The organism is Roseivirga ehrenbergii (assembly GCF_001593005.1).
Taxonomy (GTDB): domain Bacteria; phylum Bacteroidota; class Bacteroidia; order Cytophagales; family Cyclobacteriaceae; genus Roseivirga; species Roseivirga ehrenbergii.
The window spans coordinates 57,672-115,342 of the sequence record NZ_LQZQ01000003.1; the positions used below are offsets into that span (position 1 = coordinate 57,672).

The 57,671-nt window shown below is 39.3% G+C and carries 52 protein-coding genes (2 of these 52 cut by a window edge); 33 read left to right on the plus strand and 19 right to left on the minus strand.

The genetic code is table 11. The annotated features are described in order from the left end of the window. From MB14_RS04345 to MB14_RS04355, 3 genes are all read left to right on the plus strand, one after another. Positions 1-398 carry the 3' portion of an SLC13 family permease gene (locus MB14_RS04345; RefSeq protein ID WP_062589123.1) on the plus strand. It extends 1,054 nt beyond the left edge of the window, so the window shows 398 of its 1,452 coding nt (coding positions 1,055-1,452); its start codon lies beyond the left edge, outside the window; it ends in the stop codon at positions 396-398. Further along, positions 391-1,128, plus strand: a complete 738-nt coding sequence (locus MB14_RS04350; RefSeq protein ID WP_084375960.1) for a nitroreductase family protein — start codon at positions 391-393, stop codon at positions 1,126-1,128. Before MB14_RS04345 ends, MB14_RS04350 begins: the two co-directional genes overlap by 8 nt. Positions 1,129-1,217: 89 nt before the next feature. Further along, positions 1,218-1,913 carry a hypothetical protein gene (locus MB14_RS04355; protein ID WP_132644106.1) on the plus strand — a complete coding sequence of 232 codons (696 nt, stop codon included), beginning with the start codon at positions 1,218-1,220 and terminating at the stop codon, positions 1,911-1,913. A gap of 46 nt (positions 1,914-1,959) precedes the next feature. Here MB14_RS04355 and MB14_RS04360 read toward each other — a convergent pair whose 3' ends face one another. Both MB14_RS04360 and MB14_RS04365 read right to left on the minus strand, forming a co-directional pair. After that, positions 1,960-3,012 carry a WD40/YVTN/BNR-like repeat-containing protein gene (locus tag MB14_RS04360; RefSeq protein ID WP_062589128.1) on the minus strand — a complete coding sequence of 351 codons (1,053 nt, stop codon included), beginning with the start codon at positions 3,010-3,012 and terminating at the stop codon, positions 1,960-1,962. After that, on the minus strand, positions 3,009-3,812 hold the full coding sequence (locus tag MB14_RS04365; RefSeq protein ID WP_062589129.1) for a hypothetical protein: 804 nt from the start codon (positions 3,810-3,812) through the stop codon (positions 3,009-3,011). The genes MB14_RS04360 and MB14_RS04365 overlap by 4 nt, the downstream gene beginning before the upstream one ends. Before the next feature lie 240 nt (positions 3,813-4,052). Here MB14_RS04365 and MB14_RS04370 point away from each other — a divergent pair, with 240 nt between their 5' ends. The 15 genes from MB14_RS04370 to MB14_RS04445 all read left to right on the plus strand — a co-directional run bounded on the left by MB14_RS04370 (position 4,053) and on the right by MB14_RS04445 (position 18,837). Further along, positions 4,053-6,218, plus strand: coding sequence for a TonB-dependent receptor (locus MB14_RS04370; RefSeq protein WP_084375961.1), 2,166 nt, complete (start codon positions 4,053-4,055; stop codon positions 6,216-6,218). Positions 6,219-6,577: 359 nt separating this feature from the next. Beyond that, on the plus strand, positions 6,578-7,222 hold the full coding sequence (locus tag MB14_RS04380; protein WP_062589135.1) for a hypothetical protein: 645 nt from the start codon (positions 6,578-6,580) through the stop codon (positions 7,220-7,222). Positions 7,223-7,285: 63 nt separating this feature from the next. After that, positions 7,286-7,975: a hypothetical protein gene (locus tag MB14_RS04385; protein WP_062589138.1), complete on the plus strand. Its 690-nt coding sequence runs from the start codon at positions 7,286-7,288 to the stop codon at positions 7,973-7,975. A 19-nt stretch (positions 7,976-7,994) separates the two neighbouring features. Further along, positions 7,995-9,023 (plus strand): sensor histidine kinase, encoded by a 1,029-nt coding sequence (locus MB14_RS04390; RefSeq protein ID WP_062589140.1) that lies wholly within the window; start codon positions 7,995-7,997, stop codon positions 9,021-9,023. Further along, entirely contained in the window at positions 9,020-9,790 is a 771-nt protein-coding gene (locus tag MB14_RS04395; protein ID WP_062589143.1) for a LytR/AlgR family response regulator transcription factor, read from the plus strand. The genes MB14_RS04390 and MB14_RS04395 overlap by 4 nt, the downstream gene beginning before the upstream one ends. A 24-nt stretch (positions 9,791-9,814) precedes the next feature. After that, the gene (locus MB14_RS04400) at positions 9,815-10,537 is read left to right on the plus strand and encodes a hypothetical protein (protein WP_062589145.1); all 723 of its coding nucleotides are present in this window, start codon (positions 9,815-9,817) and stop codon (positions 10,535-10,537) included. Between the two features lie 19 nt (positions 10,538-10,556). Next, complete coding sequence (locus MB14_RS04405; RefSeq protein ID WP_062589146.1) at positions 10,557-10,916, plus strand: hypothetical protein; 360 nt, start codon at positions 10,557-10,559, stop codon at positions 10,914-10,916. 163 nt (positions 10,917-11,079) lie between these two features. Further along, entirely contained in the window at positions 11,080-11,688 is a 609-nt protein-coding gene (locus MB14_RS04410) for a YkgJ family cysteine cluster protein (RefSeq protein WP_062589147.1), read from the plus strand. Between the two features lie 331 nt (positions 11,689-12,019). Beyond that, complete coding sequence (locus MB14_RS04415) at positions 12,020-12,700, plus strand: GNAT family N-acetyltransferase (RefSeq protein WP_062589148.1); 681 nt, start codon at positions 12,020-12,022, stop codon at positions 12,698-12,700. Next, a complete protein-coding gene (locus tag MB14_RS04420) occupies positions 12,690-13,892 on the plus strand; it encodes an argininosuccinate synthase (RefSeq protein WP_246032636.1) in 1,203 nt (400 codons plus the stop codon). The genes MB14_RS04415 and MB14_RS04420 overlap by 11 nt, the downstream gene beginning before the upstream one ends. Beyond that, entirely contained in the window at positions 13,885-14,838 is a 954-nt protein-coding gene (gene argC / locus MB14_RS04425) for an N-acetyl-gamma-glutamyl-phosphate reductase (protein WP_062589151.1), read from the plus strand. Before MB14_RS04420 ends, argC begins: the two co-directional genes overlap by 8 nt. Positions 14,839-14,847: 9 nt before the next feature. Next, entirely contained in the window at positions 14,848-15,975 is a 1,128-nt protein-coding gene (locus MB14_RS04430; protein WP_062589154.1) for an aspartate aminotransferase family protein, read from the plus strand. A 66-nt stretch (positions 15,976-16,041) separates the two neighbouring features. Next, positions 16,042-16,992, plus strand: coding sequence for an N-acetylornithine carbamoyltransferase (locus MB14_RS04435; RefSeq protein WP_062589156.1), 951 nt, complete (start codon positions 16,042-16,044; stop codon positions 16,990-16,992). 5 nt (positions 16,993-16,997) lie between these two features. After that, the gene (gene argB / locus MB14_RS04440; protein WP_062589158.1) at positions 16,998-17,783 is read left to right on the plus strand and encodes an acetylglutamate kinase; all 786 of its coding nucleotides are present in this window, start codon (positions 16,998-17,000) and stop codon (positions 17,781-17,783) included. 1 nt (position 17,784) lies between these two features. After that, positions 17,785-18,837 (plus strand): M20 family metallo-hydrolase, encoded by a 1,053-nt coding sequence (locus tag MB14_RS04445; RefSeq protein ID WP_062589161.1) that lies wholly within the window; start codon positions 17,785-17,787, stop codon positions 18,835-18,837. A 424-nt stretch (positions 18,838-19,261) separates the two neighbouring features. Here the strand turns inward: MB14_RS04445 and MB14_RS04450 are convergent, their stop codons facing one another. Next, positions 19,262-19,777: a SixA phosphatase family protein gene (locus MB14_RS04450; protein ID WP_062589164.1), complete on the minus strand. Its 516-nt coding sequence runs from the start codon at positions 19,775-19,777 to the stop codon at positions 19,262-19,264. Positions 19,778-19,838: 61 nt separating this feature from the next. On the opposite strand from MB14_RS04450, the gene MB14_RS04455 reads away from it, so the two are divergent. Beyond that, positions 19,839-20,030, plus strand: coding sequence for a cold-shock protein (locus MB14_RS04455; protein ID WP_053224066.1), 192 nt, complete (start codon positions 19,839-19,841; stop codon positions 20,028-20,030). A 109-nt stretch (positions 20,031-20,139) separates the two neighbouring features. Here the strand turns inward: MB14_RS04455 and MB14_RS04460 are convergent, their stop codons facing one another. Further along, on the minus strand, positions 20,140-20,967 hold the full coding sequence (locus tag MB14_RS04460) for a hypothetical protein (RefSeq protein ID WP_062589165.1): 828 nt from the start codon (positions 20,965-20,967) through the stop codon (positions 20,140-20,142). Positions 20,968-21,423: 456 nt separating this feature from the next. Between MB14_RS04460 and MB14_RS04465 the strand changes: the two genes are divergently transcribed. Beyond that, positions 21,424-21,879, plus strand: a complete 456-nt coding sequence (locus MB14_RS04465) for a hypothetical protein (RefSeq protein ID WP_062589168.1) — start codon at positions 21,424-21,426, stop codon at positions 21,877-21,879. A 154-nt stretch (positions 21,880-22,033) separates the two neighbouring features. On the opposite strand, the gene MB14_RS04470 is transcribed toward MB14_RS04465, so the two are convergent. The 4 genes from MB14_RS04470 to MB14_RS04485 all read right to left on the minus strand — a co-directional run bounded on the left by MB14_RS04470 (position 22,034) and on the right by MB14_RS04485 (position 27,420). Continuing rightward, the gene (locus MB14_RS04470; protein WP_311316235.1) at positions 22,034-22,990 is read right to left on the minus strand and encodes an aldo/keto reductase; all 957 of its coding nucleotides are present in this window, start codon (positions 22,988-22,990) and stop codon (positions 22,034-22,036) included. 102 nt (positions 22,991-23,092) lie between these two features. Next, positions 23,093-25,687 (minus strand): FtsX-like permease family protein, encoded by a 2,595-nt coding sequence (locus MB14_RS04475; RefSeq protein ID WP_062589171.1) that lies wholly within the window; start codon positions 25,685-25,687, stop codon positions 23,093-23,095. After that, a complete protein-coding gene (locus MB14_RS04480; protein ID WP_062589173.1) occupies positions 25,684-26,010 on the minus strand; it encodes a PadR family transcriptional regulator in 327 nt (108 codons plus the stop codon). Before MB14_RS04480 ends, MB14_RS04475 begins: the two co-directional genes overlap by 4 nt. Positions 26,011-26,391: 381 nt before the next feature. Then, positions 26,392-27,420, minus strand: coding sequence for a glycosyltransferase family 15 protein (locus MB14_RS04485; RefSeq protein ID WP_084375962.1), 1,029 nt, complete (start codon positions 27,418-27,420; stop codon positions 26,392-26,394). 309 nt (positions 27,421-27,729) lie between these two features. Here MB14_RS04485 and MB14_RS04490 point away from each other — a divergent pair, with 309 nt between their 5' ends. From MB14_RS04490 to MB14_RS04505, 4 genes are read left to right on the plus strand one after another with little or no spacing between them, the layout of a single operon-like run. Further along, complete coding sequence (locus MB14_RS04490; protein WP_062589178.1) at positions 27,730-28,722, plus strand: glycosyltransferase family protein; 993 nt, start codon at positions 27,730-27,732, stop codon at positions 28,720-28,722. 13 nt (positions 28,723-28,735) lie between these two features. After that, positions 28,736-29,557 carry an ABC transporter permease gene (locus MB14_RS04495; RefSeq protein ID WP_062589181.1) on the plus strand — a complete coding sequence of 274 codons (822 nt, stop codon included), beginning with the start codon at positions 28,736-28,738 and terminating at the stop codon, positions 29,555-29,557. A 5-nt stretch (positions 29,558-29,562) separates the two neighbouring features. Next, positions 29,563-30,306 (plus strand): ABC transporter ATP-binding protein, encoded by a 744-nt coding sequence (locus MB14_RS04500; RefSeq protein ID WP_062589184.1) that lies wholly within the window; start codon positions 29,563-29,565, stop codon positions 30,304-30,306. A gap of 46 nt (positions 30,307-30,352) precedes the next feature. Next, positions 30,353-31,492 (plus strand): SGNH/GDSL hydrolase family protein, encoded by a 1,140-nt coding sequence (locus tag MB14_RS04505; RefSeq protein ID WP_062589186.1) that lies wholly within the window; start codon positions 30,353-30,355, stop codon positions 31,490-31,492. A 29-nt stretch (positions 31,493-31,521) separates the two neighbouring features. Here MB14_RS04505 and MB14_RS04510 read toward each other — a convergent pair whose 3' ends face one another. The 6 genes from MB14_RS04510 to gmd form a co-directional block, all read right to left on the minus strand. Next, a complete protein-coding gene (locus MB14_RS04510) occupies positions 31,522-31,917 on the minus strand; it encodes an HAD family hydrolase (protein WP_132644107.1) in 396 nt (131 codons plus the stop codon). 34 nt (positions 31,918-31,951) lie between these two features. Continuing rightward, positions 31,952-34,057 carry a hypothetical protein gene (locus MB14_RS04515; protein ID WP_132644108.1) on the minus strand — a complete coding sequence of 702 codons (2,106 nt, stop codon included), beginning with the start codon at positions 34,055-34,057 and terminating at the stop codon, positions 31,952-31,954. Then, on the minus strand, positions 34,054-34,830 hold the full coding sequence (locus MB14_RS04520; protein WP_157716539.1) for a glycosyltransferase: 777 nt from the start codon (positions 34,828-34,830) through the stop codon (positions 34,054-34,056). Before MB14_RS04520 ends, MB14_RS04515 begins: the two co-directional genes overlap by 4 nt. A gap of 30 nt (positions 34,831-34,860) precedes the next feature. Beyond that, positions 34,861-35,580 (minus strand): sugar phosphate nucleotidyltransferase, encoded by a 720-nt coding sequence (locus tag MB14_RS04525; protein ID WP_062589192.1) that lies wholly within the window; start codon positions 35,578-35,580, stop codon positions 34,861-34,863. Between the two features lie 40 nt (positions 35,581-35,620). Then, positions 35,621-36,742 (minus strand): O-fucosyltransferase family protein, encoded by a 1,122-nt coding sequence (locus MB14_RS04530; protein WP_062589194.1) that lies wholly within the window; start codon positions 36,740-36,742, stop codon positions 35,621-35,623. A 156-nt stretch (positions 36,743-36,898) separates the two neighbouring features. Beyond that, a complete protein-coding gene (gene gmd, locus MB14_RS04535; RefSeq protein ID WP_062590131.1) occupies positions 36,899-37,963 on the minus strand; it encodes a GDP-mannose 4,6-dehydratase in 1,065 nt (354 codons plus the stop codon). 189 nt (positions 37,964-38,152) lie between these two features. On the opposite strand from gmd, the gene MB14_RS04540 reads away from it, so the two are divergent. Further along, a complete protein-coding gene (locus MB14_RS04540; protein WP_062589196.1) occupies positions 38,153-39,112 on the plus strand; it encodes an NAD-dependent epimerase/dehydratase family protein in 960 nt (319 codons plus the stop codon). Positions 39,113-39,241: 129 nt separating this feature from the next. On the opposite strand, the gene MB14_RS04545 is transcribed toward MB14_RS04540, so the two are convergent. Beyond that, positions 39,242-40,657, minus strand: coding sequence for a GMC oxidoreductase (locus tag MB14_RS04545; RefSeq protein ID WP_062589198.1), 1,416 nt, complete (start codon positions 40,655-40,657; stop codon positions 39,242-39,244). 502 nt (positions 40,658-41,159) lie between these two features. Here MB14_RS04545 and MB14_RS04550 point away from each other — a divergent pair. Together MB14_RS04550 and MB14_RS04555 are read left to right on the plus strand one after the other, a co-directional pair. Continuing rightward, entirely contained in the window at positions 41,160-42,281 is a 1,122-nt protein-coding gene (locus MB14_RS04550) for an O-fucosyltransferase family protein (protein WP_062589200.1), read from the plus strand. Continuing rightward, complete coding sequence (locus MB14_RS04555) at positions 42,278-43,300, plus strand: glycosyltransferase family 15 protein (RefSeq protein ID WP_062589202.1); 1,023 nt, start codon at positions 42,278-42,280, stop codon at positions 43,298-43,300. The genes MB14_RS04550 and MB14_RS04555 overlap by 4 nt, the downstream gene beginning before the upstream one ends. 51 nt (positions 43,301-43,351) lie before the next feature. On the opposite strand, the gene MB14_RS04560 is transcribed toward MB14_RS04555, so the two are convergent. After that, positions 43,352-45,532 carry an O-fucosyltransferase family protein gene (locus tag MB14_RS04560; RefSeq protein WP_062589204.1) on the minus strand — a complete coding sequence of 727 codons (2,181 nt, stop codon included), beginning with the start codon at positions 45,530-45,532 and terminating at the stop codon, positions 43,352-43,354. A 252-nt stretch (positions 45,533-45,784) separates the two neighbouring features. Between MB14_RS04560 and MB14_RS04565 the strand changes: the two genes are divergently transcribed. The 4 genes from MB14_RS04565 (at position 45,785) to MB14_RS04580 (ending at position 50,237) form a co-directional block, all read left to right on the plus strand. Further along, a complete protein-coding gene (locus MB14_RS04565) occupies positions 45,785-46,954 on the plus strand; it encodes an O-fucosyltransferase family protein (protein ID WP_062589222.1) in 1,170 nt (389 codons plus the stop codon). 85 nt (positions 46,955-47,039) lie between these two features. Next, positions 47,040-48,269 (plus strand): class I SAM-dependent methyltransferase, encoded by a 1,230-nt coding sequence (locus tag MB14_RS04570; protein WP_221405458.1) that lies wholly within the window; start codon positions 47,040-47,042, stop codon positions 48,267-48,269. Between the two features lie 234 nt (positions 48,270-48,503). Then, entirely contained in the window at positions 48,504-49,484 is a 981-nt protein-coding gene (locus MB14_RS04575; protein ID WP_062589225.1) for an NAD-dependent epimerase/dehydratase family protein, read from the plus strand. Between the two features lie 9 nt (positions 49,485-49,493). Then, on the plus strand, positions 49,494-50,237 hold the full coding sequence (locus MB14_RS04580; protein WP_084375963.1) for a glycosyltransferase family 2 protein: 744 nt from the start codon (positions 49,494-49,496) through the stop codon (positions 50,235-50,237). A 30-nt stretch (positions 50,238-50,267) separates the two neighbouring features. Here the strand turns inward: MB14_RS04580 and rlmD are convergent, their stop codons facing one another. Further along, positions 50,268-51,689 carry a 23S rRNA (uracil(1939)-C(5))-methyltransferase RlmD gene (gene rlmD / locus MB14_RS04585; protein ID WP_246032637.1) on the minus strand — a complete coding sequence of 474 codons (1,422 nt, stop codon included), beginning with the start codon at positions 51,687-51,689 and terminating at the stop codon, positions 50,268-50,270. Between the two features lie 161 nt (positions 51,690-51,850). Here rlmD and MB14_RS04590 point away from each other — a divergent pair, with 161 nt between their 5' ends. Further along, on the plus strand, positions 51,851-53,443 hold the full coding sequence (locus MB14_RS04590) for a SulP family inorganic anion transporter (RefSeq protein ID WP_062589248.1): 1,593 nt from the start codon (positions 51,851-51,853) through the stop codon (positions 53,441-53,443). Positions 53,444-53,482: 39 nt separating this feature from the next. After that, positions 53,483-54,298, plus strand: coding sequence for an SDR family oxidoreductase (locus MB14_RS04595; protein ID WP_062589250.1), 816 nt, complete (start codon positions 53,483-53,485; stop codon positions 54,296-54,298). A 154-nt stretch (positions 54,299-54,452) separates the two neighbouring features. Here the strand turns inward: MB14_RS04595 and MB14_RS04600 are convergent, their stop codons facing one another. Next, positions 54,453-57,098: a hypothetical protein gene (locus tag MB14_RS04600; protein WP_062589252.1), complete on the minus strand. Its 2,646-nt coding sequence runs from the start codon at positions 57,096-57,098 to the stop codon at positions 54,453-54,455. A gap of 346 nt (positions 57,099-57,444) precedes the next feature. Beyond that, on the minus strand, positions 57,445-57,671 hold the 3' end of the coding sequence (locus MB14_RS04605; protein WP_062589287.1) for a DUF4924 family protein. 295 nt of this gene lie beyond the right edge of the window; the window shows 227 of its 522 coding nt (coding positions 296-522); the start codon falls outside the window, past its right edge; the stop codon is at positions 57,445-57,447.

Genomic DNA, 57,671 nt, shown 5'->3' on the forward strand with positions numbered 1-57,671 from the left:
AGGCAATGGAAACTACTGAAATTGTTCAGATTGTGGGCGAAGCGATTGCACAACAAGGGAATATCAGTAGACTGTTATTAGTTTTGGGCTTAAGTGCTTTTATGCTGTTTATGACTGAGATTATGAGTAATGTAGCCCTTGCGGTTATCTTTGTGCCAGTGGTTTTGGGCATCTCTTTAAGTTTAAATATTAACCCCATGTACCTTTCCTTGCCAGTTACCTTGGCCGCGAGTTATGCCTTTATGATGCCCATTTCTACTCCACCAAATGCAATAGTGTTCTCTTCTGGAATGATCCCTATGAAGGAAATGATTAGGGCGGGTTTTATTCTTAATATTGTAGCTATTCTTCTTTTGGCTGTTTTATCAGAAACCTTGATTCCCTTAGTGTATGGATAACATCAAAGAAAGTGCGGTAGTATTTAACAAGATTGTGGAAGAAAGAAGGTCAGTGCGGATTTATGACGACCAAGCAGATTTCGACCCAAATGCTGTTCAGCGAAGTTTGGAAAGGGCTATTCTTTCACCCAATAGTAGCAATATGCAACTTTGGGAGTTTTACAGAATCCGTTCCGATAAAGCACGAGAGAAGATCAGCTGGATGTGCATGAATCAGAAAGCTGCAAAAACCGCTAGAGAACTGGTGGTGTTTGTGGCCCGAAAAGACCTTTGGAAAACAAGGCAAAGGGCTTTGGTAAAAGAAATGAAAAGGGTTTATGGCGAACCTAAAACCAAGGCAGCCAAGAGGGCACTTAACTATTATCAAAGCCTAATTCCTAAATATTACTACAACGATCCATTTGGCGTTTGGGGCTTTATTAAGAAATGCATCTTCTTTTTTGTAGGCCTAAATAGGCCAATGGTAAGACATGGGAATGCCACCGATGTGCGTATCAGTGTCCATAAAAGTGTGGCTTTGGCTGCGCAAACTTTTATGCTCAGCATGAAAGCCGAAGGTTATGATACTTGCCCAATGGAAGGAATGGATTCGCTTCGGATTAAGAAATTCCTTAAGCTCCCTAGAAAAGCCGAAGTAACTATGGTGATTGGTTGTGGCCCCGCAGCCGAAGGAGGCATTTATTCAGAACGTTTTAGGATACCTAATAATGAAGTCATTTTCGAAGTTTAGAATTTGATTTTTTACCCTAGTAATTTTTTTTGTTGATGCTGGAATCTGATGTGGGCTAATCGCTTATATTTATTTCAAATTTTAAGCCCATGAAAATCACTAAGAAAATCATCTCGATCGTCTGTATCCTTATCCTCTCGGTTTGTCTTACCTCCTGCATTAGTATTATCGAGAAATTTATGTTTAAAAGAGATGGAAGTGGTACATACTCCATGACTGTTGACATGAGTGAAATGGCTGAAATGATGAATTCATTAGGTGGGGCGGATGAGGAGGTAATTAAGATAATGGACGAAATCGAGGTTAGTTTTGAGGAGAAAAACACTCGAATGGAGGCGATAGCTGGAGTATCAAACTGGAGGAAGGAGTTTGATCAAGAGAAATTGAAATATACGGTTCTATTTGATTTTACTAACGTAGATGCTTTGAATCAGGGAATGAGTGAGTTTTATCGTGATTCAACTGAGGTAGGGCCAACAAAACTGACAACGTTTTTTACTCAAAATGGCAAAACCTTTGAAAGGACTGACTTCAATGGAACAATTGATAATTTCAAAAAGGAACTTGAAATGGAAGAAGACGAAGAGCTTGACTTAGAAATGGCAGCGATAATGTTTGGAGATGCCGCTTATAAACAAATCATAGAGTTTGACACTAAGATCAAGTCAGTTTCAAATGATGAATATGAGTTGTCGGAAGATAACAGAAGTGTCAGTTGGATATTTAGACTTTTCCAGAAGGATGATTTTACTAAAAAACCAAGTGCAAAAATTGTAATCAAGTAAACGCACTTTCATGGCTTACTTGATTACAGCCTGACAATCCTTCTTTTTATTCTTTAAAAGCCAACTTTGCTACTGAACCTCCAGGGCCAGAAGCATAGGCAGCTTTATTATCTTTGGTTACGCTTACAGAATAATATTTACCTTCCATTGGTGCATAACCTTCCATTCCTTCTCTAAAATAATCACAGCTTTCTCTGCCTACGGCCAAAACTAAATCATTGAAAATAGCAACCCCAGATCGGTAACCTTGTGGTTTTAAAGAAGCCATTACTGGAAACCATGATTTACCACGGTCTAAGGTATAAGCGCTATTGATTCGGGTAAGAGAATCTCCACGATAGTCACCACCGACCATCAGACCTTCGTTTTCATTTTTGAATGCAATGGAAAAAATCCCTGCAGTGGATTCGCCCGATTGAAGCGGTGTAATGGTTTTCTCCCAAGTTTCACCTCTATCATAAGAGTAAAAAAGGCTAGCCTCTTCTCCGCCCAAGCCTATATAAACATCTGAATTTCCATTCGTAATTAAGCAAGTACCACTAGCAGCGAAACCACCTTGCCCTTCCTTAGCGATTGGTCTTTGTTCGAAAGGTAATTCTTGCCATGTTTCACCACCATCTTTGGTTTTCAGAATAAGCAATCGGCTATCTATCGCATCGCCAAAAATGATTCCGTTTTGATCGTCCCAAAAGTCCATGGCATCATAAAAAGTGCCTTCTTTCATAGAAAGATATTTTTGCTGCCAGCTTTGACCGCCATCAGTGGTTTTGTAAATCACCGCTGGTAGACCTGCACTTAGCGCAATGGCTGTATTGGCATCAAAACCTTGAATATCTCTAAAGTCGATGGTGTCAGCTTCTGCAATGCTCACATCTTCCCAAGTTTCTCCTCCGTCAATTGTTCTGAGTACTGTGCCTTTGGTACCACTGGCCCAAGCCACATTTTCAGTTACTGCATTAAGCCCTCGTAAACTAGCCTTCGAACCTGAATTTTGGGCTTGCCAATAAGGCGTGAGTACTTTACTTTCTTCTTCCTTTTTTTCTGAGCTTCCGCAGCCCAATAAAAAGAGAACGGGCAATAAGTAAATCAGTCTTTTCATGGATTTTTCATTGCAGCCAAATCTGGCTTTTCTTTTGACTTATAAACAGAAGAAGGTAATTCATCAAATACCATAATGTTGGTTAGTTGGCGTTCGCCTCGGTCTCCTGAAATTAAAATGTTGCCCATTTTTTGGTAATTTCTGAAAGGAACATTGAAGCCTTGGGTAGTGTCAGCCGCATTCCGATAATAAGCCCATTGCTTAACCAAATGGTCTGTTTTATCTACCCATACCCAATAGCGGTTATTTGGGGTGTTTCCTACTTTATCGAATGTCAATTCAAGCTTATCGGCCAATACATCTTCATTGGTTTTTTCTTCCCCCAAATACTTAAGTGTAACGCCCGAGTCTTTCAGTTTAAATGGCATTAACAACCAATAGGAGTCGTTGATCCAAGCACTTTTACCTCTACCAATTAGGTTATTTAAGGTATCAGAATCGGTGATTTCTCTACCATCAATAAATGCTTTTCCAGTATTGTCGTTAATGTTGATCAGGAAAGTAGTATTGCGCATATCAATGCGTACATCACCTGTCCATTTGTCCCAAACTAAATCGCGTGATCCAAAGAAATTCCATGAAATATGCCGGGTATTGTCCCAAGCTTTTCGCCCACCCATGGCTTCCATTACTTGGTCGGCCACTTCAATGGCTTTTGGGTCTGAACCCTCTAGGTTAAAGCCTTCGGCAGGAGGGTTACCATATTCTACTTCTGTGGTTTCTTGAGTGGTTCCCGAACCACAGCTTTGTATTAAACAGACAAAGAAAAGCGAGAGGAAAAATAAGGTCTTGGTTTTCATAAGGTTTTGATTTGTTAGCTAATATAATGGGCTTGTATTGAAAAACCATTACTGATGCCTATGATCAGGATGAATAAGCGGTATAGAATGAAATAAGGGATACATGCACTTGCTTTCTGCGATTCACAACTCATCCGCTTAATTCTACGATTCGGTAAGACTTATTTCAATTCGGAAACGATACGCTGCACATTTGAGCTAACAACGAGCCCACGGGGCTGAACTCAAAAAACAACAACAATGCATCGTTTTATATTCATTCTTTTGGTGCTACTCTTTTCAATGGGAGTCAGTGCGCAAACTATTATTTCAGGAAAAGTAACCGATAGTCAAGGGCAATCAATCCCTTTTGCTAATGTCTATATCAAAGGTTCATTTGATGGTGCTAATTCTAAAAATGATGGTTCCTTTAGCTTCCAAACGAGTAAAATAGGTCAACATACTTTGATGGTCAGCTTTGTGGGTTTTAAGGTCTTCGAGAAAACACTTGAATTGAATGGCCAACCAATTCAGGTGGAAGTCATTTTAGAAGAACAAATCAATAAAGTAGATGGCGTAACCATTACCGCAGGGGCATTTGAAGCCAGCGATATTAAAAAGGTGACTGTTCTAAAACCCCTTGATATCGTAACTACGGCTAGTGCTGCGGGTGATATTATGGGCGCAATAAACACTTTGCCGGGTACCGCCACAGTGGGCGAGTCAGGAAGACTGTTTGTTCGGGGAGGCGAAGGCTACGAAACCAAGGTTTTTATTGATGGACTTGAGGTGAGAAATGCATTTGGTGCTACCGCTCCAAATGTACCTACCCGTGGTCGATTTAGCCCTTTTTTATTTAAAGGTACCATATTTAGTACGGGCGGGTACTCTGCTGAATATGGCCAGGCGCTTTCTTCGGCCTTGGTTTTAAACTCCAACGATATTGCCGAGAAAACTCAAGGTGATATTTCGGTAATGACGGTTGGTGGAGATTTGGCTTACACCAAAAAGTGGGAAAACGCCAGTATTTCTGGCAAGGTTCAATACACCGATTTACGCCCCTATCAGGATTTAATCAAACAAGACTTTGATTGGAAAGAGGCACCTAATGGAAAAGTAGCCGAATTAGTTTTTCGACAAAAAGTGAGTGGAAGTGGTTTGCTGAAGGTGTACACCAACATGGACATTTCGAACCTGAGCATTCGCCAACACAATATTAATAATGATGGAGCAAAAGACACTGTTTCGATTGGTAACGATTACTTCTATTTGAATACGAGCTACAAAGATATTATTGCTGACCGTTGGACGGTTCGGGCTGGGGTTTCTACCACTTTGAATCAAGAGAAAATTGACTTCAATACCGATGAGATTGAGGAGGACGAAAAAGGTGTTCACGCCAAGCTCGCTTTTAACTGGGAAGCAGCAGAAAAGGTGAGCGTGAACATGGGTACAGAGTTCTTTGCTAAGAAATACACCAGCAAATTCAACATAGAAAACGGGCCAAGTGATGCCTTCGACTTTAAAGAAAATATTGCGAGCACTTTTGTTGAAACGGATTATTTCGCTTCGAATAAGTTTGTAGTGCGCACGGGGTTGCGTTTAGTACACTCTTCATTATTGAGCCAAACGTGGGTGAATCCGCGATTGGCAATGTCCTATAAGCTGACGGAAAAAGGGCAGTTCTCATTGGCTTATGGGCAGTATTTGCAATCAGCGCAAAACGACTATGCTTTGGTAAATCAGAATTTAAAACCAGAGAAGGCAACGCATTACATTCTGAACTATCAATACATTCATAATGATCGTGTTTTCAGGGTAGAAACCTATTTGAAAAAATATGACGACTTAGTGAAATTCATTGTCGAGAATGATTTCAACCCTAATAATTACTCAAACGCTGGCTTTGGAGAAGCCAAAGGAGTGGATGTATTTTGGAGAGACAGCAAGAGTTTCGAAAATACGGACTACTGGGTTTCTTACTCCTATGTGGATTCAGAAAGAGATTATCGAGATTTCTCAAGTTTGGCCACGCCCTCCTTCGTTTCTAATCACAACTTCTCTTTTGTGGCCAAACATTTTGTAGTGCCGTTAAGAACTCAATTTGGAGCTACTTATAATTTTGCTTCGAGCAGGCCATTTCACAACCCGAATAAGTCTGGTTTTCAGAATGATAAAACGCCAACTTTTCACGACTTGAGTTTGAATGCTGCTTTCCTTATAAAGCCGAATATCATCCTGTACATGTCTTCTTCCAATATTTTTGGACGTGATAATGTGTTTGGCTACCAATATGCAGATCAAGCAAACGCTCAAGGTATTTACGAGCGACAGGAGGTTGGGCAAGGCGCCAAGCGTTTCGTTTTTCTAGCCCTTTTCATCACCCTGACCAAAGATGGGCAAGAGAATCAGCTGGACAATCTTTAGTAACAAGTAGTTAGTATTTAGACATTAGATAATAGACTAATGCGGCTGTATGAGCTTCTTACTTTTCATCTATTTAATGCGCCTCGAACAGTGGTTTTCTAGTAGACGGTACATCTAAGGTTATGGGGGCAGAAATGATACTGTATCGTCCTGAAAAGGTTTACCGGTTTAACATTTAATATCGGCTTTTATTAGCTGAGAACTTTTGAAATTTGAGTTTTGGCCCTTTGAAATTTCTCACTCTACGGTTCATCCTGAAGATTCTACGGTTCGGTAACACTTTTTTTCTAAGCCAATCATTTCCCTGCACTTTAGTGTCATCATTAGAAAACGAACTCAAAAACTTTAAAAAACATAACATGAAAAAGCTAACAATCTTACTCGCACTTTTTATCACTAGTTTCACCTTAAATGCGCAAAACCAAGAGGCTTATATGAATGCCATGGTAAAGGGCTTGCAGTCGATGGGGGCTGAAAGAAATTTAGAAAACCTACAAGCCTCAGCCGGTCAATTTGAACGTATAACATCTAATGCGAGCGAACAGTGGCACCCTCAATATTACGCTGCCCTTAGTTATATTAATGCTTCATTATTGGCAGAAGGCGTAAAAGCCAAAGACCAACTTTTAGATAAGGCTAAGCCATTTGTTGAAAAAGCGAAAGAGCTTGCGCCTAACAATAGTGAGGTTGTGGCTTTAGAAGGCTTTTATTTTATGGCGCAATTGGCGGCCGATCCAAACTCAAGAGGACAATCATTATCGGGCTTGGCAACACAAACTTTTGGTTATGCCATGAAATTAAACCCTGAAAATCCTAGAGCAATGGCTTTAATGGCTCAAATGCAATTTGGTACAGCACAGTTCTTCGGTTCTTCTACAGCAGGTGCCTGTGGTTTGGCGCAGAAAAGCATTCCTCTCTTTAATGCTGAGGAAAAAGGAAAAAGCTTTGAGCCTACTTGGGGAATTGAAGTAGCAGAACAGTTAATGGCAAGCTGCGGAAATTAAAATAAAGGGTGCTGTCGAAAGTCGGTAGCACCTCATTTTTTCTTGTACCTTAAGAATTCAATCATGGAGAAAGTACTCATCTTATCTCACGTAACTGCAGGGGTTACTACTTTGCTTTCAGGAATTTTGGCTGCCTTTTTTGGTAGAAAAGGAGGTAAGATTCACCGCGCTGCCGGAAAGGTTTTCTTTTGGTCTATGGCTTGGATCTTCATTAGCGCAATTTTAATTGTAAGCTTCGTTAGGTTTAACTTCTTTCTTACCATAATAGCTGTATTCAGTTTTTACATGACATTTGCTGGGCAAAGGGTATTGAAGCTGAAAAAAACATTGAAGCCATTACTTATTGATTGGATTGCCGCGTTTATTGCCATTGCTTTTGGCTTAACTCTTTTTGGGGCGGGAATTAGGTATTTAGTCTTGAGCAATTTTTCCTCAAGCTTTGGTTATCTGTCCATTATTTTCGGGTTTTTCACTGCCAATACTGCGTGGCTCAACATCAAAGGGTTTAGAAATACCAAACCCGATAAAATGTGGTGGTGGTTCGCCCATATGAATTTAATGGGAGGCGCATTTATCGCTAGCATTACAGCTTTTTTAGTTCAAAATGGAGCCCTTTTTCAGGCCTTAGGAAATATGGGTTGGTTACTTTGGGTTTTACCTGCTGCTGTAGGTTCACCATTAATTGCTTATCATGCCAACCGTTACAGAAAACAATTTGGCGTTGGTAAATATGCCAACACATTGAAAGTATAAAATCAGTACTTTAGCCTAAATGGGATATCTTAAAACAATCAATTGGAAACGTGAGCTTAAGGAAATAGCGCTTATCGCATTGATTGGCGGGCCTTCGGTTTATTTCTGGTGTAATACCTGTTTCAATACATGGGGCATAGCTCTTAATGCCATGACGATTTCTGCTTTTCAGTGGGTTTTACTTTGGCAAGGCAATGCACATGTTTCCACCTACCTCACTTACAAAATTCCTTGGTTAGAAAACCCAGGTAAACGATTTCTTTGGGGCGTGATAGGTGTGATTGTGTATACACCTTTAGCTGTATATGGGCTGTATTTAGCGCTGAAATACGGCTTCGATATTGATATGGGAGATATTAAATGGACCTTATTAATCTCTGTCGGAATTACCTTTGTTATTTCTTTTTTTCTGAATTCGGTTGAGTTTCTCAAGAACTGGAAAAAGGCAAGTTTAGATGCCGAACGCCTGAAAAAGGAGCAAATGGAGGCCAAATATGAAACGCTTAAAAATCAGGTCAACCCACACTTTTTGTTCAATAGCTTGAATGCACTTACCAATTTGGTGTATGAAGATCAAGATCAAGCGGCCAAGTTTATTCGTGAGCTTTCAAAAGTGTATCGGTATGTTTTAGATACTCGTGCCCAAGAGGTAGTAAGTCTTAAAACCGAAATGGAATTTGTTAATTCTTACCTCTTCCTACAAAAAATAAGGTTTGACGAAAAGCTTCAGTTGATAATAAATATTGAAGGCTTTGAACAGAAAATGTTGCCACCTATGGCCATTCAAATGCTAATAGAGAATGCCATAAAACACAATGTAATTGCTGAAGAAGAGCCACTTACGATTCGTATTGAAATTGAGAATGGGGAAAAACTGGTGGTCAGAAATAATTTTCAAAAAAAGAAAATTCCAGTAGATGAAAGTTCAGGTATGGGGCTTTCAAACATAAAATCTAGGTATGAATTCTTAAGCCCAATACCCGTGGAGGTCGTTGATGGGCCGAGCGAATTTATTGTGAAACTTCCATTATTAGCCTTTGAGAAATGAAAGTACTGATTGTTGAAGATGAGTCGATGGCGGCCAAGAGGCTGACTAATTTATTGGAGAAGATTAACCCAGAAATTGAAATACTGGCCAAATTCGATTCGGTAAAACGAGCGGTGAATTGGTTAAAAGAAAACCCTCAGCCCGATCTTCTGTTTTTCGATATTCAATTGGCAGATGGACTTAGTTTCGAGATTTTGGAGCAGGTAGAAGTTTCTGCACCCATTATTTTCACCACCGCTTTTGACGAATACGCCATTCAGGCGTTTAAAGTAAATAGTATAGATTATTTGCTCAAACCCATTGATCCATCGGATTTAGAAAGTGCTTTAGAAAAGTATGAAGCCAGATTTAAGCCCAGCGCACCTGAGCAAAAACCAGGCATAGATATGATGCTGATTCAACAAGCGATGCAAATGCTCACAAAGCAATACAAAGAACGCTTTGTCGTCAAAATCGGAGAGCATATTCATACCATTGCAACGGCAGAAACCGCTTACTTTTTTAGTCAAGAAAAGGCCACTTATCTTCAAACTAAAGAGAAGAACCGCTACATCATTGATTACACCATGGAGCAAGTGGAGCAGTTGGTCGATCCGCAGAAGTTCTTCCGTATTAACCGTAAATACTTGGTCTCACTAGAGGCAGTAAAGGATATTATTACCTATTCAAATTCGCGTCTACGGCTGATTTTAATTCATACAGACGAAACCGATGCGATTGTAAGCCGAGACAAAGTGCAAGATTTTAAAAAGTGGCTCGACCAATAATGCCTTTTTACCGTATATTCGGACATGCGTGTTTTATTATTCTCGTTTCTATTTCTTTTTTCAGCTTCTATAAGTGCTCAAAACCTAAAAGGAAATTGGCTTTTGGCTTATATTAAGGCTTCTCCGCCCGAAATGGTAATGGGAGAAGATGGGGCAGTGTTGGAGTACAATGAGGGTGGTTATGACGATGAGCAGAGCTTTATAGAACCGGGGCTCATGCTGCTGTCGGTCTTGTCCAATTCCAAAGCAGAAAGTTATTATGCCGATGTGAAAGAAGAGTGGAAAGTAATTCAAGATGGAAAGCAGGTGCGCTTCGAATCGTTAGAAGACACACTTTATGGAGGGTTTAATACCGAAGGAATGCTTGTGCTAAAATCAACGATTGATGAAAGCCCAACAGACTATTTCTTCGCTGCTTTTTCTCCTGAAGCTGCTGCATTTGATTTGGTAAATAGTTCGTGGAAGACCAATGGAAACTCTGGGTTCTTCGAAAATAAAACCTTTGAATTTAGACCCAAAAATGAACTCTTCATTTGGGAAAATGGCAAGCATGAAAAACGGGAATTCTATATTCATACTTTAGGGGATTTCATGGCCATCGAATTTTCTTCTGAAATACTCACCGCAGGTTTTGGAATTATCTACGTAGAAAAACATAGCGGTACCAAGCTGTCCGGAATCTCATTTTTGAGCTTGGAGGAAGGTGCTCTTCCCGTTAGATCACTGGTAAATTTCTCTAACTTATAGGGTTAATAAGAAAGAGTTTATGCGGTATTTAAACGAATCTGAAATATTGCCATATATCCATGCTGGAAAGGAGATTGAACAATACCTTGGTTCGTATTATCATAATGATTTTAGATGTGTACGATATGTGACATTGGGTAAAGACAAGGTTGGGTACTATGGACTCCTTTTTGAGTTATTTGATGATTCATGTGAGGGAGTAGAGAGTATTTATGATTATTCGAGTGTCGAGCCAGACAATCTAAACGGTATAGAGTTGGGGTCTTTTGAATCATTTAGAATTCTATTGGAGTATATAGGGAATATAGCAGAGCTAGATTCAAATAAATACTTAATATCAGGGCAGCTGGATGAGGAAATTAAAGAGAGAGCCAAATAACTTATAAATGAATTCTTAGCCACTTTATTCATTGAATAATATTCTACACACAATCTTTCGTTGTTGTTACTCTAATTGATTGATTTTTAGAGTTTAAATCACCAAAGTAAATTTTTCGGTAAATGTTAAAGCAACGGTTTTCTCCACTACCTTCGCAGCCCTTATGTCAATCGTCAGAAAAGTAAAATCGGTAGAAAAGATTTTTGCCGCCTTGGATAAAGAAATGAATAGCCTTCGCGATAGAAGTGGTCTTCATTGTATTTCGGGCTGCGGAAAATGTTGCTTTAAAGCCGATATTGAAGCGACTCCTCTAGAGTTTCTTCCTTATGCCCTACACCTTTTTCTGACCAAGCGGATTGATGAAGTTTACCAAGAGCTACTGGTGAATCAAAGTACTATGTGTACGCTATTCAATCCAGTAAAGGATTCTTTAGATAAAGGAGGTTGCTCACAGTATGCGTACCGCGGCTTAATTTGTCGGCTTTTTGGTTATTCAGCCACACGTGATAAAAACGGCAAGGCAAAATTCATTACCTGTAAGCTTATGAAAGCAGGTCAGAGCGATACCATTGCTAAGATTGAAGCCGATATGGAAGCAGGTATTCCTTCACCAATGATGAGTGACTATTACTTTAGACTTCGCAGTATTGATACCGAATTAGGCACCAAGATGATGCCCATTAATCAGGCCATTCGCCAAGCTATGGAAGTAGTGATGAGTTATTACGCCTACCGTAAACCACCAACAGGTTACGGAAAATTGAGTGCTTAGTGGGTTGAAGGTCAATTGAGTTTGTTCTATTTTTAAAATTCCAGAATAAAACCGTTGTCCATTCCAAACTTTTCGTTTCCTTTGTTCCTCATTTCATAATGAAGAACGAAGCGAACATATCACCAGCTATTAACATGTCACTCCCTGTGTCTGAGCTTGCTGTATATACACCTAAGTTTTTTAGGCGCTAGTCGCCTCATATATATAGACTACCTATGCGGTAGTCAAGTCCCCGATATTACCTATAGTCTTTATTAAAATTTAAATCATATTTCCTTTTAGGATTTCTGAAAACATTGAGTCGTTTTCATCATCCAGAATTACAGTGAGAATGGAATCAACAAAATTCATAATTAGGGTAGCTACAGAAGAAGATACCCGCTTTACAGACGATATTATTGAAGAAATTGCCAGTTCTGCTAAAATTAGAGGTACTGGAATTGCGCGAAGAACGCCCGAATATGTATCTCTAAAAATACGTGAGGGCAAGGCCGTAGTGGCGGTAACCGAAGCAGGTGAGTGGGCAGGTTTCTGCTACATAGAAGTATGGAGCCATGAAAAGTTTGTAGCCAACTCTGGGCTCATCGTTTCTCATAAATTCCGTGGTTTAGGCTTGTCAAAACGTATTAAGGCAGCTGTGTTTAGGTTGTCTAGAAAAAAATACCCCACGGCAAAAATCTTCGGATTAACTACTGGCGCGGCTGTGTTAAAAATCAATTCAGAACTAGGTTATAAACCCGTAGTATACTCAGAACTCACCCAAGATGAAGACTTTTGGAAGGGCTGTCAAAGCTGTGTTAACTACGATATATTAAAAGCTAAGAACAGGTCAAACTGCATTTGTACAGCCATGCTGTACAATCCGGAATGGGAGAAAAATGTAAAACCTAAAAGAACACAATGGGTGGAACGCGAGTTGGATAAGGACTTCAACTTGTTTAAGCGTTGGGTGAATTTTAAGAAAAATATTTTGTTGAAGGCAGAAGCCAAAAAGAAAAAAAATGATGAATAAGAAGAAAGTAGTTTTAGCCTATAGCGGGGGGCTCGACACCTCTTATTGTGTAAAATATTTAAGCGAAGAACGTGGTTTAGAAATCCATTCGGTATTGGTAAATACGGGTGGTTTTTCTCAACAAGAACTGGATGAAGTGGAAAAGCGCGCCTACGCAATGGGTGTAACCAGCCATAAAACCATCGAAGAAACTTCCAACTATTATTCAAGCGTAATCAAGTATTTGATTTTTGGTAACATATTGAAAAACAGTACTTACCCGCTTTCTGTAAGTGCCGAAAGGGTAAGTCAAGCCATGGCCATTGCCAAATATGCTAAAACGCTTAACCCAGAATATATAGCACACGGAAGCACTGGTGCGGGAAATGATCAAGTCCGTTTTGATATGATTTTCCAAACCTACTTACCTGACGCGGAAATCATCACACCTATTCGAGACATGAGGCTTTCGAGAGAAGAGGAGATCGCCTATTTGCAATCGAAAGGTGTAGATATGGACTTTTCGAAATCTGCTTATTCTATTAACAAAGGCCTTTGGGGAACATCGGTGGGAGGCAAAGAAACGTTGAGTTCTAAAGGCTATTTACCAGAAGAAGCTTGGCCGACTCAAGTGACCAAAACCGTTGAAGAAGATTTAGAACTTGGCTTTGTAAAAGGTGAGTTAAAGTCGATCAATGGAACGGAGTTTACGCATTCATATGAAGCCATTCAGGCTTTGGAGAAAATAGCGGCTCCTTTTGGTATTGGTCGCGATATCCATGTAGGTGATACGATTATTGGCATCAAAGGAAGGGTTGGTTTTGAGGCTTCAGCTGCCATCCTTACCATCAAAGCACATCAGGCTTTGGAAAAACATATTCTCACCAAATGGCAGATTTACTGGAAAGACCAAGTGGCTGCGTTTTATGGTAATTGGCTGCACGAAGGGCAGTTTATGGATCCTGTAATGCGCGATTTAGAAAGCATGATGGAAAGCAGTCAGAAATTTGTGACAGGGAAAGCATTTTTCAAACTTTTGCCTTACCGTTATCAACTGATTGGAATTGAATCTGAGCATGACCTGATGTCGGCCAAGTTTGGCAATTACGGAGAAATGAACAATGCTTGGACGGGTGATGATGTGAAAGGCTTCGCTAAGATTTTCGGTAATCAAAGTGCCATTTACCACCAAGTAAATCAAGAAAATGATTAGAGCAGGAATAGTTGGGGCAGCAGGCTACACAGGAGGCGAATTGCTGCGTTTACTGATTCATCACCCTGAGGTGGAAGTTAGTTTTGCGCACAGCCGAAGTCAGGTAGGTTTGCCAATTCACAATGTGCATACCGACCTTTTGGGAGACAGCGAATTGAGCTTTACAGATCAGATTCATTTCGATATCGACCTACTTTTCCTTTGCATGGGACATGGTGCTTCTTCAGAATTTATGAAGGAGAATCAAGTGCCAGACACTGTGAAAATTATTGACTTGAGCCATGATTTCAGAATGAGTAACGAGGCCGTTTATGGCTTGCCAGAACTCAATCGTGATGAAATTAAGAATGCCCGTTTCTTGGCTAATCCTGGTTGTTTTGCCACAGCCATTCAGCTGGCTTTGCTGCCTTTGGCCTATAACGGAATGTTAAGAGAGGTCCACCTTTCAGGCATGACGGGCTCAACAGGTGCTGGAGTTCAACCTTCGGCCAGTACTCATTTTAGCTGGCGCGATAGCAATGTTTCGGCTTACAAAGTCTTCACCCACCAACACATGGATGAGACTGGGAAAAGCCTTCAACAGCTTCAGCCCTGGTTCGATAAACCGATCAATTTTGTGCCTTACAGAGGAAACTTCACTAGAGGCATTTTTGTGACGGCTTATCAGCATTGCGAGTGGCCTTTGGAAGAAGCCATTCAGGTGTATAAAGAATATTATGAAGACCATCCCTTTACTTGGGTAAGCGATGTAGCTATTGATGTGAAGCAAGTAGTGAACACTAACAAATGTGTGCTTCATCTTGAAAAACATGGTAGCTATTTGGTCATCCATTCTGTGATTGATAACCTACTAAAGGGAGCTAGCGGTCAGGCCGTACAAAACATGAATTTGATGTTTGGCTTTCCTGAAAAACTAGGTTTGAATCTAAAACCAAGTGCTTTTTAATTAATAACTATGAAATTATTTGATGTTTATCCCCTTTACCCAATTGAGCCAGCGCGTGCGCTTGGAGCCAAACTTTGGGATAAGGAAGGGAAAGAGTATTTGGATTTATACGGGGGGCATGCTGTGATTTCGATAGGGCATACTCATCCGCATTATGTGAAAAGAATCACAGATCAATTGTCGAAAATTGGTTTCTATTCCAATGCGGTTCAAAATTCACTTCAAGAAGAATTGGCCGAAGCCATGGGCCGAATTTCTGGCTACTACGACTACCAATTTTTTATGTGTAGCTCTGGTGCCGAAGCCAATGAAAACGCATTAAAACTGGCTTCATTCCATACAGGGAATCGTAAGATTATTGCGGTGGAAAATGCTTTTCATGGCAGAACTTCTGGAGCCGTAGCCGCAACTGACAACCCGAAAATCGTAGCGCCATTCAATAATGGTCACGAGGTGGTTTTTGTACCGATGAACGATTTGGAGGTTTTGACTTCAGTTTTTGATGATGAGGTTGCAGGTGTAATTATTGAAGGCATTCAAGGAGTTGCTGGCCTTTATACGCCAAGTGATGCTTTTCTAGCGAAAGCTAGAGAGCTGTGCGATAAGTATGAAGCCGTATTAATACTGGACGAAGTACAATCTGGTGCTGGAAGAACAGGTAAGTTCTTCGCCCATCAGCATTCTGTAGTGCGTCCTGATATTATTACCATGGCAAAAGGAATGGGCAATGGCTTTCCTGTGGGTTGTGTTTTGATTTCACCAGAAATTGAGCCTTGGCATGGTATGTTGGGTACCACTTTCGGAGGAAATCATTTGGCTTGTGCTGCTTCACTTGCCGTGTTGGAAGTGATAGAAGAGGAGCATTTGCTCAAGAATGCTGCAAAAATGGGGGCTTATCTAGAAGGTGAATTAAATAAAATTCAAGCGGTGAAAGAGGTTCGAGGAAAGGGCCTTATGATTGGTGCTGAATTTGATTTTGATGTAGCGGCTTTGCGCAAAGCATTGATTTTTGAACATAGTATTTTCACAGGTTCAGCCTCTAATAAGAACACAATTCGGATATTACCACCGCTGAACATTAGCAAGGCTGAATTGGATCAGTTTTTAGCTGCATTAAGTATAGAGTTAAACAAATAAGAGGTCAGAATTACGATCTAAAAATGTAGGAATGATTGAATTCATTTCCGCAACGAATAAAAAAGAATGAAAAATTTCACTTCAGTAAAAGACGTACAAAATATAAATGCATTGGTTGAAAAGGCTTTGTCGTTAAAGGCAAATCCATTTCAGACCAAACTGGCCGAAGGAAAAAGAATCGGTTTAATTTTCTTCAACCCGAGCTTGAGAACACGCTTGAGTTCACAAGTGGCAGCACAAAATTTAGGTGCTCAAGCCATTGTGCTCGACATAGGGAAAGACGGCTGGGCATTGGAGTTTGAAGATGGCGTGGTGATGAATGGCGATAAGGCGGAACACATTAAGGAAGCCGCAGCCGTAATGGGGCGTTATTTCGATGTGTTGGGCGTGCGTACTTTTCCTGAATTGAAATCGAAAGAAGCAGACTATTCTGAAAAACTCTTGAATGCCTTTATCAAATATGCGGGTGTTCCTATTGTGAGTTTAGAAAGCGGTACCAGACATCCATTACAGAGCTTGGCAGATTTGGTGACGATTAAAGAGCAATGGGTAGCAAAGCGCAAACCCAAAGTAGTGCTGACTTGGGCGCCACATGTAAAGGCTTTACCGCAAGCAGTTCCCAATTCTTTTGCGGAATGGATAGGAAAAGCTGATGTTGATTTCAGTATTGCCAATCCAGAGGGCTATGATTTGGCAGAAGAGTTTCGCGAAGGAGTGACAGTTTTCCATGACCAAGCAGAAGCGCTTAAAGATGCCGATTTTGTGTATGTAAAGAACTGGTCGTCCTATGATGACTATGGCCGAATCTTATCTCAAGATGAAAGATGGACTTTCGGTTCGAAGCAATTGGAGCTTACGGAAAATGCAAAAGTGATGCACTGTTTGCCCGTAAGGCGTGGTTTAGTGATTAAAGATGAAATTTTAGATGGCCCAAATGCCATTCATTTAGAGCAGGCTGAAAACCGAGTTTACGCTGCTCAAGCGGTGTTTCACGAATTGTTAATGCCCCAGATTTAGTGAATATGAAAAAGCTTACCATTGTTAAAGTTGGGGGAAAGGTCATTGATGAGGCTTCTGCTTTAAATGCTTTTCTACAATCGTTTTCAACTTTAGAAGGAGAAAAAATTCTGATTCACGGAGGTGGAAAAATTGCTTCCGACTTTGGTAAGAAACTAGGCATTGAAGCCAAAATGGTGGAGGGGCGAAGAATCACCGATAATGAAACCATCGACTTGGTGACCATGGTGTATGGTGGCTTGGTGAGTAAGCGAATCGTCAGTAAACTTCAAGCCTTGAAGGTAAACGCTATTGGCCTCACTGGTGCGGATGCCAATGTAATTCCAGCCACAAAAAGACCCGTTGGAGCAATTGATTATGGCTTTGTGGGCGATGTAAAGCCAGAAAATATCAATACTGAAATTCTTAAAAAACTTATCGATTCGGGACTAATCCCTGTGTTGGCACCTTTGACCCACGATGGCGAAGGTCATATGCTGAATACGAATGCCGATACCATTGCGGCTTCGGTAGCGGCTGCTTTGGCGCAGCAATTTGAAGTGAAATTGATTTATTGCTTCGAGCAACCTGGTGTGCTTTCCGATTTCGAAAACAAGCTTGTAATTTCTGAAATTAAAAGGGCAGAAGTAGCAGAACTAAAAGAGAGCGGAGTGATTAATGAAGGTATGCTTCCCAAAATGGATTGCGCTTTATTGGCCTTAGCTCATGGTGCTAAATCGGTAAGAATCGGTTCTTTCGAAAACTTAAAGGCTTTGGCTATTGGCCAGTCTGGAACTCTAATCAGTAATTAAAATGCAGTTATTTAATGAAGCCCTCGATTTACTAAAGCAGCTTATTTCAATTCCTTCTTTGAGTAAAGAAGAGGATAAAACGGCTGATTTGATTCAATCCTTTTTTCAGAATAAAGGAATTTCAACCCAAAGAAAAGGCAACAATATTTGGGTGAAGAACTTACATTATGATGCAGGAAAACCTACCATTCTACTCAATTCACATCACGACACTGTAAAACCGAATGTGGGCTACACCAAAGCCCCATTTTCTCCGGAAGTAGAAGACGGTAAGCTTTACGGCTTGGGAAGCAATGATGCTGGCGCGAGTTTGGTTTCTCTCATGGCTTGTTTTCTGAATTTCTATAATGAACCCAATCTAAAATACAATTTGATTTTGGCGGCTACGGCTGAGGAAGAAATTTCTGGGAAGAATGGGGTGGAAAATATTCTAGAAGAATTGGGCGAAATAGATTTTGCCATTGTGGGCGAGCCTACTTTGCTTGATTTGGCGATCGCGGAAAAAGGCTTGATGGTATTGGATTGTGTGGCCACCGGAAAATCAGGTCACGCTGCCCGAAACGAAGGCGAGAACGCCATTTACAAAGCCATGAAAGATATTGAATGGTTTCGTACCTATACCTTTGCCGATGTTTCAAAAACCCTAGGGCCAGTGCGAATGTCGGTAACGATGATTAATGCGGGCCAGCAGCATAATGTAGTGCCTGATGAATGCAAGTTTGTGGTGGATGTGCGCAGCACAGATTGCTATTCAAACACTCAAATTCTGGAGATTATCAGAGCGCACGTCAAATCCAAGGTGGAGCCACGATCTACCAGATTGAACCCTTCCTCCATTCCAATTGACCATCCGATTGTTCAGGCGGGAATTGCTTTGGGCAGAAGAACTTACGGTTCTCCAACAATGTCGGATCAAGCGCTCATGCCTTATCCTTCATTAAAACTCGGTGTTGGCGATTCGGCACGATCGCATACAGCCGATGAATTTGTTTTTATTCATGAAATAGAAGAGGGAATTGAATTTTACATCCAGCTTCTGAAACAGGTTTTGTAGTCTAGATTAGTCTTGAAGTTTTGTCGGGTCGCCCCGATGGGGCTTAAGGTTTGTTCGTTAGCGGTTATTCTACAATCAGTTCACCTCTACGAGGTTATTTTCTTAAAGATTATATGGACATTTTAATTTTGGAACTGTGGTATGCTTTAACAGCAATTTTAGCGGGCCGCCTCGATGGGGCTTATGGGTATTAGTGGATTTTGTTACAAACAAGTCACCTCTACGAGGTTGGTTTCTTTAAAATCATAGATGCTTTTAATTGGGGTTATGCATTTTAAATATTTAGCCTTTACTCTTTGGTAGACTTATATTCATAGACTCGAGAATACAAACTACTCTAGTCCCAGCGGGACTTACCGCTTGTAGCTTAGGGTCAAATGAATAGATAATTAAGCTCCGTAGGAGCGACCTGTTTAAGAGAAGATCATTGCTTTGATTTTGGATAATCGTAAAAGAACTGATGACCTTTGGTGCGTTGAATATCTTTCCAACTTTCCATTTCGAACTCAATACCGCATACCGCACAGGTGGGTAGATTGTCTAAATCAAAATTGCTGATTTCATTAATCAAGTAAGTCAACCCAGGATTATGACCAAAAATCATAACTGTATCGTGCTCATCACCCACTCGGCTTAACAGCGTTTTAATGGTTCCGGTAGAAGCATGATAAAGCCTTTCTTCTTCCATAATACCGGAGACAGGGTAACCGATTTTAGCAGAAATCACTTTGGCTGTCGTTAATGCCCTGTTGGCAGGAGAGGATATGATTAGCGATGGTTTGACGCCTTTCATGGCCAGTCGCTGGCCCATATCTGGCCCATCATTTTCACCACGATGATTTAAAGGTCGCTCAAAATCAGATAGATGCGGATTACCCCAACTAGATTTGGCATGACGAACGATATACAGTTTTTTATTGCTGGTTTTATTGGATTTCATAACTAATAGCTACATTTGCCGTAATACAAATAAAATTTTTAATTACTTATTACAATTTACAATGAATACAGGAGTAGTAAAATTCTTCAACAATGATAAAGGCTTCGGCTTTATCGTTGATGACGCATCTGGTGAAGAAATCTTTGTTCACGTTTCTGGTACAATCGATGCTATCGACAAAGACGACAAAGTTGAATTCGAGAAAGCAGAAGGCCGTAAAGGACTTAACGCTGTGAATGTCAAGAAAATATAGTTAAAAATTATAGATTTTTGATTACTGAAACCTCGCTAGTCGGGGTTTTTTTGTAGATCATAAAAACACAAAAGAGGTTACATCTGCAATGGTGTAACCTCTTTTACTTTTAGCCTCCACACGTTTGGTTTTGGAAACTTTCATTCCAACAGAACCAATCGCTACTGTTAAAGCGTGCTTCTGATTTTACTCTACCCACTTTAGTATTGTTGTTGAACAAAATGGAAACATCATAATCTTCATCGGCTTTGCTTACAACCGAAACATCATAGAAGTGCGTGTAAGCATCTTCGTCTGTAGAACCGTATTCAATATAACTTCCTTCTTTGTCCGACTCGGTATCTACAAGGTTATAGGTCAACTTAAACTCAGTGTCATTTTCATTTTCCCAATCAATATTGAGTAATTGTCTTGGTTCGTCAGGGCTTTTAAATAAAGTCCATTCGCCACTTGTATTGTCTAAACGTGAAGTACCGCTGAACCACAGAAAGTTTTCAAATTCACCTTCTGAAGAAAGGTACATTTTCCAAGAGGCGCTTGCACCTACTTTTTCTGCATATAAAGTAGCAGTTATGTTTTGGTCTCCCACCGTTACCGAATACTCAGACTTCCATCGGTCTTCGTCATTGAGGTATTCAAAACTATGGTTGAAAGCTTCTTTATATGCTGCAACGGGTATTGCCAAATCCACCGTGAGTAGCGATTGCCAGAAAATGACATTTAATACAGCGAAGCCAAAGTTGGATTGGTCTTGTCCTTCCAAGTTTGCGGCACCATTTTCTTGATTTGAGGAGAAATTCCCCATATCTGGAGCAATTGATGACTGCGGAGGTAAGGTTGGAGCACCTGGGTTTGTGTCAGAATCCTTTGAACAGCTTACAAAAAGCACCAATAAAGCCATTATAAGGCATAAACTAAGTGTTTTAAGGTTTTTCATGGTCTTATAATATTTGATTTCAGCTTATATAAATCCAAACACTGTACCATCAATAAAATCTCTACAAGCTTCTAGCACACGAGATTTAAAAATTAAAAAGGTAAAACTGAAATAAGGGTTTTATATTAGGCTGCGTTCCTGGTCGTAGCGAGACGCTTCAACCAGTTGGTGAGACACTACGGTCAGTGAGTGGAAAACGGAAGAACTCCTTAGAAATTTAGATTAGATGTTGGCATTTCTACAAATTAAAAATTCATCGAACCCACAAATTATCGGGACTACTAATGGGGTTTATCAGGTCGAGGTTGACCAGAGCGCGCTGCTGGAGCACGAAAATTATAATGAAATAGATAGGGTGTTTTTTTTCTCCTTTTAAAGATGTAGTTCAGTTCAATAATTTGGCTCTAAAAGTGCATTCAAGCACGACTATCAAAAAAAGCAGTTATAACGGATTTGATGGGTTTTTCCCCTTATTTCCTTGGTTGTTCATTTATAATTAGCCAAAAATTTCTTGAATGTCTTCGCGAATTTGGGGTAAACGATGATCAATTCAATGTTCTTCCAATTAATATTCGAGGGGCTGATATTTCGATGTATATTTTATATGTTTCTATGATTCCCCTTGAGCTGATAGATTTTAGAGAGTCACTTCTGATTGATGCTTCCAACCCATACAGTAAAGGAGTGGCAACAATAGAATCTTACCAGGAGTTTAGGAATGGTCAAGAGTCAGGAGTATTTTTTGAATTTCAAAAAATTTGTATCCCTGAAAAATTTCAAAGGGAAAGCATTTTAAACCTTCAAGCTGAAAGTAATTTATTTTTCTCAGAAGAGCTCGTTCGCTTTTTGCTAACCAAGGATATAAGCGGTTTTGAAATATTAAAGAGACAAACTGAACTAATATTTAATTAAATAATGGAATGGTAATGTGTCAAACTCCATTGACCTTAGCTTCACCCAGTGTTTTTCAATTCCACGTTACGGTAAAAAAGAAATGAAATAAAACAAAAAACCAGCCTTGTTTCCAAAGCTGGTTCTTGAGAATTTAAATATTTGCTAGGCGAGACTAGTTATTCCAAAGCCCTTCTGCGGTGTAACTTCCACCTTCTCGTTCCCAAAACTTACCATTCAGGAATCGGTATCCTTTATCAAGCTTGTTGAGTTTGGCCATATCTTCCTTACTCAACTCAATTTTAGCCGACTTCAAATTCTTCTTCAATCTTTCTGGGTTTACCGATTTTGGAATTACGGCAGTGCCTCTGGCTTCGGCCCATTTGATTAGAATTTGAGCAGGGTGAACTCCGTGTGCTTCAGCGATTTTCTTCACCACTTCATTTTCAAACATATCTGGTTCGTTATCACCTTTCATTCCTGTACTTCTATCTTTAGACCCTAATGGAGAATAAGCGGTGTAATGAATGTTGTTCTCAATGCAGAACTGCAATAAATCATTCTGAGCCAAATAAGGATGCGATTCCACTTGGTTCATTTCTGGTTGAATAATGGCAGTTTCCATTAGTTTTTGCAACTTAGGAATATTGAAGTTTGAAACACCAATGTGTTTTACCAAGCCTTTTTCAACACAAATTTCCATGGCTTTCCAAGTGTCAGCAATGGGCATTTCGTCAATCGGAATAAAGTCGTCTGCAGTTTTTGGGTTGATGGCTTCTTTTTTATGCGCTATCGGCCAGTGAATTAAATATAAATCCAGATAATCGAGCTGCAATGCGTTTAGCGATTCTTTTAAAGCTGGCATTACATCTTCTGGAGCATGGAATGAATTCCAAAGTTTAGAAGTCACAAAAAGGTCTTCGCGCTTTACATCACCTTCTGCAAAGGCATCGGCAAAAGCATTGCCTATTTCATCTTCGTTTTGGTAAATCCAGGCGCAGTCAATATGGCGATAACCTAGTTTAATGGCTGTTCTAACCGCTTGGTAAACTTCGCCTGGTTCAGACTTCCAAGTGCCCAGTCCAATAGCGTCTAGTTTATCTCCGTTTTTAAATATCAGTTGGTTCATCATGCTTCTAAAGAAATTTCTCCTTCTAAACTAATGAACTGTGCTGTCAGTTCATTGGTTTTTGCATTTCTAAAGAATTATTTTTTTCGAAAACACAATCTTAAGCTATTCATTTCTTAAGTTATGAACAGGGTTTGTTCTCATAATTTTCTGTGTTTGCCATAGAATGGCTAGCACCCCAATACTAACCGTAGCCATTGTGCTAAAGAGTATTTCTACAAAGCCGACACCTCCGCTGAATTTATTATAAATACTGACCAATACCGAATCATAGAATAGATAGGCAGAGGGTACTGCAATGACTAAGGCAATGGCCCACATTTTGAAAAATATATTGGAAAGGGATTTTAAAAGGCTGAAACCATTGGCACCTAATATCTTTCTAATGGCTACTTCTTTGGTTCTATTTTCAGTAGAATAAATTACCATACCAAGCAACCCAAGACTAGAAATGGTGACCGCTAGAAGGGCTAGAAATCCGAAAATTTTGATACCAGCCTTAAAGAAATCATATGCTCTTTTGATTTCGGTATCTAAAAAAGTGGCTTTGAAAGGTTGATTTGGATAGAGTTGATCCCATCCATTTTCTAGATTGGCCAATGTTTTAGGTAAATTTTGCGAGGTTATAGAGACCAAGGCATAGTTTAGGCCAGAGTCGCTGATACGCATTACCATTGGCTCTATTCGTTCATTAAGTGGTTCGTGATTATAATCTTTAATCACCCCAACAATCTGAACGCTCTGGTCCTTTTGAAATTGACTTAAGAGGCTATCATTTGCTGAAGAATTGAGGTTATTGAGTTTGTCCATCAGGCTTTGATTCACAAGAATTTGCTCAAGGTGGTCTTTCCTAAGTTCGCCCGATCCCCAAACCATTTCAATTTCCATATGGTCAATAAATTGATCATCTATGAAAACTTCTCTCGCTCTAACAGAGTCTAGTTTGTCATCGCTAAAAAAGTAAACAGAGCGAGAAAGTGGAGTGCCGGGAATGCTTGATGAGAAACTGAAGTCTTTTACTTCTGGATTAGAAAGAAAAGAATTCTTCAGAAGTTCGGATTGGCTGGATTCGATAGGAATCACCAAAACATTCTCTTTATGAAAGCCCAAGTTATAGGTGAGGGAGTGCTGATATTGCCGTATCAATACGCCAATTCCTATCATTAAAACGAGTGAAACCACAAACTGAAAGATCATCAGGCCTTTTCTGATCCCTGAAATAGATACCTTGTTATTTCCTATCGTGTTTCTTAAAGCCGCAATTGGGCTTGTTTTGGCGTAGAAAAACGCTGGAACTAAACCGGTGAGAATTCCCGTACAAATAGCGAAAAGAATAAATACCAAGACTAGTTTAAGGTTAAGGGCAAAAGTGAGTGCTGATGCTCCTGCCAGCATGGCCACAAATTCATCTCTAATGAAGTAAAAGAAGATTGAGCTTATGCCTAGAGCAATCAAACAAATGAGAATGGTTTCGAGCAAAAATTGGTGAACGATTTGTTCTGATTGGCCACCCATTACTTTTCTAATTCCAATTTCCTTCGATCTTTTAAGGGCGCTTGCTATGGCCATGTTTACATAATTAATACAAGAGGGAAGCAAGATTAGAAGGGCCGTACCAATGAAAATGAGTATAGTAGGTTTGTCAAACACCAAGCCCACTTCATCATCCAAGTCTGGTCCTGGGTTAATGTCAAGAATAGGCTGCAAGCGATACTTTGCTTCAATGTTCTGAGCCTTAAAAAAGGGTAGCCCTGCGTTGCCAAGTTGATTAATTTCTTTTTCTAAAGAGGCAATGGGCTCACTTGATTTGAAGTAATAGAAATTTCCGTTGAAGTCAGTCCATTGTTGGTTGTTCGATAATTTGCTGGGAATTGCTGCCAAAAGATCGAATGTAAAATGCGTGTTTTTTGGAAATGGAGCAAGTATACCTGCTACCTCCAAATTGCCCCAATTTTCGGTTTTGAGTAATTGGTTCATAGCGGGTTTCTGCCCAAAAAGTTTTTCGGCTAATTCTGAGGTAATGATCACTTTCCCAGGCATGCTAAGGGCACTTTTATTTCCTTCGATTAGGGGGAAAGAAAACATATCTAGAAATGAAGGCTCTGTCAAATAACCTGATAGCCTCAATGGGTCTCCGATTGTTTGTACTGAAGGAAAGAACATATCGTTGATGTGAACCTTTTCCGTAATTGAGGGTAGGCTGTTGTCGCAGAGGTAGGTCAGCGCAGTTGGGGCAGATGCAAATCGGTTTGTTTTTTCTGGATAGGCAATCTCTGTAGTAACACGGTATATTTTGTCTGAATCCTTATGGAACTTATCAAACTGCTGAAGTTCCATAATCATGGTTAAGGCCAAAAGAGCAATGGACATTCCTAAAGCCAAGCCAAACACACTTAAAAAAGTGAAGCTCTTTTGTTTAATGATGTTGCGAACTGAGATTTTAAAATAACTTTTTAACATTGTAATGAAGTTGTTGTTTTGTGGTAGAGAGTTTTTGTGTTGGTTTTTTCTTTTGGTAATGGCATATGAAAAGGACAGCCTTAGCATCTGAAACCAATAGAAAGATTTAGCATAGCCTTTTCCGTGTTTTGCAGAATTGATCTGATAGAGCTCTTCTAAATCTCCCAGTAAATCTTCAATGGCTGCCTGACCGCATAATGCCGTGAAAATTTTTTCTGCTAATTGTGGAGGTCTATTCATTTAAGCGAGAGATTGATTTTAGACACAGACCAAAGTTCATCTCTTAATGATTTCATGTCGTTGAGCGAGACAATGGCTTTCGGTTTAAGTTCAAAGTGGCGTTTTCGTCTACCACCACGTGTGGCGGTAGGCTCGCCCAAGTAGGAAGAAATTAGCCCTTTTTCCTCTAACCGAGTAAGTGTAGAATGTAATGCCCCAAGACTAAGTGACCTGTTCGCCCTAGCCGTTATACTTTCAAGTATAGCTATTCCGTAGGCTTCATCACCAAGATGTGCAATGGTTAGCAGAACAAGCTCTTCGAATTCGCCTAAATAGCCTTTCATATTCCTATTAGTTTCTATTTTTAATATTAAATAAAAGTACGCTCGTTTTTTATATATGTTTCTGTTTTTAATAAAAAATAATTTTGTGGTGGATTTTACTTGCTGGAAACAGCAAATGCCTCACTTAACCTAGTGAGGCATTCGTTTAGGAGTTTGATGCCTTAATACCTTCTAAGATAGTTTTTCTACTATATATACTTATTATTTTAACTCCAAAAAAACCACATTCTCCACGTGATGGTTTTATTTGACTAAACATAAGCCTGAGATAAATTTATTGGATGAGTTTTAACCATTGAGTTATGGTTTAGACAAAGAACCGATCAAAGTGCGTTAGTATTTCATAGAATGTGGAAATGAATATTATTAGGGAACATAAGGCTAATAACTATTTGAAGTCCTAAGTTTTCCAAACTGCTTTTGAAACGCGATAACTTCCGGGTTTTCTTCATCTCCTTCTCCTGGGTAAATGCCACCGAAGTCAAGCTTGTTGTTTTTAAATGTAGCATGTTCATAAGTCCAATCTTTAAATTTATGGATCTTTGAAGGTGGAAGAAAAATCTGGACAGCTGCGGTTTGAACAATTAAATCTGTCCATCGGTATTTGTAACCTCCTCCGACCCTGTCTAGAAAGTGTAGAAAAGATTGAACTTCCATTTGATGCCAGAATCCGATTCGAGTAATGAAGAAATTGTTATAATAACCCCAGCGATTCCATTCCATGGAAACAGGCCAGTTATTAAGATCATGATTGATTTTATCAGCGACAGTATCAATTACTTTCGTAAGTTTTCGTTTTATCTTACCTTTCATACCAAAGGCTTCATTATTCAGTTTTGAAGATTCTCCAAAATTATCAAGGAATGTGTGTGGTTTAATACGTTCAGCCTTTAAATAGGCCAGAACCATTTCAGAAAAACCGAAGCAAGTTCTTTGTGCATCTTTAACATCCACACGGTATCCGTAGTCATATCCGTTTTGGTTCATATATTCAAAGAGATTATAATTGATCCTTGAGTGAATAAATGAATCGTCATCTAAGCGAAAAAACCAATCATAACCCATGTCATTCAAGATATCGAACAGTTGTAGTGCATAAAACCGGATCATATGACGATTGCCAATTCCGAATATACCATCCCATTTTTCAGGGATTTCATTCCTATTTAGGAACGAGGGGATTTCAAATTGAACCTCGTGGAACTCTATCTCCTCTCTGCCTTTCTTTATATCCTCTTGATCTTGATTTTTAAAATCACCTTCATGAAATATCAAAACCTTATGTCTGAACTGGTTATTGTAGTTCTTAAATAGTAGGTCGAGACTCTTTTCAAGCATCGACCTTGAATCACGCCCATGGTGTGGGTCTCGATCTGTATTCTGAGTCAAATAAATTATGCAGGGATTCATAAGGGCATGTCCAAGTTTGGGTTTAAGATTCAGCTTAATCAGTTAAAATTACTTTATCTTCGGCTTTCTTAATTCAATGAGGTCAAATTATGTTTCGTAAACATTATAGAGAAATTCAGACTAAGTAATAAATATTTATTTTTGTTCTGAAAGTGTCAGTATAGGTTACTAGACTTTTTTAAAGGCCAATTGTAATTAGGTTCTTTTGTATGACTATACTAGTAAAAGTAAATACTTATCATTTAAGCATTGGACAACCGAAAACAACCTGTTTTATCTTTTATTATTTGTTCCAAGAACGATGATTACATGGGTAATCCGATGTGGCGACTAGCAACGACTATCAATTATCTGTCTGAGAAGGTTTTTGCCTTGGGTAGAGAACAAGAAGTTGAGATAGTAGTAGCCGATTGGGGGAGCTTTACTCCTATAGCGGAAGTACTTGAACTGACCGCCAAAGGTGCAACCATATCACGCTTTTTACATATACCATGGGATTTAGCAGAAGAACTTCAAGACGATAGTCCGTTTGCAGAAGTATACGCTTTGAATGCTGCCGCAAGAGTTAGTAAAGGCCTATACGTTGGAAGAATTGATCAGGACACTTTGGTTACAGAAGATTTTCTATTTAGGTTTTTCAATACTTATGAGGGTAAATCAAAGTCTAGATTTGATCTACATAGGTCCTATATGTTTGCTGCCCGAAAGCAATTACCATATGCCTTTGTGAAAAGGGAACCCACTTTGATTGAGATTGACAAATGTATAAGGAGATTTCGAAATTGGATTTTCAATGAAGAACTTAAGTTTTGTCATTGGGCTTCTCCTGTAGGCATACTCATGATGCATCGAGATATGTGGGAAGATCTTGGTGGTTATGATGAAAGACTGATCTATTATTGGTTTATGGATGTGGACCTAGGAACACGATTAATCAAGAAGTATCCTATTGTTAATATTGGGAAAGTATTTGGTTATGACTTCTTTCATCTGGAACATATCCGTAGCGGGTTTAGGTTCAGGCATAGTCATAGGAAGCTAAATCCTGATTGGTCAAAATCATTTGACAAGCCTATACTCAATCCAAATGGAGAAAACTGGGGCTTAAAGCAGTACAACTTGCAAATTACGAGATCGGCTGTTGAACCAATAAAACATGATTCGAATACGGAAAAAGTTTATGCAAATCAAGTGGCACTACTCTCGAAAATTGTTTGGGGTAGCCTAAGAAGGTGGGCTTGGTATCAGGTAAAGCACCTGTGGTACTTAAGTAAAAAAATCAGAAAAAAACCTTACTTGTAATTGATATCTAAAATTGGAAAAAAAGATAAGCTATAAAGACACAGGGTATAGGTTCATGCGGTTTACCCTTTTATGGAAGGCCAGACCTATTCTGTCGCACTTGATTAGACGGGATGTACTCATTACTTATAAGCAGACCATACTGGGCGTTTTCTGGACGGTACTAAAGCCGATCATGATGGCTGCCATTATTGTTTTCGTTTTTGAAGGTATAGGCAATTTTCCTGACTTTGGATTCCCCTACGTACTGATTGCTTTAAGTGCTTTGTCTGTTTGGGAATTCTTTTCCAGTGCTATAAGCAGGGGGAGTGTCTGTTTGATTGACGATCGGGATTTGATTACTAGGGTCAATTTCCCACGGATGATTTTGCTCATAAATGCGTCATTGAAAAACTCCATAGGCCTCTTTATTAATCTCGTAGTAACTTTTGCATTCATGCTCTACTATAACATTCCTTTTACCGTAAATCTACTCTGGATTCCAGTCATTTACTTTTTTACAATTATTCTGAACCTTTCATTGGGACTTTGGCTAGGTACCATCAATGTTTTCTTTCGCGATGTCAATACGATTGTGCCTTTCTTGCTTAGGTTGGGGTTGTTCATTAGTCCTGTTGGGTTTACGTTTAACAGTGTACCTGAGGTATGGCAAAAACTATATTGTATCAATCCCATGGTTGGGATTATAAGAGCCATGCGCTTTAGTATCTTAGGAGAGACGTTCAGGCCAGACCTGAGTTGTATATTGATTGGGTGTTTGTCATTACTCTTAGTATTGTTATCAGGCTTGTACATTTTTGGTAGGTATGAGCGAAAATTCGCAGATTTAATCTAGAGTCAATGGAAAATCCAATCATAGAAACTTTCGGTCTGGGAAAAAAATACCACATAAGTAATTTGGTCAATAAAAACACTGAGGAAAAAGGCCTTCTTGGTGGCATAAAATCCATAATCACTCAACCGCGACATCAACCAAAATGGGCTTTGCGAAACATCGATATAAAAGTGGAGCAGGGAGATATAGTGGCAGTATTAGGAGGTAACGGCTCAGGTAAGTCAACACTCTTTCGCTTATTAAGTGAAATTACCGACCCTTCAGAAGGAGAGATTATTTTGCGTGGTTCTGTATCCTGTATTCTGGAAGCCGGTGTTGGCTTTCATCATGAACTTACAGGCAAGGAGAATATCTATTTGAACGGAACGTTGCTGGGAATGTCCACAGAAGAAATAAATGCTCAGTTTGACCAGATAGTTGCGTTCTCAGAACTGGAACAATACCTGAATGTACCCATTAAAAAGTACTCGAGTGGCATGTACATAAGGTTGGCTTTTGCCGTGGCTTCTTTTTTACGAACGGATATTTTGCTGGTAGATGAAGTGTTGTCTATGGGGGATGAATCCTTCAGGCAAAAGTCGATCAAAAGAATGAAACAAATGGCTGATGAGGGTTGTACCATTATGATGGTAAGCCATGACGCCAAGATTTTGAGAGATATTTGTTGTAGTGCAATTCATATTGAGCAAGGCCAATTGATAGGTCAAGGCAGTATGGGTGAATTGTTTAAGAGTTACTCTGAAAAATAACTTGATCACTCATGTTAACTATTGAAACGAGAGTTTTAAACGAATTATGAAACTGACAAAAAGAGAAAAGAAGGTCTTGGGTTGGCTAGCGTATGGTCTGTTTTTATTGACCATCTGTGAAATTGCTTTGAGGGTTTATTTAGTTCAGTTTGCCGATCCTTCAAGGTTCTTACAATATGCCTCTCGAAGCATGCTCAAAAGTAGATTGTCAGAGCCAATGAATGTACCTCACTTCTATCTGGGGTATCATAACAATCCGGAATATGAGAATGAGACCGATTTTCACAATAGCCATGGCTTTAGAGGAAAAGAAATTTCCCTAAAAAAATCAGAAGATATTTTTAGGATAGTCTGTATTGGAGGTTCTACTACTTATGGTTCTGGAGTTGATGATTACAGACAATCCTATCCCTATTTACTCCAACAAAAGCTAAATTCCCTTGGGGCTCAGGTTGAGGTAATCAATGCAGGCGTACAGGGTTATAACACATTACAGTCTTACCTCAATTATATATTAAAGATTGAAGACTTAGAGGCAGATATGTTGATTGTCTATCATGCCTTCAATGATGTGTTTACGCGTATGGTATGGCCTGCAACAGCCTATAAGGCAGGTCAGTCAGGGCAAATCACCATCAGTCACCCAGGTAATGATGGTATTCTGAGAAAATTGAGTATTTTCAGGGTCCCTCTGGTGTTTTCAGGGGCCATATCTCCTATAGGGAGTTGGAATGAGATTGAAGTCGAGGTAGATACTTATCATGGTACTGAATTCGTACGTCAGTTGATAAACGAAAAATATCCTTCGGGGATTTTTGAGTCAGTACCGATTGACTCAATTCTACAAACAAACAGGCCTTTTTTCTTTAAGAGAAATCTTAATAAATTAATCAGGGAGGCCAAGGGAAATGGAACTCAGGTTGTGTTAGCTTCTGTTATCTATTCAGATCAAGAACCTGAATTTATGCATGTTTTGAAATCTAGCGCATATCAAAAAGCTATTTCAGAACATAATGCCATTACTCGCGATCTCGCCATTGAGCATGATTTAATATTATTAGATTTTGAAAAAGATATACCAGCTCAAAACGAGTGGTTTACAGACGGTATGCACTTCAATTTTTTAGGCAACCAAAAAAGAGCCGAGAAAATTAGTGAGTTACTATTACCGTTGATTGACAAGTAAAACTCACTAGGCTTAGAGTATAGGTGGAGTCATGAACCGAGTTTTTGATTAAGGTCTTTTGTTTTTTCGTTAGATACCGGAAGTGTTTCACCACTACCATCAATATCATTCCAATTTTCAAATCTAAAAGCGTTGTCATCTATATATACTTCTGCCCAGGGCTTGCCAAAGAAAATCTCATCATAAACCACTTCATGCCTGTCTAACCAATCCAGCGTTTGTAAACCAATCCTGGCATTAACTTTACCCACGTTGCCATCACAGGTCTTCATGTGACGGGCTGTGAAAATAATGATATAATGCCCGTTTTCTTTTAGACTTTTTAGTTTCTCTATGGCACCGTCAACAGGTGCTACATCGGCATAAGTTTGTCCCTCTTTTTTGAACTGAGCAATTACTCCGTCTAGGTCGATACAGATTCTCATATTAAATTGTTTTGGGTATTCGTTTTAATTGGTGTTAACGGTCATTCGATGCTTTCAACTTAGTAAGTCTGATGCCTTGTATAATTAAATTCTGACCTTCTTCTACATAGGTTTTAATATTCAATTTAGCCATGTCCAACGAGGTATCTAATGTGAAATTATCAGAGATTTTACCTAGCTCACCTTGTGTTCCTAAGATTTCTCCCTTTTTCAGATTTACTTCATGTTCATTTCCTGCCATGACTGAGATCTCCCATGTACCAACTGCAGTATTCTCTAGTAGCGAACTTTTATATTGGATTTCAAAAACATATACTCCGTGACGCAAGTACTGGAAGGGGCCTGAGGTAACTAACTTTTTTGAGTCATTCAAATTTGCTTTTAGAGTGTTTTGAGTGCTTGGAGGAAGTAACTTGTCTAAACCCCAGTAGCTTGAGGTAAAACCTTTAGACTTAATCCCATTCAAACTGTAATAGGTGAATTCGTCTTCAAACTCATGGAGTCGTTTATAAATACCATAGTCCTCTTCAAAAATTTGCTCATATTCTTGTGGTGATAGAAAGTCTCCGGCATATTTTGGGTCGTTAGGGTCAATAGGTACTTCGTGGGTTAATAGGTAAAGAATATCTTTAAATCTGCTGGCCGATAATATTTTACCTGATATTACATTCTTAAGTCTATCATAATAAGCGGCTAATGCAGGATTTACTATTTGATTTGTTCCTGTTATCAGTGATTCAGGATACCCTCTTGGGATAGGTCTATAGTTATGACCAGGGGCATAGTATGGCTGAGTCGATTTTATTCTAGCCATCAATGGGTCAGCTAGTCCATTCTTATCGACTAGATGAACATTTGATCCGATTTCCAATACGGTTCCAGCTTCGGAAACCATACTCACTATAAGCGTAGACATCTCTGGCCTCTCTAATTTCTCTTTATGCTTACCATTTAGTATTCTAAGCTCCGAACTTGCGACCTGAATATCAGCAAACATATTTAAGTCGCTGTTATATTTTAAAACGGGTTGTGTGCCCTTTTGGCGCATGAGTTTGATTTTATTGATAGGCAGGTAAGTTGAATGAAAAGCAACGGTTAAAGCAATGATCGAGGCAATGGCTATAGGAATTAAAACCTTAATTTCACTCATTTTGACTTTTTGATGCAGGAGAGGTGCAAAAAAATCGATAACCAGCAAAAGACCGAAGAACAAAGGTACTCCCCAAAGTCGAGGGTTGAACTGATCAAATCCAACCCAAAAAATATAGAATAGGGTTAGAGAGTATGAGGTAAGCCCTAGTAAAGCTTTGTATTTGTCATTTTTAAGAAGCTTACTCTGAAAGATGAGGAAGAGTAAAAATGGAGCAAGAATTAAGATTACCTCTAGAGGACTATGAGCAATAATAGGGAGCGTATACTTAGCAAATGTGGTGATACGCTCACTCATTGTAATACTAATACTGGTGATTTTAGCATAGTAGGCATTTGGAAAAATGCTGCCGTAGTAAATAAAAGAAAATAGCAGGTGCAGATAAAATGGCCAGCCGAACTTGATGAAGTTGATAACATTTTCCCTCAACGAGAATTTACAGATAAACCAAAACGCCAATGGTACGATATACAAAGCTGCATCAAGTCTATTGACAAGAAGTAAGGCAGAAATAAAAATAAACAGCTTCACATTCTCTTTTGAAAATGCATAGATGAGTACAGTCATCAGCGCATAAGCCAATGGGTTATCCAGTCCGCTCCCCCAAAAACTAAACAGTCCGTTTGATAAGAACAATACCAGCAAGAAGAAAAAGCTATGGCGATAGTATTTAAATCTAAACCATAGAATCACACAGATTAATGGAATAGAAGAGCTAAGCAATATAATATGGGAATAGTCAGAGGTAAATACTCTGAAAAAAAATAGATAATATACCCAAAGTGGACTTGAGTGGACTTGGAACCGGTCTCCCTGAGTGTAAACAGGACCAAATCCTTGATAGAGATTTTCTACTACCTGAAAGATTATCCTTGAATCATCGACCCAAAAGAAACCTTGGGTATACATTAATACGATCAGAAGTGCCAGAGTGTAATACAAAAAATCAAGTAACCTCTTATATCCATTGCCAAGAATAGTTTTAGTCATGTTTGTGACTGTTTGATTATTGTTTTGATCCTCTTTGTGCTTTTAAGATAGCTTTTAAACAAATAGAATTTAGATACTATACCATGATTCCAACTTGATTCACCAAGTTTCCGAGGTTGTTCAAAAATAGGAAAAAACTGCTTCTTACCGCTAGCAATATAAAGCATAAGGTCAAATGAGAAATTATTAGGGAAATCATTAATTGGTAAAGTAAGAGAAGCAGCATCGATGAGCTTAGGTTGTCCGTTGAAATCATTTAGTTTTGTGCCTAATTTTACTGACAGTGTACACCTGAGTATGGCAGTAAAGAGGGCAGCAATTAGTGGTCTTCCCTTTCTTAAGGGGAATATGGAACAACCTTCACTTAATTTAAATGAGTCATCAGAAATTGCCGAAAAAAATTGGAAGGCATCAAACTGCTGATCAGCATGATTTGTAATTATCAGATCGGATTTACTAAGTTCGAACCCTTTCTTAAAGCCATTTCCATACCCGATATTCTCTTTGATGTTGATTATCTTGATTTTAACATACTTTTGCTCCAGCCATTTGAGCTCTTCAAAAGTCCTGTCTTTTGAGCCATTATTAATATAGATGTAGTTTTTAATATTGAATATGTTTTCCAGTCTTACTACATTTTCATGGGCGTTGATGATGTTTCCTGATTCATTATAGAAGGGAATGATTACATCGACTGTCTTAGATGAAATGACAGATCTTGTATCATGGGTATGATGCTTTGGAATAAGCGTTTTGGGATTAGAGTTATTCAAAATCAATGTTTTTGGATTTTAAACCTTGAGTCAAAATGAGTTTTTGTGCTGTTCGTACTCTTGTGGGGTACCCAGTATTATTGTACCTGCCATTTTAGTATTAACAATGATCTCTTTTTTGTCTATGAGCATTAATTCATATAAGTGACTTATGTAATATTCCCCATCTATTTTGATCTTTCTAAAATAATGCTCGTATTCATTTAGGTCTTTGAAGACATACAATCCTGTCGTGGCTTTGCTCGAAATGACCTCCTTTTCCTTGATGTGCGTTACGATATTATTATCATCGGTTTTGACGTAACTATAATTGTCAGTATTTGCAGTAAATACATCTATGTATCCACGATATGTATCCAGTAGTTTATCTATTTGATGCATATCTCTGTCATACAAAACGGTGTCGATATTATGAATTACGATTTTCTTGCTTCTGCATTGCTTTTTCTTCAATTTATTTATCCCTATGAGTGCAGTTTCTGCTTGCCCCTTGGTGTCTTCAATAAATAGAAGCTCAAATTCGTATATGCCACTTGCTTTGATAGCTAATTTGATTTCGGTTATGTGTTGGTAGTCGTTTTTATTGGCAACAATAATAATGTTTTCAAAGCTGTAATCAGAAACCAGCTGTTCCATAATTTCCTGAAAAATGGTCTTGCCATTTCCAAGGGGGAGTAAAAACTTAGGCAGTGAATAACCCGCATTTCTAAAGCGAATGTATTTGCCTGCCATTGGAATTATTAAATTCATCGAATTGAATAAATGTTTAGAACCTGTAAACTAAATATTTTTAGTGCCTCAGTAATCTTCTGGCCCAGGAATATCTCACCGATAAATTTCTTCCAACCCACGAGGCCATCACCTTACGAATGGTACGATCCCTTAGTTTATAGATTATTAAGATCGATTTCCTTTTATTTCCAATATTTAATTGGGAAAAGGCACTTTCCAATTGCCCATATTGTTTCCTGATAAAGTCGCTTTCAATAGCGAAATCTGTGATATGGTCATGGCGACAGAACCACAATGCCAATTCACCTACAGCGGCTGCTCCTTTAATTATATGATTACATTGAGAAAGGAGCAGTATATCGATCAATACATCTTCTCCTTTCCTATAGCCACTAAACTCATTGAATTTAAGCGGAGCAATATGGTTATTTGATCTTACTGAGTCCCATGACAATACCCTCTCTCCATGGTGTTCTTTGAAAATTTCAAGATATTGTTGCTGGTCAGTCGCTACAAAAATTTGATAATCACTGGTATCCATTTTTATCAACAACTGATCAATCCTTTGTAGGTAAGATTTGATTGAGGTTGGTTTGGCATAATGAAAATCCGTCCCTCTTATATGGATGCCAATGATAAAGCCGGTATTAAAATATTCGTTTACAAAGACTTCTACTTTGTTTTGAATACTAGCTTTCGGTTTTACATATTCCTCTATATAGCTTCTTCCCAGAGTCCTCTTATCTTTCATCCAACCTTCCGGGTTCTTTGGCCTCTGCCATGCCCAAAAGGTAGCTAATCGGTCGGGGTCATTTTGATGCTCTTCAGCCGCTTTTTCTGAGTCAATATAGAGTACTTGACTCTCATCAATTTCACCTGTTTTCAGCCATTGAAATATTTCAGACGGCTTAAATGGGGAAACATTTTCAAAGAAATAGGTCCATACAGATTCCCCTTTTGATGAATCATAGAAATATAGGGTGTTGTCACGATTAAAGTCAATGATTGGGATTGCATTCATGGCCTTTGCTTTTCGGATACCATTAAGAGCATAAATGATCAGTGCACAAAATCCAGCACCATGAAAATCGTGATTATGGATGATCAATACCTTTTCATAAGATTTTCCTTTCCATATGAGTGGTCTTTTCTTCTTTGAAGTGTTTTCCAGTTTATTCATTTTCTAATACTTACTCTTGATACAATAGAGTATTTAGATATTAAACTCAGGTTAATTTATGGAGGAGTGATTGTTGGCTTAATGGAGGTTATAATATAGGTGTCATCTAAGGACTCTTAAAGTGTTTAAGAAGGGTTTGTTACAATATTTTTAGGGTCATATTTTCCCAATGGGCTGTATTAATCTCTCCTCCAATTGTTGCTTATCGTTCAGAACCATCTCTCGTATCATTTCTTCAAAACTAATTTTGGGCTTCCAGCCCAACTCCCTTTTTGCTTTTGACGCATCTCCGATTAGTGAGTCTACTTCCGAGGGTCTTAGGTATTTTTTATCTATTCTCACTACTATCCTACCTGAGTTTTTCAAAACTCCCACTTCCTTCAGACCGCTTCCATGCCATTCGATGGACTCGTCTAATACACTAAATGCCATTTCTATCAGTGTTCTGACACTGTACTGTTTCCCTGTGGCCAGTACATAATCATCAGGTGTTTTCTGTTGAAGCATTAACCACATACCTCTTGCATAATCAACTGCATGCCCCCAATCTCTTTCAGCATTCAAGTTTCCGACATAAATACAATCTCTAATGCCTAAATGAATTTCAGCTACTCCTCTGGTGACTTTTCTGGAAACAAATGTTTTTCCTCGTCTCGGGCTCTCATGATTAAAAAGTATCCCGCTACAAGTATACATTTTGTATGCTTCTCTATAGTTTATTGTAATCCAATGTGCGTAAAGCTTGGCTACACCATAGGGGCTTCTGGGGTGAAAAGGCGTTTGTTCATTTTGAGGCACTTGCTGCACTTTACCGAAGATTTCAGAAGTAGAAGCCTGGTAAAATCTGGCCTTATCGGTCATCTTTAAAATCCGGATAGCCTCTAACATTCTAAGGGTTCCCAAAGCATCACTATTGGCGGTATATTCTGGTGTTTCAAAACTAACATTTACGTGGCTCTGAGCTCCTAGATTGTATATTTCATCAGGCTCTACTTCTTGAACGATTCTAATAATATTTGTAGCATCTGTTAAATCGCCATAATGCATCGTAAATTTTGGGTCAGGAAACTGTGGTTCATGATAAAGGTGATCTACCCTTTCTGTGTTAAATGATGAAGACCTGCGTTTGATACCATGGACAATGTACCCTTTCTGTAAAAGTAATTCCGCCAGATAGGACCCATCCTGTCCAGTAATCCCTGAGATAAGTGCTGTTTTCATAAAGTTTTGTAAGCTGATTCTTCCTTTTGGAATTAACACTATATATGCTAATCAGACCAGATTGCTAATATAGGACTCTTGCTGATATGTACTTTGGTGCGAGAATAAATAAGTGACTAATTTAGTGTACCATTATCTCGATGTGCAAAAAGTCTGTATAATTGTTTAGATATTTAACAAGTCTGATAAATGGGGAAAATATTGGTGTGTGGAGCTGCAGGCTTCGTTGGCAATCATTTGGTGAAATTCTTGAAGTCAAAAGGAAATCAAGTGACGGCAAGCGACATTAGAAAGCCTTTTTTTTCTGAAAGTCAGGCAGACGATTTTAAAATAGGCGATTTAAGAGACATTACTTTTGTTAAAGAATTGATAAATGAACCCTTTGATGAGGTGTATCAAATGGCGGCAGATATGGGAGGAGCTGGCTATATGTTCACAGGAGAAAAAGATGCCGATATTGTATATAATGCTTCGCTAATAAACCTCAATGTGCTCAAGAGATCTGTAGATGAAGGAGTGAAGAAAATTTTCTATCCGTCATCGGCTTGTATTTATCCTGAAACTAATAGTCTGAACCCTGATTCAGGTAATTTTAAAGAAAGTGACGCTTATCCGGCTAACCCCGGAAGTGAGTATGGTTGGGAAAAACTATTCAGTGAACGACTATATGGTTCATTCATGCGTAATTATGGGATTACCGCTAAGATTGCGCGATTTCACACCATTTTCGGCCCTGAAACGGCATATGACGGAGGGAAAGAAAAGGCACCTGCAGCCCTTGCTAGAAAAGTGCTACAAGCAGAGAATTATTCTGAAGTAGAAGTTTGGGGAGATGGGAAGCAGACCCGCTCCTTTCTCTACATTGATGAATGCTTAGAGGGTATACAAAGGTTAATGGAGAGTGGTGATTTTCATGGCCCAGTAAACATTGGCTCTGAAGAAGAAATATCCATCAATGAATTAGTACAAACGTACATTGAATTCTCAGGAAAAAGCTTGAAATTAAAGCATATCGAAGGGCCTCAAGGGACAAGAAGTAGGAATTCAGACAACACATTAATACTAAACGAACTTGGTTGGAAACCTTCTGGAACTACCAGAGATGGTTTAAGGAAACTCTTTGATTGGATTAATACGCAACTTCAATAGAGTATTGCCTTTTCATATGTTGCATTTCAAATGTCTTTCACGCAGTACATAGCAAATGTTCATTGCCTAATTTCTGGTAGAATAATTCTGACTAAATATGTAATATTCTTTCAGAACCTAAGGTTTTGGCTAATCAAGTAGCTCATTCATATGGCCCCCCAGTCTTAAAGCAAGTTGGATAATGGTATAGGTAGGATTGGACACACCAGCACTCGCAAAAACACTACTGCCTGCAATGAAGAAGTTATCTAACCCGAAAACCTTACAGTCTTGATCTACCACTCCTGTCCTCTCATCTTTGCTCATTCTTGTCGTGCACATATGATGATTCATAAAGCCTATGGGAATTTCCACGCTTCTATCTAAAATGAAAGGAGCTACCTTCATACGGCCGATGTCATGTCTGGCCAGCGTATTTGCTACCTCAATTGCCGCAGTACGGATCGTATGATGATCCAATGCTGTCTGCCGCCAGTTCAGTGCTAGACGCTTCAGACCGAACTCATCTTTTTTATCAGTCAGGGTGACACGGCTTTCAGGATTACATGCCTGCTGAATGATAAGAGATATCTCTGACTGTAGCTCTGGCTCGGAGGCTCCGAATATAGAATCATACAGACGCTGAAGAAAGGAAGAATTTTCATCGGAGCCAGTGGCACTAAACTCTACTAAAAAGCTAAGACATTTTTTCGAACGCATTAAAACATCTGTGCAGATATTGAAACCGGTCGATTCATGAGATTCTTTCATCACGGCACTTCCTATCGTTGTTTCAATATGTTCACAAAAGTGCCGTCCTACCATATCATGACGATTTCCTATCCCATTAGACATTTGTTTGTTGGCCAACAAAAGCGCACGGGGATTCTCCAGTCCACCACAGGATAGCACAAAATATCGAGCCTTTATTGCGAAAGCCTGGGATTCAGGGTCATAACGAAAAACAAACTCAGAAACTTCATCATGGTCATTATTAAGTGAAATATCAACCAGATTAGCATTCAGATGAAGATGAATGTTTGGAGACTCGGAAATTTCTTCGCCATACTTAATCCCAAAGCGTGTCACAGGCTTTGAATAACGGTAGGCTGGAGTCATTAATGGGAGGTTAGAAGCCTTATTGTCAAAAACATCATCTTTTAAATCAGGTTGATCAAGGTCCAATATTTTGCTAACCTCAGCAGTATAAACATCAAGGTCTTGCTTAGCTATTGGCCATTCGTTATATGGATGATAAGCTAATGGTTGAAAATCCCGCTCATCAAGAGGTCTAGTTTCGCCTCCCCAATGATTTGAAGTTCCTCCAAAGTAACGCAGTCGTGAGGCTGCAACAGGATACGGAGTGCCCAGTGAATCTCCTCTGTAAAGTTGTTGAGAATCAGAACTCAGACTTCTGTCTCCTCCCTCCATTAGAGCAACTTGCCTTCCCTTCTCAGCCAGCTTGCGTGCGAGTGTGATACCAGCCGGACCTGCTCCACAAATACAGACATCATAGACTTTATTGCTGAGCTGATTCGCAATATTATCTCTTGTATTTATTATCATCTCAGGTTGTATTTGATCAAGTTAAATCTCATGTATTATGACAGCAATTTATGCCCCAAGTTCTTTATATTGAGCATTTTCAAATCACCTTCAAGTAAAAACCAATTATCTACGACCACTATAGCACGGCTTGACTCAGATGATGTATTTTTATTCTTGCGAGTGATGAACGTGGCAAATATTAGTGTCAAACTGAGAAATTTTCTACGACTTATGTTCGGCATACTGGCAAATTAGAAATTTTCTTCGAATGACGAATTCCTGCTGCTGAAACTCTCAACAAACCAATTGTTAGGCATTATTAAATTTCAGTGTTTATTCACTAATACAGTATAATGTGTTTTGCTTTTATTTGATTACTTTAACTCAAGAATAGTTTTTGAAATTAAATACAAGACTACAACTTTGCCCGATTGAAACTTCTCTAAGAACAAATGGAGAAGTCAGGTGACTTTGTTTTCAAAATATGTCCGAACCCGAATTCATTTCATCCTATTAAATTATGCAGCGTTTTTTTATAATCTGTGAGCGTGACGCAGGTTTATTTTCTTTAATCCAGCAGGTAATTGCTAACTTGCCCCGAGCGCTCAACACTAAATCCATCCCAATCGTCTTTTTTGGCAAAAACTGCTGTTATTGGGTGCCCTCAGGCTATAAGGGGAGCGAAAATGTTTGGGAGTATTACTTCGAGCCTTTGTTACCGGAATATGCAAGTGACCTGCTTCCGGATGAAGTAAAACTTTTTGCGGAGAGTGCATTTGGTGACGGCTCGGACATTGGGGGTTCCTACAACCCCGACTATTACCTGAGCAACAATTTTGGTGATCATTCTTTACTACGGCATGACTGTCTCATTATTCCTTTTGAATGGAAAGACCCCGATGATTGGCTGAGATGTACTTCAGCTCGACTGATGGATACCTTTATACGGCCCAGAAAGTACTTAACAGACAGGGCGAATAGTTTCGCGGATTTACATTTTGGAGCTAACCAGGTGATAGGTGTTCATATAAGAGGTACAGACGCACTCAGCGAGGCCGAACCACGTCTTTTTCGTAAGAATTCACTGGTGATTGAGCGCTACCTCAATCGACTTCAAACAGAAAAAAAACGTCTCCCTAAAGCCAAGATATTTGTTGCTACTGATTCAAGGTCTTCATTAGAGGCCATTAGGGAAGTATATGGTGCAGATGTGTTGAGCAGTGCTACTATTTTGCATTCAGATGGTGTCGCAGCAGGGAAAGGGCCAACAGGTGCTCTGATGCCCGCCTATATTGCTTCAGATGCAGCTCTTGCTGCAGAAAATGGTGCTGAGGCAGTAGTGGACTATCTGCTTCTGAAAAAGTGCCAAAAGCTTATTCACAATGGTGCGAGTCTTGCCCGAACAGTATTGCTCAGCGACCCGAATATGCCCCATATTAATACTCATAGAAAAAATCTAAGTGCTCGATTTAAATCTATTTCCTTAACACCAAGGTCAGTATTAATAAGGCTTCAGAAATGGGATGAGCGAGTTAAACGCAACAGGAAAATTAACTTTGAAACCTGGACTGATTTTATTAGTCGTGCCAAACACCCTAATCCAATACCGAATACCAAATACATATTAAATAAAAATCAATGAACCCTACTTTCGTATACCTGGCACAAAACACCAGTAAAGATATCCAATGGGGGCGTGATTCACGCAGCATGCTTGAAGTTAGCCTTGATAAACTCTATCAAAATTATAATGACAAATTTCATCAGTCTATCATCATTTTTCATGAGGGTGATTTCAATGAGTCTGACCAGAGAAATGTAATAAAGGGACGTCCCGAGATTTCATTTCAAGAAGTTGAATTTAAAATTCCGGAATTTCTAGATAAATCTCTGGTGCCTGATATGTGGGTTTCATCAGCTGGTAGTGCTTATGGCGAGTGGGGTTTAGGGCATAGGCATATGTGCAGATTCTATACTCTCCAGTTATTTGACATTGTAAATGATTTGGGCTTTGATTGGGTTTGCAGGTTTGATGATGATTCCATACTCCATTCCCCTATTGATTATGATATTTTTGAATATATGGAACATAATAATTATGAATACGGATATCGTGTGGATTCCCAAGAGCCTTATCGGTTGACTGAAGGATTTAGCGATGCCCTTCACAATTATATCCGTGAGAATAAAGTTGTTCCTACTTTTTTTGAAGACCATTTATGGAACCCTGGCTTGAGTGATAAACTCCGAAACTTGATGTATCAGCTATTGTCAATTCGATTTCCATTGATGAAGAATGATCTGAAAATTAAAGGAGTATATGACAACTGGGGCTATTTCAATAATTTTTTTATTTCAAAACTGTCTTTCTGGAAAAGTGAGCCCGTTCAACATTTTTTACATCACTTCGACCAAATGGGCGCCAGCCACATATACCGGTGGAATGATTTGGTAATGCAATCTGCTGCCGTCCAGATTTTCATGGAGAAAGAGAGGGTTCATAAGTTTGAAGACTGGACTTATGAGCATGCGACTATTCGCAAAGGCATTCTTGAATACGGTGGTATCTGGTTAGGTACTGAAGATAAAGAAGCAAAGGATGTTAAAGCCTTTATAAAACGCCATGGGAAAGCAGTTTTTGATTTGGAAAAAACATTTTAGAGCCATTCAAAATGTAGAACAGTCACGAATCAAGGCCTTATCTACTGCCTACTATTGGACTTTAAAAAAGCCCTCAAAATCCTCTATGCTATGTGGATAGAAAATATCAATCACGGGTATGTCTGGATTGAAGTAGACTGCCACCTCACCTACATTAGACATACATTTAATAAGAAAGTCGCTCTTAGACAAAAGAAGTGAATCAATAAGTACCTCAACACCTTTGTTATATCCTCCGCCAGAGCGGTCAAAGACTGCCTTTTCGGTACTTGAGCGAGTGGCTCTTGTGTGTGTCACCCGATCACCATATCGTTCAGCTATAGTAGTGATAAACTGACTTTGATCTGAAGCTGCAAAAAGTTTCCCTTCAGGGTGTTGATCAAAGAACTTATCTATAAATGGGAAGTACTCTTCTGGCGGAACGATACGTGTGAATAACTCTGGTCCTTCAAAAGGTTTGCCATCAAATCGAGTGGACTTATCAGTGCCTCTCAAATGAATACCTAACACGGTGTGACCTTGTAAATGTTTCAGATAAAAATCATCCACCTTACTCAGGATCTCCGGGCGAATCCTTATGTACTGCTGGGTAAGCCTTGCGCCAATTTTTCGTTGATCTTTCCACCATTCTTTAGTCGAATTGTCATAAGTAACAGGAGGTTCGTCACCTTTGCCTAAAAAGAGGTGTCTTTGCTCTTGCCTACTCAAAAAAGTAATGGTTTTGGGGTCAACTCTATCTAACTCGGAGGACGACATGCCTGTCACAGGGTAGAAAAAGTTCTCCCAGACATTTACCTGGCTGCCTTTATCTTGATAATAATTGTAAGAGTGATCAAGGTTGACGACAGGGATTAAATGATTTATTTCTGCAAAGCGTATTTGCTGAAGTACGTATAAAAACTGCGCAAAGAAAGCTGCTTGAGGATCTCCATCCGTTCGGATTTCTAAATACTTTTTACCCTTTGCATTTCTGGAAGAATAATATCCTGCACCTTTACGCTTGATAGCATGTGCTGCCATTTGTTTCACTTGCTGTAATGGTATCTCTTCTTTATGGCGAACTAAAGAGATATATTTTTTCAGGAAGTACAGAGAACGCCAGAACCCCATGTGTGAAAACTGTGTCGACTCTAACCAATCTGAAAATTTGCGTAATCGCGGATAATCAGTCAGTATAAACCAAAAAAGAGCAGAGCTACTCTTTGAGGGGTTTCTGAATATCCTAACGGCATCTCTCATAAAAGTATAGGGTTCTATTATGAAGAGTGTTTTCATCTTACGAGAAAAGTTTGGGCGCCCATAGAGTTCGTTCAGGTCTAAACTACTTAAAGCAGGGTTAAAATATAGAGCATATTCACCAACGGCTGAGGTGCATTTCAGAAGTCGGCTACAGCGAGAAAGAATTAGGCAATCAAGTAGAACCTCCTTACCCTTTTGATAATTATTTCCTTCTTCTTTTTGAAAGACATTTACTTGTGAGTCCGAGAGAATCGTTGACTGAGTGAGGACACGACCTGGGTATTTTGCTCGGACCTGTTTTACAAACTGAGCCTGATCTGTAGCTAGAAATATTTTTGCTTCTGGTTGCTCCTGAATGAACTCATCGATATGAGGAAAGTATTTAGCAGGAGGAATAATCTTAGACAAATGTTGTGCTTCAGTTGCACAACCCTTATCCGTACCTCTTATATGTACTCCCAGTACCTTGTTGTTCGCAAAGTGATTTTCAATAAAAGTATTTGTTTCCGTCAACAGCTCTTTTTTGACGTGCACATATTTCTCTATCAGTGCATGGGCCTTTTTTCTTTGACGCGCATACCAGTGATCAGCATCTTCTTCCAAATCTGTGTAATAACCGTAAGGATAATTGTAAATGCTGTTAGGGTTACCACCATGTACATATGACATCACATCATCTTCTAGGTAAATGAGGTTCTCCTCGGTAATTGGATGGTCGGGATTCGCAATAAAAGCCTGAATGTCACTGTAAGTATAGCCTGCAACTGGTTCAAAGTAATAGTCCCACATGTTGTTGCCTACAATTGGGTCATGATATGCATTGGGGCCATCTATTGACCATGGTCCAAAGTATACAACAGGGACTAGATCGTACTCTTCACAGTACAGAATTTGATTAAGTACAAAAGTAAGATATGCGAAAAAACCAGCGTTTGAATGATTTATCCGGATTACTAATATTTTGCTCTCACCATTTAGCTCTTGCAATTGCATATAAATTTAGTGTCGTAATTGGATAAAAGTACAGTAAAGAATTGTTTGCAAGTTCTGCATAACGCTTAAAATTACCGAAGCGGATTAAAATCAATTACTGGTATAGATTGCTGCAATGTTATATTGCTTATTTTCATATGTTATATGATATGTTTTATTTAGCTTATTCAAACTCAATTTTTACTATCGGGAATAATAGCAATGGTTTACCATTTTTATAAAAAATGAAAAAAGCCCTCTAATACAAAAATTATGAATACACATTCTGGTATACCAGAAGAGTTTAAGGGTGTTTACATTCTTAAAATGAACCTTAATGGTGCAGGTTTTGGGGCTGTCGTACTCCAGACCCTAAATCAAATTCGGTATTGTGAACGAAACAGTCTTCTACCGGTTGTAAATTATGATCAGAGTTGTGAAGGCCATTTTTTCGATAAAAGTTATGGTGAAAATACATGGACGCAGTATTTCGAAGCATTAGTGCCTCCATATGACTTTCCAACTATCATGCGCTATTGTAATGGTCAAGAGTACTCAATATCCGTTGCAGAACTTCAAAGCTTGGAAGACAAGGAGGTGATACAAATGTGTGAGCATCATGAGGATAGCATATACACATTTACTTTTGCCGATTGGAGACTTAATCCTCCTGAAGATTTAAATGCTTGGTATAATAAACAGCGCGAGAAGGGGCGAGAGACGTTTTCCAAATACATCCGAGTCAAGCCTTCAATATTATCTCGAATAAATGAATTCTGGGATGTGCACTTGGCTGGTCATCAGGTTTTGGGTGTGCATGTTCGTGGTACGGATTTAATGTATGCCCCTCCTGTAAGTCCGGCCGAGTATTTTGAACATATTGATCAATGGATAAAATCACGTAAACATCCAAAATTATTTGTCGCTACAGACCAGACGCAGTACTTGTCAACTTTTCAATCTCGATATGGTGATCTCGTTGTTGCTTATGATAGTAGTCGATCTGTTGATGAAGTTGTTCCTTTTAACCTTGAAGGTATAACGCCTTATAAGAAGGGAGAGGACGTTTTGTTTGATATGTGCCTTCTATCGAAGACGGACTTTTTAATTAAGGGCACATCTGCAGTGAGTGAACTCGCCTTGTATATGAACCCCAAACTAGAATGCCTAGATTTGAGTATTAGTAAAAGATTCGCTTTTGGACAAGATTATGGCAAGGGTTGGAATGGGGGGTTATTAAAAGATACTAAGCCTGCTTGGTTACTACTTAAGAATACCGATTTATCGAGTATAGAAGGTAGTGCTAGGACCCAAACACCTTGGCAAGAGTTTTTGTATAAGTTCAGGCCTCTTTATAGCCCACCAATTATATTTTTTAAACGTGTAAAAAATGCAGTCCTTAGACGACTTGGTTTGAAAAAAACAGTCAGCATTAATAACTAACTCTTCAACACTAGAACTCTTCATGAGATATTTAAGTCAATCTTGAAAGGATGTATTTTTCTAAATCTTATAAAAAAGACAACAGGTGAGCTACCACAGTATTAAAAAATGCCGGGTTTGCGGAAATAAGAATTTGGTTGATGTTGTCAACCTGGGTAGTCTGGCTTTGGCGGGTGTATTTCCCGAATCAAAAAGCGTATTTGTACCTCAAGCACCTCTTGTCCTAACTAAATGCCATGGTGATGAGTCTTGCTGTCACCTTTTACAGTTGGTACACACCTATGATTTAGATCAAATGTATGGTGAGAACTATGGCTACCGGTCCGGTTTGAATGAGCACATGATTAAACATCTAAAGGGCAAAGTCCAATATATTCTAGATATGCTTGACCTTTCAGAGGATGACTTAGTACTTGATATAGGAAGTAATGATGGTAGCACATTAGGTTTTTATCCTAAGCATATTAAGACACTTGTGGGTATTGACCCAACTGCGAAAAAATTCGCCTCCTTTTATTCGGACAACGTTAAGTTGCTAATGGACTTCTTCTCAAAAGCGATGTACGAAAAAAGTTTTGGTGGTAGAAAAGCGAAAGTAATCACTTCGTTTTCTATGTTCTATGATTTACCTGATCCTGTTCATTTTGCACAAGAGGTATCCGAAATACTGGACAAACAAGGTATTTGGGTACTGGAGCAAAGCTATATGCCTACTATGCTCGATAAGGCTTCTTATGATACCATTTGCCATGAACATCTTGAATATTATGGGTTAAGGCAGATTAAATGGATTATGGATAAAGCCAACCTGAATATAGTTGATGTTAGCTTTAATGAAATCAATGGAGGGAGTTTTTCTGTTACGGTTGCCCATAAAGAATATTCAGGGAAGAAGTTTACTTCAAAGGTTTCGGATGTACTGAAAAGTGAGTCAGTTTATTCTGAATTGAAACCATTTCGAACATTTGCAGAGCAAATAGAGACTGTGAAATACGAACTCTTGGAGAAGCTCAAACAATTGAAAAATGAAGGCAAAAAGGTTGCTGCTATCGGAGCATCTACTAAAGGGAATGTCATACTACAGTATTGTGGATTAGATACTTCTTTGCTGGAGGTTGTCGGAGAGGTTAATGACGATAAATTCGGCAAGTTTACGCCTGGAACTTATATACCTATTCAATCTGAAGATACAGTGCTTGCGTCTTCTCCTGATTTCTTATTGGTACTTCCTTGGCATCTGCATTCATTTTTTGATAGTTCAGAAAAATTCAAAGAATACAACCTGATTTACCCAATCAACACTTTTGACTCTTGACATGAGATTTGGATTCAAAAAATAACCTGTTTTTTTAGATGGTGTGCCAATCTGTTTCTTCATTCAAACTGCCCCTCTACTTAGATTTCTATCTCAGATAGAATTAAGTGAAGATGGATTTAGATTTGTTCTGAAATGTATTGAAGATGTTCCAAAAGGCTTTGTGTCAACGAAATTCATGTGTTACTTAGACATCTCAATTCAACCTTATAAGAACTTTATTAAAAAATAATTATGAAAACCGCGTTAGTGGCAGGGGCAGGAGGTTTCATCGGTAGCCATTTGGTTAAGTACCTCAAAAAGGAAGGATACTATGTGAGTGGGGTAGACCTAAAGGAACCTGAATTTTCAGAAACTTTGGCGGATGACTTTGTCTTAGGTGATTTAAGAGATCCACTAATGGTCGAAAGCCTTTTTGATAAGCCTTTCGATGAGGTCTACCAACTTGCTGCAGATATGGGGGGAGCGGGTTACTTGTTTACTGGAGATAATGATGCGGATGTTATGCATAATTCAGTACTCATCAACCTGAATATGTTAAAGTCATCGGTAAAAGCAGGGGTGAATAAAATATTTTATTCCTCATCAGCTTGTGTCTATCCTGAGTTTAATCAGATGGATTCTGAAAACCCAAATTGTGTTGAATCCTCGGTTTATCCAGCACAACCGGATAGTGAGTATGGATGGGAAAAATTGTTTAGCGAGCGTCTTTATTTTTCCTTTATGCGCAATTATAATATCGATGTGAAAGTTGCTAGATTTCACAATGTTTTTGGCCCTGAAGGTACTTTTGATGGAGGCAAGGAAAAGGTACCTGCAGCAATGGCTCGTAAAGTAGCTGAGGCTGATGATTTTGGTCGGATAGAAGTATGGGGAGATGGTAATCAAACTCGCTCTTTCCTCTATATTGATGATTGTATTGAAGCGGTGTATAAATTAGTTCAATCCGACTTTAATGGTCCGGTGAATATTGGCTCAGATCAATTGATTTCGATCAATGACTTAGCAAAAAGTTATTTTGATATCTCTGGTAAAAAACTTAAAATCAAACACATAGAAGGTCCTCAAGGTGTGCGTGGACGCAATTCTGATAATAATTTGATTTTTGAAAAATTAAAATGGCAACCACAAGTTTCCTTGGAACGAGGTTTAACAAAAACTTACGAATGGATCAATGAGCAGGTACGTGGGTCTTCTAGTGAAAAAAAACGATAACTCCAATGCATGAAGGTTTCTCTGATTACCGTTTGCCTCAACAGTGAATCCACTATTTTGGGTACACTTGAAAGCGTAATTGCTCAAGATCATGTGGATCGTGAGCATATTATATTTGATGGTGGTTCTACAGATCAGACATTGTCAATTGTGAAATCCTTTGGTGATGAAGTACGGTTAATTGAGGGGAAAGATTCTGGTATTTTCGATGCCATGAATCAGGCCATTGGGTATGCGACTGGTGAGGTTATCGCTATTATCAATTCAGACGATTTTTACGCTCATCATCAAGTACTCTCAGATGTTGTACATCAGTTTGAGAGTACTGGTTCGGATACTGTTTATGGAGATCTGCAGTATGTAGAGCGCCACAGCCCAGATAAAATTTATCGTAACTGGAAGTCTGGTGAATTTGAGCGTTCCAAATTCAAATTTGGATGGAGCATCCCACATCCTAGCTTCTTCGTGAAAAGAGAGGTTTATGATCGATACGGTCTCTTTGATGAACAATTTAAAATTTCTGGAGATTATGAATTGATTCTTCGCTTCCTATACATACATAAACAATCTGCCTCGTATTTACCCGAAGTCCTAGTGAAAATGAGAACTGGTGGAAATAGTGATGGAGGTATAAAAAGGCGGTTTGAATCCTTGAAAGAGGACTATCAGGCTTGGACGGAAAACGGGATTAGGCCAGCCTTTTATACTGTCCCCTTAAAACCAATGAGAAAGTTCAGACAGTTTTTCACCTAATTCTATTAGGAAGATGATTTTACAATTATTTTAGTTCTTCACCAACAGCACCACATTCTCCACATGGTGTGTTTGTGGAAACATATCTACTGGCTGCACTTTTTTGACACTATATTTTGCATCGAGCAAAGCCAAGTCGCGGGCTTGTGTGGCGGGGTTACAGCTTACATAGACAATCTTTTGAGCTTCAATTTTGAGCAGCATTCCAATTACATCTTCATGCATTCCTGCACGTGGAGGATCGGTAATGATCACATCTGGCCTGTCATGGTTGGACATAAAGTCGTCATTGAGCAGTTCTCTCATGTCGCCAGCGTAGAACTCGGTGTTCGTTACGCCATTGATTTCTGAGTTCAATTTGGCGTCTTCAATGGCCGCTTCTACATATTCTAAACCAATTACTTTTTTAGCGTCTTTGGCAATAAAGTTGGCAATGGTGCCTGTGCCTGTATATAAATCATATACCACTTCGTCACCCTTTAAATCAGCATAGTCTCTGGCGATTTTGTAGAGTTCATAAGCCTGAGCCGCATTGGTTTGGTAAAACGATTTTGGCCCAACCCTAAACCTTACATCTTCCATGGCTTCGGTAATGTGCGCTTCACCATAATAAAGCATTACTTCCAAATCATGGAAAGTTTCGTTGCCCTTGTCGTTAATTACGTATTGTAAGGAATGAATATGAGGGAAGGCGGTTTTGATGTGCTCCATCAGCCCCATGTTCTTTTCGTGCTCCATGGCAAACTGAACGATGACCATCCACTGATCCAGCGATGAATTTCTGATGATCAGGTTTCTGACATTTCCTGTTCTTCGCTTTAAGTCGAAGAAGGGGACATCGTTTTCCAAACAGTATTTTCTTACTGAAAGCCTAATTTCGTTAGAAGGATCGGGTTGGTGATAACAAGTTTCAATGTCCAATATTTTATCAAAGCTACCCGGAACATGGAAGCCCAAACCCCTTCGGTCGAGTTCTTCGCCTGTGGCAATTTCATCTTGCGTTAGCCATTTCCAGTTCGAAAAGGTGTATTCCAGCTTATTTCGATAATATTTGATTTTAGAAGAACCTAAAATCGGACTGATTTCGGGCAAAGGAATTTTACCAATGCGCTCCAAATTATCAATCACCTGCTGGTGCTTGTATTTTAGCTGAATGTCATACGGAATGTGTTGCCATTTACAACCGCCACAAACTCCAAAATGCTGGCAGAAAGGCTCTATTCTATCTTTTGAGTATTCATGAAAAGTAAGGGGCTTGCCTTCCATAAAGTTCTTTTTCTTTCTGGTTACGAGCACATCCACCACATCACCAGGCGCCACGCCTTCCACAAAAAGCACTTCATCGTTTACACGGGCAATGCACTTTCCTTCTGCTGCAATGCCTTCGATTCTAACTTGCTCTAGTACTTTTCTTTTTCCCCTAAACTTTGCCATGCGCGAAGATAATTTCATTCTGTGAAACTTAGCTTACTCTACAGAAATTTTGCGGTCTAGGGATTTTATGGTTTAGGCAAGATTAAGGTACATCACCGCCCTTTCGGTAACAATTTATAGGTAAGTCTTTCTGTCTTAATGAAATGCCCTACCTTTGCAGCCCGATTAGAAAACTGAATATGAATTTTAGAGAAGCATTCTCAATTGTTGACAAAAACAGAATCAGCGCCAAAAGTGATATTTTTTCAGGCTTAACAGTGGCTTTGGCGCTTGTGCCAGAGGCCGTTGCCTTTGCCTTTGTAGCTGGAATTTCCCCAATTGTAGGGCTTTATGGTGCCTTTATGATGGGCTTGATTACTTCCATTTTTGGTGGAAGGCCAGGAATGATTTCTGGTGCTACGGGAGCCTTGGCAGTAGTAATGGTTTCGCTGGTAGCCGAAGGTGAGTTAATGGGCGAAGGCCAAGGTTTACAGTTCTTGTTTGCCACCTTAATTCTAACTGGTATTATTCAAATGTCGGCTGGTTTTCTAAAGCTAGGCAAGTTCATCAGAATGGTACCTCATTCGGTAATGATGGGCTTTGTAAACGGTTTGGCCATTGTGATTTTTATGTCGCAGTTGGGCATGTTTAAAGTAGGTGGCGAATGGCTTACTGGTCAGTCACTTTTTATCATGCTAGGTTTAACGCTGTTGACCATGGCCATTATGGTTTTCCTTCCCAAAATCAATAAAAATATTCCAGGTGCACTAGTGGCCATTGTGGTGGTTTCACTCATTGTAATTTTTGGTGGAGTGGAAACCGAAACGGTAAAAAGTTTTATTCAAGCGGGTGGAGGCGATGGAATTAAAGCCGGACTTCCTTCTTTCAACGTACCAGTAATCGACCTGAACTGGGACACGCTAGCCTTTATTTTTCCTTACGCTGTAATTTTGGCGGCTATTGGTTTGATTGAGTCTTTAATGACACTTAACCTTTTGGATGAATTAACCGAAACTCGCGGAAGCGGAAACCGTGAATCTGTTGCGCAGGGTCTGGCCAATATGGTCAATGGATTCTTTGGTGGAATGGGCGGTTGCGCTATGATCGGTCAAAGTATTATCAATGTAAAATCTGGTGGTAGGGGGCGTCTTTCGGGCGTTGTAGCTGCATTGGCTTTGTTGGGCTTTATTCTTTTTGCTTCAGAATACATCGAAATGGTGCCTATCGCAGCATTGGTAGGCGTAATGTTTATGGTGGTGATTGGTACATTTGCTTGGTCTACTTTTAAGGTATGGAATAAAGTACCGAAGGCCGATGTCATCGTGATTCTATTGGTGACCGTACTCACTGTTATTTTCGATTTGGCCATTGCCGTTTTTGCTGGGGTAATCATCTCAGCCTTGGTATTTGCATGGCAAAATGCACTGCGCATTCGAGCTAGAAAATCAATTGACGAACACGGTATTAAGCATTATGAAATTTACGGACCATTGTTCTTTGGTTCGGTTAGTCTTTTCAATAGCAAATTCGATATCAAAGAAGACCCAAATGAAGTGGTTATTGACTTTGCTGAATCAAGAATTGTGGATCAATCTGCTATTGAAGCGATTAATAAACTGGCAGAAAGGTACCAGAAAGAAGGAAAAACCATTCACTTGCGCCACTTGAGCAGTGATTGCTTAAAGCTGATCAAACGTGCCGAAGAAATTTGCGATGTGAATGTACTTGAAGATCCAGATTACTTTGTTGCCATTGATAATTACAATAAATACAAGGCAAAGCTCGCCAATTAATGACGGTATAATTGATCGGTATTTTTTAACTTTCGATTCATGAAAAACAAAGTTGTCATCATCACAGGAGCTTCTTCGGGTATAGGAAAAGCATTGGCCATTGAGTTTGCTAAACTGGGCGCACATATTGTTATTACTGGTAGAAATGAAGCACGCCTCAATGAAGTGGCCGAAATTCTGGATGGCATGAAAACCCGAAACCTTTGTCTGCAACTGGATGTAGCCAAAGAAAAGGACAATGAAATTCTCGTTAACGAAACGGTAAAAACCTTCGGTAAAATTGATATCCTGATCAATAATGCGGGTATTTCTATGCGAGCGCTTTTCGAAGAAATCGAAATGGATGTTTTCAAAAAGGTGATGGACATTAACTTTTACGGAACACTATACGCTACTAAATACTGCCTTCCAGAAATACTAAAAACGAAAGGCTCCATTGTGGGCGTGTCGTCAATCAACGGTTACCGAGGTACTCCAGCCCGAACAGCTTACACCGCCTCAAAATATGCGATGAATGGTTTTATGGAGTCGTTGCGTACGGAAGTAATGCACAGAGGTGTTCACGTACTCGTGGCTTGTCCTGGCTTTACAGGAACGAATATTCGCAATGCAGCGCTTACGGCTGACGGTACTTCACAAGGTGAATCACCTCGTGATGAAGGAAAGATGATGACGGCAGAAGAAGTAGCACAAGGCATTATCAAGGCCATTCAAAAAAGAAAGCGCGACATTGTATTTACCAGCCAAGGTAAACTGGCCGTCTTCCTCAATAAATGGATGCCGGGCCGAATGGACAAAATCGTTTTCAACGTTTTCGCGAAAGAACCAGATTCGCCTTTTTCTGCGAAAAAGTAGTTATGAGTGTATAGGTTATTAGGGAGGAGTGATCAGTAGGTCAGTAAATCAGAAAACAGGAAAAAGAATAGTGAAGTTGGGAACTCAAATTGCTGAAAAAAGCTCAGCCTTAACTCCCCCTCTTAACCAATAACCCTTAACTAATCGACACCCATTACCTATCTTCTTTCACTTTGTAGATGAAATTACCTGCACCAACTCTACCATATACATCGACTCCCTCTATACTGATTTGCATGCTATTTGGCCTGTCGGCATTGTAGAATTCTATAGTTACCTTTCCTTCTTCGTCTGTTTGTACAGAAGCTTGCCAAAAAATAGTTTCGCGCAAGTCGGGCACTGGGCTTTTCGTTTTTTCTGGGGTATCATAAATAGGAGAGTAAAACTCTCGATCGTAATTAGTGTAGAGCGTTAGAAATCTGTGTTTTCTAAAAACAGGCTTATAAATAATTTTATCGTCTTTGGTATTGATCCTGACGATGGGCATGTCACCTCTTGGGTGGCTTTCTCTAACCGATATGGACTCGAGATTGGAAAAATCTATAGTCTCAAATGTTTTTTTGATTTGAAGATCCATTGGGCTTGGTCTTGCCTTTTTGATATATGGAATCTCATAACAATTTAAAAATACTCTAAACGGAGAAAAAACACCTAAAGGCTTAAATGTTGATAACAGTGCATCCTCACCCAGAGTTGTATAAGAACGCTTCCCTTGAAACATAACATCTCCATACCCTTTTACTTTATCACTTACCTGCATTATCCATCCCGATATTTCGCCCGTGGTCATATCAATTTCATCAGCCATTTTAGTGACCCAGGGTTCTTGAAAATGATAGTCTCTGAGCTCACATTCAGAGTCTTGTTGCCTGTTGCCAATAACTACTACAGAGTTGAGCATAAGTATGCTGTTGAACCTGTCTTTTGGAAGCTTATACTCTTTAAGAAAAAGCTCAATATTTCCATATGGGTGCTGCCAGGCAAATTTATCTGCTGTATTTTTAAATAGCGTCATAGCAGTCTTCGAGGCTGATTCGTCTAACATAACGCTGAATCTATCCTTCGGGCCTTCTGTGGGTGCGGTAATCAAAAAAGAATCTCCCTTATTTTTCAAGTAGAGAGAGGGTACTTGGAAAAGGCCTTCTTCATTTGTAGCTATTTTTAGTGGAGTGTAACCCTTGAATGCAATAATCGACATTGGCTTGCCTATAGCCATTTTTCTCTTGCTATTATTATTGAGCACCGTGCCACTTATTCCTTCGGGGTCATTCAAAATAGTGGGCACAAATCTTCTCCATCCGTGGGTGAGTGTCACAAGGTCTAGCGCTTTTTCGGCCCTAGGGTCATCGGTAAAGTAAAAGTTAGGCGTGGGCACGGTTCCCCGAAGTTCAGAAGTCAACAAGATATTGGCCATCAAGTTAGGCTGTCCATCCATTGTACCAAACGTTCGGTCCTTGTCGATAACAGCAATAGAGAAACTGGCCTTAACTGGCGTTCCGTCCTTGTCGCTTGCCACAATTGTTGCCTTCACCTTTTCCCTTGCAGAATAATCTTGTTGGTCAGTTTCTACCTTAAAGTTCAAATCTACTCTGCTACCAGTAAATACCAGTCTCTCTGCCAATGGCTCACCTTGGTCAGAATAAATGGTAACCCTCGCTAGCCCCGGAGAAAGGGACTCGGTTGGTAGTTCGAAAAACTGCCTTGCCAAAAGCACTACCTTTTTACTCGCAGATACATTGTCAAACTGGCTTAGTTCAACACTGACTGAGGAACCCACCATAGCCGGAGAGGGAAGAATTTTAAGCATATGACCAATGCCTTCCTTTCTGGAAAGTGATATAGCAATTCCTTCAGGTTTAGGCATGGGTAAAGTATATAGCGTATCAGGCAACCCAATCACTTTTACTGCATAATCTTGAAGGCTGGGGGTAATAGTAAAACTGCCCATGCCCTGATAAAAAGAAGCAATGGAATCCATAAATCTACCTTCGCCATCGAGCAAAAGCCCTTTGAAACTAAAGGCTGAGCCATCAGAAGTACTTGCTTTAAAGGCTACCTTATTGTCTTGGCCTAGAATCATTTCTCCCCCTTCGGGAAAGAATTGCAAGTCTACTTTAGGTTGCTCTGCCTCAATGGGTAAGGTGTACTGAATATCCCGATCACCACTGCCTTCATTACTTTTTATATGCAGGTAAAGCTCTTTCCCCCAATCAAAATTCTTAATCGAAACACTTGATTTGCCATTTTCATCAGTTTTTTCTCTGCCTCGTTCTACCCGTTCTTTATCTGACCATAGTTCATAGGTAAAGTTGGTTTTGGGTAAGCGTTTTTCTCCAGAAGTAGTGTAAACATCAAAGGAAAATGCTTCGCCTCTTTTCTGTGGAATAATATTTTGATAAGCCCTGAGCTCAAATTCGTCTACCAGTGCCTCACGAACTAAAATCTCTTTGGAGAAAACCTGGTCGTTTGGACTGCCAATCATTTTTCCGCTGATGGCCAAAATATTGTATTTACCTTCTAGCTTTGGAGCGACAAAAAATCCTGAAGAAGTACCATCAAAAACAGGGATTGATCTGTCAATTATTTTTTCGCCAGCAGTAGAAAGCATAAAGAGCTTAAGTGAAATGCTTTGGTCAGAAGGCATATTGGAAGCATCAAAAACATAAGCCTTAAACCAAACAGTATCTTCAGGAGCATAAATAGATCTGTCAGTGGTCAGGTGAGTTTTTTCAATCACTTGGGCATTGGCGATAGGCACCAGTACAAACAAAAAAAACAAAATCCTGAGTAAGTATGACATCTAAGCAGATTAAGCAGGATAAAGTTAATAATTTTAATGATTTGGCTTTTTCACTTTGTAAGCGCTGATTTCTTCCTTACCCAGGGTGGGTAGTTGTTAGGGAGGAGTGATCAGTGGGTCAGTAAAATAGTTGATCAGGGAATCAGGAAATTAGTTAGGGTTATAAGTAACTTTCCTTATAAAATTCGAGTTCTATATTTCCACAAATATTGAAGAACAAAAGTTAAGAAAACTGGTACAGGCTGGGAATCATTCAAACTCCTGACCCCTGATTCCCCGATTAACTGATTTCCTCTTTCCCAATAACTCTTTACCTCTTAACTAATCACCCCTTAACCAATAACTCCTAACCCTTAACTTTTATCGATAGATAAGAAAGTACATTCCCAAAATGATCAAGCTGCTCAAGTGTGTCGTCTAGAATTTCTTTTCCGTTCATTCTGGCAATCAGTAGACCCAAAATACCATTAAGGCAAGCTTGAATGGGGTCGTTAATTAAGCCATTGGACTCAACAATAGAAGCACGAATAGCAGGGCGGGCACGATTGAAAATTGCACGATAGTTTTCGTCAT

Excerpts from the sequence above, each read along its gene's own strand:
- argC (WP_062589151.1), top strand. The coding sequence starts at position 13,885 with ATGATTAGAGCAGGAATAGTTGGGGCAGCAGGCTACACAGGAGGCGAA.
- MB14_RS04490 (WP_062589178.1), top strand. The coding sequence starts at position 27,730 with ATGGGTAATCCGATGTGGCGACTAGCAACGACTATCAATTATCTGTCT.
- MB14_RS04410 (WP_062589147.1), top strand. The coding sequence starts at position 11,080 with ATGTCAATCGTCAGAAAAGTAAAATCGGTAGAAAAGATTTTTGCCGCC.
- MB14_RS04505 (WP_062589186.1), top strand. The coding sequence starts at position 30,353 with ATGAAACTGACAAAAAGAGAAAAGAAGGTCTTGGGTTGGCTAGCGTAT.
- MB14_RS04365 (WP_062589129.1), bottom strand. The coding sequence starts at position 3,812 with ATGAAAACCAAGACCTTATTTTTCCTCTCGCTTTTCTTTGTCTGTTTA.
- MB14_RS04430 (WP_062589154.1), top strand. The coding sequence starts at position 14,848 with ATGAAATTATTTGATGTTTATCCCCTTTACCCAATTGAGCCAGCGCGT.
- MB14_RS04510 (WP_132644107.1), bottom strand. The coding sequence starts at position 31,917 with ATGAGAATCTGTATCGACCTAGACGGAGTAATTGCTCAGTTCAAAAAA.
- MB14_RS04540 (WP_062589196.1), top strand. The coding sequence starts at position 38,153 with ATGGGGAAAATATTGGTGTGTGGAGCTGCAGGCTTCGTTGGCAATCAT.
- MB14_RS04445 (WP_062589161.1), top strand. The coding sequence starts at position 17,785 with ATGCAGTTATTTAATGAAGCCCTCGATTTACTAAAGCAGCTTATTTCA.
- MB14_RS04525 (WP_062589192.1), bottom strand. The coding sequence starts at position 35,580 with ATGAATTTAATAATTCCAATGGCAGGCAAATACATTCGCTTTAGAAAT.
- MB14_RS04355 (WP_132644106.1), top strand. The coding sequence starts at position 1,218 with ATGAAAATCACTAAGAAAATCATCTCGATCGTCTGTATCCTTATCCTC.
- MB14_RS04415 (WP_062589148.1), top strand. The coding sequence starts at position 12,020 with ATGGAATCAACAAAATTCATAATTAGGGTAGCTACAGAAGAAGATACC.
- rlmD (WP_246032637.1), bottom strand. The coding sequence starts at position 51,689 with ATGAAATTATCTTCGCGCATGGCAAAGTTTAGGGGAAAAAGAAAAGTA.
- MB14_RS04475 (WP_062589171.1), bottom strand. The coding sequence starts at position 25,687 with ATGAATAGACCTCCACAATTAGCAGAAAAAATTTTCACGGCATTATGC.
- MB14_RS04395 (WP_062589143.1), top strand. The coding sequence starts at position 9,020 with ATGAAAGTACTGATTGTTGAAGATGAGTCGATGGCGGCCAAGAGGCTG.
- MB14_RS04485 (WP_084375962.1), bottom strand. The coding sequence starts at position 27,420 with ATGAATCCCTGCATAATTTATTTGACTCAGAATACAGATCGAGACCCA.
- MB14_RS04385 (WP_062589138.1), top strand. The coding sequence starts at position 7,286 with ATGGAGAAAGTACTCATCTTATCTCACGTAACTGCAGGGGTTACTACT.
- MB14_RS04565 (WP_062589222.1), top strand. The coding sequence starts at position 45,785 with ATGAATACACATTCTGGTATACCAGAAGAGTTTAAGGGTGTTTACATT.
- MB14_RS04600 (WP_062589252.1), bottom strand. The coding sequence starts at position 57,098 with ATGTCATACTTACTCAGGATTTTGTTTTTTTTGTTTGTACTGGTGCCT.
- MB14_RS04350 (WP_084375960.1), top strand. The coding sequence starts at position 391 with ATGGATAACATCAAAGAAAGTGCGGTAGTATTTAACAAGATTGTGGAA.
- MB14_RS04455 (WP_053224066.1), top strand. The coding sequence starts at position 19,839 with ATGAATACAGGAGTAGTAAAATTCTTCAACAATGATAAAGGCTTCGGC.
- MB14_RS04360 (WP_062589128.1), bottom strand. The coding sequence starts at position 3,012 with ATGAAAAGACTGATTTACTTATTGCCCGTTCTCTTTTTATTGGGCTGC.
- MB14_RS04500 (WP_062589184.1), top strand. The coding sequence starts at position 29,563 with ATGGAAAATCCAATCATAGAAACTTTCGGTCTGGGAAAAAAATACCAC.
- MB14_RS04560 (WP_062589204.1), bottom strand. The coding sequence starts at position 45,532 with ATGCAATTGCAAGAGCTAAATGGTGAGAGCAAAATATTAGTAATCCGG.
- MB14_RS04515 (WP_132644108.1), bottom strand. The coding sequence starts at position 34,057 with ATGACTAAAACTATTCTTGGCAATGGATATAAGAGGTTACTTGATTTT.
- argB (WP_062589158.1), top strand. The coding sequence starts at position 16,998 with ATGAAAAAGCTTACCATTGTTAAAGTTGGGGGAAAGGTCATTGATGAG.
- MB14_RS04545 (WP_062589198.1), bottom strand. The coding sequence starts at position 40,657 with ATGATAATAAATACAAGAGATAATATTGCGAATCAGCTCAGCAATAAA.
- MB14_RS04450 (WP_062589164.1), bottom strand. The coding sequence starts at position 19,777 with ATGAAATCCAATAAAACCAGCAATAAAAAACTGTATATCGTTCGTCAT.
- MB14_RS04435 (WP_062589156.1), top strand. The coding sequence starts at position 16,042 with ATGAAAAATTTCACTTCAGTAAAAGACGTACAAAATATAAATGCATTG.
- MB14_RS04420 (WP_246032636.1), top strand. The coding sequence starts at position 12,690 with ATGATGAATAAGAAGAAAGTAGTTTTAGCCTATAGCGGGGGGCTCGAC.
- MB14_RS04470 (WP_311316235.1), bottom strand. The coding sequence starts at position 22,990 with ATGATGAACCAACTGATATTTAAAAACGGAGATAAACTAGACGCTATT.
- MB14_RS04595 (WP_062589250.1), top strand. The coding sequence starts at position 53,483 with ATGAAAAACAAAGTTGTCATCATCACAGGAGCTTCTTCGGGTATAGGA.
- MB14_RS04550 (WP_062589200.1), top strand. The coding sequence starts at position 41,160 with ATGCAGCGTTTTTTTATAATCTGTGAGCGTGACGCAGGTTTATTTTCT.
- MB14_RS04590 (WP_062589248.1), top strand. The coding sequence starts at position 51,851 with ATGAATTTTAGAGAAGCATTCTCAATTGTTGACAAAAACAGAATCAGC.
- MB14_RS04405 (WP_062589146.1), top strand. The coding sequence starts at position 10,557 with ATGCGGTATTTAAACGAATCTGAAATATTGCCATATATCCATGCTGGA.
- MB14_RS04380 (WP_062589135.1), top strand. The coding sequence starts at position 6,578 with ATGAAAAAGCTAACAATCTTACTCGCACTTTTTATCACTAGTTTCACC.
- MB14_RS04465 (WP_062589168.1), top strand. The coding sequence starts at position 21,424 with ATGGGTTTTTCCCCTTATTTCCTTGGTTGTTCATTTATAATTAGCCAA.
- MB14_RS04390 (WP_062589140.1), top strand. The coding sequence starts at position 7,995 with ATGGGATATCTTAAAACAATCAATTGGAAACGTGAGCTTAAGGAAATA.
- MB14_RS04555 (WP_062589202.1), top strand. The coding sequence starts at position 42,278 with ATGAACCCTACTTTCGTATACCTGGCACAAAACACCAGTAAAGATATC.
- MB14_RS04460 (WP_062589165.1), bottom strand. The coding sequence starts at position 20,967 with ATGAAAAACCTTAAAACACTTAGTTTATGCCTTATAATGGCTTTATTG.
- MB14_RS04580 (WP_084375963.1), top strand. The coding sequence starts at position 49,494 with ATGAAGGTTTCTCTGATTACCGTTTGCCTCAACAGTGAATCCACTATT.
- MB14_RS04370 (WP_084375961.1), top strand. The coding sequence starts at position 4,053 with ATGCATCGTTTTATATTCATTCTTTTGGTGCTACTCTTTTCAATGGGA.
- gmd (WP_062590131.1), bottom strand. The coding sequence starts at position 37,963 with ATGAAAACAGCACTTATCTCAGGGATTACTGGACAGGATGGGTCCTAT.
- MB14_RS04480 (WP_062589173.1), bottom strand. The coding sequence starts at position 26,010 with ATGAAAGGCTATTTAGGCGAATTCGAAGAGCTTGTTCTGCTAACCATT.
- MB14_RS04575 (WP_062589225.1), top strand. The coding sequence starts at position 48,504 with ATGAAAACCGCGTTAGTGGCAGGGGCAGGAGGTTTCATCGGTAGCCAT.
- MB14_RS04530 (WP_062589194.1), bottom strand. The coding sequence starts at position 36,742 with ATGAATAAACTGGAAAACACTTCAAAGAAGAAAAGACCACTCATATGG.
- MB14_RS04400 (WP_062589145.1), top strand. The coding sequence starts at position 9,815 with ATGCGTGTTTTATTATTCTCGTTTCTATTTCTTTTTTCAGCTTCTATA.